Annotated in this window: 47 protein-coding genes, 2 tRNA genes and 1 pseudogene (1 of these 50 running past the window's edge); 21 read left to right on the forward strand and 29 right to left on the reverse strand. The window is 64.1% G+C overall.

The genetic code is table 11. From position 1 onward, the window contains the following. Positions 1-155 precede the first annotated feature (155 nt). The 12 genes from cas6 to E4Q23_RS16515 form a co-directional block, all read right to left on the reverse strand. Positions 156-1,184 (reverse strand): CRISPR system precrRNA processing endoribonuclease RAMP protein Cas6, encoded by a 1,029-nt coding sequence (cas6, locus tag E4Q23_RS16465; protein WP_169067645.1) that lies wholly within the window; start codon positions 1,182-1,184, stop codon positions 156-158. Beyond that, positions 1,181-2,647, reverse strand: a complete 1,467-nt coding sequence (locus E4Q23_RS16470; RefSeq protein WP_169067646.1) for an RAMP superfamily CRISPR-associated protein — start codon at positions 2,645-2,647, stop codon at positions 1,181-1,183. The genes cas6 and E4Q23_RS16470 overlap by 4 nt, the downstream gene beginning before the upstream one ends. Then, complete coding sequence (locus E4Q23_RS16475; RefSeq protein ID WP_169067647.1) at positions 2,586-2,825, reverse strand: hypothetical protein; 240 nt, start codon at positions 2,823-2,825, stop codon at positions 2,586-2,588. Before E4Q23_RS16475 ends, E4Q23_RS16470 begins: the two co-directional genes overlap by 62 nt. Beyond that, a complete protein-coding gene (gene csm4 / locus E4Q23_RS16480; protein ID WP_169067648.1) occupies positions 2,822-3,781 on the reverse strand; it encodes a type III-A CRISPR-associated RAMP protein Csm4 in 960 nt (319 codons plus the stop codon). Before csm4 ends, E4Q23_RS16475 begins: the two co-directional genes overlap by 4 nt. Positions 3,782-3,784: 3 nt before the next feature. Beyond that, on the reverse strand, positions 3,785-4,495 hold the full coding sequence (gene csm3 / locus E4Q23_RS16485; protein ID WP_169067649.1) for a type III-A CRISPR-associated RAMP protein Csm3: 711 nt from the start codon (positions 4,493-4,495) through the stop codon (positions 3,785-3,787). Positions 4,496-4,515: 20 nt separating this feature from the next. Next, complete coding sequence (gene csm2 / locus E4Q23_RS16490; protein ID WP_169067650.1) at positions 4,516-4,887, reverse strand: type III-A CRISPR-associated protein Csm2; 372 nt, start codon at positions 4,885-4,887, stop codon at positions 4,516-4,518. An 80-nt stretch (positions 4,888-4,967) separates the two neighbouring features. Further along, positions 4,968-7,640 (reverse strand): type III-A CRISPR-associated protein Cas10/Csm1, encoded by a 2,673-nt coding sequence (cas10, locus tag E4Q23_RS16495; protein WP_169067651.1) that lies wholly within the window; start codon positions 7,638-7,640, stop codon positions 4,968-4,970. Between the two features lie 18 nt (positions 7,641-7,658). After that, on the reverse strand, positions 7,659-8,420 hold the full coding sequence (csx2, locus tag E4Q23_RS24100; protein ID WP_423753358.1) for a TIGR02221 family CRISPR-associated protein: 762 nt from the start codon (positions 8,418-8,420) through the stop codon (positions 7,659-7,661). After that, on the reverse strand, positions 8,302-8,829 hold the full coding sequence (csx2, locus tag E4Q23_RS24105; protein WP_248595519.1) for a TIGR02221 family CRISPR-associated protein: 528 nt from the start codon (positions 8,827-8,829) through the stop codon (positions 8,302-8,304). The genes csx2 (E4Q23_RS24100) and csx2 (E4Q23_RS24105) overlap by 119 nt, the downstream gene beginning before the upstream one ends. A gap of 78 nt (positions 8,830-8,907) precedes the next feature. After that, entirely contained in the window at positions 8,908-10,074 is a 1,167-nt protein-coding gene (gene csm6 / locus E4Q23_RS16505) for a CRISPR-associated ring nuclease Csm6 (protein WP_169067652.1), read from the reverse strand. Between the two features lie 557 nt (positions 10,075-10,631). After that, positions 10,632-11,840, reverse strand: coding sequence for a hypothetical protein (locus tag E4Q23_RS16510; protein WP_169067653.1), 1,209 nt, complete (start codon positions 11,838-11,840; stop codon positions 10,632-10,634). 92 nt (positions 11,841-11,932) lie between these two features. Beyond that, a complete protein-coding gene (locus tag E4Q23_RS16515) occupies positions 11,933-12,625 on the reverse strand; it encodes a hypothetical protein (RefSeq protein WP_169067654.1) in 693 nt (230 codons plus the stop codon). 586 nt (positions 12,626-13,211) lie between these two features. Between E4Q23_RS16515 and rocF the strand changes: the two genes are divergently transcribed. From rocF to E4Q23_RS16535, 4 genes are all read left to right on the forward strand, one after another. Next, positions 13,212-14,135 carry an arginase gene (gene rocF, locus E4Q23_RS16520; RefSeq protein ID WP_169067691.1) on the forward strand — a complete coding sequence of 308 codons (924 nt, stop codon included), beginning with the start codon at positions 13,212-13,214 and terminating at the stop codon, positions 14,133-14,135. A 516-nt stretch (positions 14,136-14,651) separates the two neighbouring features. Further along, entirely contained in the window at positions 14,652-14,849 is a 198-nt protein-coding gene (locus tag E4Q23_RS16525) for a zf-HC2 domain-containing protein (protein ID WP_169067655.1), read from the forward strand. 36 nt (positions 14,850-14,885) lie between these two features. Further along, entirely contained in the window at positions 14,886-15,602 is a 717-nt protein-coding gene (locus E4Q23_RS16530) for a TIGR04283 family arsenosugar biosynthesis glycosyltransferase (RefSeq protein WP_169067656.1), read from the forward strand. Beyond that, entirely contained in the window at positions 15,577-16,248 is a 672-nt protein-coding gene (locus E4Q23_RS16535; RefSeq protein ID WP_169067657.1) for a TIGR04282 family arsenosugar biosynthesis glycosyltransferase, read from the forward strand. The genes E4Q23_RS16530 and E4Q23_RS16535 overlap by 26 nt, the downstream gene beginning before the upstream one ends. A 61-nt stretch (positions 16,249-16,309) precedes the next feature. On the opposite strand, the gene E4Q23_RS16540 is transcribed toward E4Q23_RS16535, so the two are convergent. Together E4Q23_RS16540 and nhaR are read right to left on the reverse strand one after the other, a co-directional pair. Beyond that, positions 16,310-17,275, reverse strand: coding sequence for a Tim44 domain-containing protein (locus E4Q23_RS16540; protein ID WP_169067658.1), 966 nt, complete (start codon positions 17,273-17,275; stop codon positions 16,310-16,312). Between the two features lie 170 nt (positions 17,276-17,445). Then, on the reverse strand, positions 17,446-18,459 hold the full coding sequence (gene nhaR, locus E4Q23_RS16545) for a transcriptional activator NhaR (protein ID WP_169067659.1): 1,014 nt from the start codon (positions 18,457-18,459) through the stop codon (positions 17,446-17,448). Positions 18,460-18,604: 145 nt separating this feature from the next. On the opposite strand from nhaR, the gene E4Q23_RS16550 reads away from it, so the two are divergent. The 4 genes from E4Q23_RS16550 to glp all read left to right on the forward strand — a co-directional run bounded on the left by E4Q23_RS16550 (position 18,605) and on the right by glp (position 22,477). Next, positions 18,605-18,991: an HPF/RaiA family ribosome-associated protein gene (locus E4Q23_RS16550; RefSeq protein WP_169067660.1), complete on the forward strand. Its 387-nt coding sequence runs from the start codon at positions 18,605-18,607 to the stop codon at positions 18,989-18,991. Between the two features lie 55 nt (positions 18,992-19,046). Then, positions 19,047-19,730: a Bax inhibitor-1/YccA family protein gene (locus tag E4Q23_RS16555; RefSeq protein WP_169067661.1), complete on the forward strand. Its 684-nt coding sequence runs from the start codon at positions 19,047-19,049 to the stop codon at positions 19,728-19,730. A 271-nt stretch (positions 19,731-20,001) separates the two neighbouring features. After that, complete coding sequence (gene moaA / locus E4Q23_RS16560; protein ID WP_169067662.1) at positions 20,002-21,081, forward strand: GTP 3',8-cyclase MoaA; 1,080 nt, start codon at positions 20,002-20,004, stop codon at positions 21,079-21,081. Positions 21,082-21,181: 100 nt separating this feature from the next. After that, entirely contained in the window at positions 21,182-22,477 is a 1,296-nt protein-coding gene (gene glp / locus E4Q23_RS16565) for a gephyrin-like molybdotransferase Glp (protein ID WP_169067663.1), read from the forward strand. A 278-nt stretch (positions 22,478-22,755) separates the two neighbouring features. On the opposite strand, the gene E4Q23_RS16570 is transcribed toward glp, so the two are convergent. The 13 genes from E4Q23_RS16570 to E4Q23_RS16630 form a co-directional block, all read right to left on the reverse strand. Continuing rightward, entirely contained in the window at positions 22,756-23,256 is a 501-nt protein-coding gene (locus E4Q23_RS16570; protein ID WP_336511719.1) for a GNAT family N-acetyltransferase, read from the reverse strand. Beyond that, the gene (locus tag E4Q23_RS16575; protein WP_169067665.1) at positions 23,171-25,414 is read right to left on the reverse strand and encodes an acetate--CoA ligase family protein; all 2,244 of its coding nucleotides are present in this window, start codon (positions 25,412-25,414) and stop codon (positions 23,171-23,173) included. The genes E4Q23_RS16570 and E4Q23_RS16575 overlap by 86 nt, the downstream gene beginning before the upstream one ends. A gap of 223 nt (positions 25,415-25,637) precedes the next feature. Beyond that, positions 25,638-26,306 (reverse strand): tetratricopeptide repeat protein, encoded by a 669-nt coding sequence (locus tag E4Q23_RS16580; protein ID WP_169067666.1) that lies wholly within the window; start codon positions 26,304-26,306, stop codon positions 25,638-25,640. 155 nt (positions 26,307-26,461) lie between these two features. After that, a complete protein-coding gene (locus E4Q23_RS16585; protein WP_169067667.1) occupies positions 26,462-29,038 on the reverse strand; it encodes an arylsulfatase in 2,577 nt (858 codons plus the stop codon). Positions 29,039-29,386: 348 nt separating this feature from the next. Then, a complete protein-coding gene (locus tag E4Q23_RS16590) occupies positions 29,387-30,724 on the reverse strand; it encodes a hypothetical protein (protein WP_169067668.1) in 1,338 nt (445 codons plus the stop codon). Beyond that, positions 30,721-31,293: a sigma-70 family RNA polymerase sigma factor gene (locus E4Q23_RS16595; RefSeq protein WP_169067669.1), complete on the reverse strand. Its 573-nt coding sequence runs from the start codon at positions 31,291-31,293 to the stop codon at positions 30,721-30,723. Before E4Q23_RS16595 ends, E4Q23_RS16590 begins: the two co-directional genes overlap by 4 nt. 83 nt (positions 31,294-31,376) lie before the next feature. Further along, complete coding sequence (locus E4Q23_RS16600; protein WP_169067670.1) at positions 31,377-33,170, reverse strand: VWA domain-containing protein; 1,794 nt, start codon at positions 33,168-33,170, stop codon at positions 31,377-31,379. A gap of 273 nt (positions 33,171-33,443) precedes the next feature. After that, positions 33,444-34,520: a lipocalin-like domain-containing protein gene (locus E4Q23_RS16605; protein ID WP_169067671.1), complete on the reverse strand. Its 1,077-nt coding sequence runs from the start codon at positions 34,518-34,520 to the stop codon at positions 33,444-33,446. 18 nt (positions 34,521-34,538) lie between these two features. Beyond that, a complete protein-coding gene (locus E4Q23_RS16610; protein WP_169067672.1) occupies positions 34,539-37,199 on the reverse strand; it encodes an FtsX-like permease family protein in 2,661 nt (886 codons plus the stop codon). After that, the gene (locus E4Q23_RS16615; protein WP_169067673.1) at positions 37,196-37,879 is read right to left on the reverse strand and encodes an ABC transporter ATP-binding protein; all 684 of its coding nucleotides are present in this window, start codon (positions 37,877-37,879) and stop codon (positions 37,196-37,198) included. The genes E4Q23_RS16610 and E4Q23_RS16615 overlap by 4 nt, the downstream gene beginning before the upstream one ends. Positions 37,880-38,084: 205 nt before the next feature. Continuing rightward, positions 38,085-39,296, reverse strand: a complete 1,212-nt coding sequence (locus E4Q23_RS16620; protein WP_169067674.1) for a lytic murein transglycosylase — start codon at positions 39,294-39,296, stop codon at positions 38,085-38,087. Positions 39,297-39,473: 177 nt separating this feature from the next. After that, complete coding sequence (locus E4Q23_RS16625) at positions 39,474-39,875, reverse strand: hypothetical protein (protein ID WP_169067675.1); 402 nt, start codon at positions 39,873-39,875, stop codon at positions 39,474-39,476. A 435-nt stretch (positions 39,876-40,310) separates the two neighbouring features. Further along, positions 40,311-41,042: an FFLEELY motif protein gene (locus tag E4Q23_RS16630; RefSeq protein WP_169067676.1), complete on the reverse strand. Its 732-nt coding sequence runs from the start codon at positions 41,040-41,042 to the stop codon at positions 40,311-40,313. A gap of 311 nt (positions 41,043-41,353) precedes the next feature. Between E4Q23_RS16630 and E4Q23_RS16635 the strand changes: the two genes are divergently transcribed. Genes E4Q23_RS16635 through E4Q23_RS16650 form a run of 4 tightly spaced genes read left to right on the forward strand, consistent with a single transcriptional unit; the run spans position 41,354 to position 45,911 of the window. Beyond that, complete coding sequence (locus E4Q23_RS16635; RefSeq protein WP_169067677.1) at positions 41,354-42,808, forward strand: coniferyl aldehyde dehydrogenase; 1,455 nt, start codon at positions 41,354-41,356, stop codon at positions 42,806-42,808. Then, a complete protein-coding gene (locus tag E4Q23_RS16640; protein WP_169067678.1) occupies positions 42,805-43,308 on the forward strand; it encodes a hypothetical protein in 504 nt (167 codons plus the stop codon). Before E4Q23_RS16635 ends, E4Q23_RS16640 begins: the two co-directional genes overlap by 4 nt. Then, the gene (locus tag E4Q23_RS16645; RefSeq protein ID WP_169067679.1) at positions 43,308-44,915 is read left to right on the forward strand and encodes a GMC family oxidoreductase; all 1,608 of its coding nucleotides are present in this window, start codon (positions 43,308-43,310) and stop codon (positions 44,913-44,915) included. The genes E4Q23_RS16640 and E4Q23_RS16645 overlap by 1 nt, the downstream gene beginning before the upstream one ends. Positions 44,916-44,930: 15 nt before the next feature. Next, positions 44,931-45,911: a lipase family alpha/beta hydrolase gene (locus E4Q23_RS16650; protein WP_211203802.1), complete on the forward strand. Its 981-nt coding sequence runs from the start codon at positions 44,931-44,933 to the stop codon at positions 45,909-45,911. On the opposite strand, the gene E4Q23_RS16655 is transcribed toward E4Q23_RS16650, so the two are convergent. Next, on the reverse strand, positions 45,908-46,483 hold the full coding sequence (locus tag E4Q23_RS16655; protein ID WP_169067680.1) for a TVP38/TMEM64 family protein: 576 nt from the start codon (positions 46,481-46,483) through the stop codon (positions 45,908-45,910). The two genes, E4Q23_RS16650 and E4Q23_RS16655, sit on opposite strands and share 4 nt — an antisense overlap. A gap of 149 nt (positions 46,484-46,632) precedes the next feature. On the opposite strand from E4Q23_RS16655, the gene E4Q23_RS16660 reads away from it, so the two are divergent. Next, complete coding sequence (locus tag E4Q23_RS16660; protein WP_169067681.1) at positions 46,633-48,030, forward strand: sodium:solute symporter family transporter; 1,398 nt, start codon at positions 46,633-46,635, stop codon at positions 48,028-48,030. Between the two features lie 325 nt (positions 48,031-48,355). Here the strand turns inward: E4Q23_RS16660 and E4Q23_RS16665 are convergent, their stop codons facing one another. Continuing rightward, entirely contained in the window at positions 48,356-48,622 is a 267-nt protein-coding gene (locus tag E4Q23_RS16665; RefSeq protein WP_169067682.1) for a hypothetical protein, read from the reverse strand. 542 nt (positions 48,623-49,164) lie between these two features. Here E4Q23_RS16665 and E4Q23_RS16670 point away from each other — a divergent pair. From E4Q23_RS16670 to E4Q23_RS16705, 8 genes and pseudogenes are all read left to right on the forward strand, one after another. Next, the gene (locus E4Q23_RS16670; protein WP_169067683.1) at positions 49,165-50,019 is read left to right on the forward strand and encodes a hypothetical protein; all 855 of its coding nucleotides are present in this window, start codon (positions 49,165-49,167) and stop codon (positions 50,017-50,019) included. Positions 50,020-50,453: 434 nt separating this feature from the next. Beyond that, positions 50,454-51,806, forward strand: a complete 1,353-nt coding sequence (gene tig, locus E4Q23_RS16675) for a trigger factor (protein WP_169067684.1) — start codon at positions 50,454-50,456, stop codon at positions 51,804-51,806. A gap of 32 nt (positions 51,807-51,838) precedes the next feature. Then, positions 51,839-52,468 (forward strand): ATP-dependent Clp endopeptidase proteolytic subunit ClpP, encoded by a 630-nt coding sequence (gene clpP / locus E4Q23_RS16680; protein WP_169067685.1) that lies wholly within the window; start codon positions 51,839-51,841, stop codon positions 52,466-52,468. Between the two features lie 59 nt (positions 52,469-52,527). Next, positions 52,528-53,800 (forward strand): annotated as a pseudogene (gene clpX / locus E4Q23_RS16685) (ATP-dependent Clp protease ATP-binding subunit ClpX). Positions 53,801-53,883: 83 nt separating this feature from the next. Beyond that, a complete protein-coding gene (lon, locus tag E4Q23_RS16690; RefSeq protein WP_169067686.1) occupies positions 53,884-56,316 on the forward strand; it encodes an endopeptidase La in 2,433 nt (810 codons plus the stop codon). 172 nt (positions 56,317-56,488) lie between these two features. Beyond that, positions 56,489-56,564: transfer RNA gene (locus E4Q23_RS16695), tRNA-Val, on the forward strand. A 23-nt stretch (positions 56,565-56,587) separates the two neighbouring features. Beyond that, a tRNA-Asp gene (locus tag E4Q23_RS16700) sits at positions 56,588-56,664 on the forward strand. Between the two features lie 75 nt (positions 56,665-56,739). Beyond that, positions 56,740-57,254 carry the 5' portion of a SurA N-terminal domain-containing protein gene (locus tag E4Q23_RS16705; RefSeq protein WP_169067687.1) on the forward strand. Its footprint extends 1,396 nt past the window's final position, so the window shows 515 of its 1,911 coding nt (coding positions 1-515); its start codon is at positions 56,740-56,742; its stop codon lies off the right edge, out of view.

Here is a 57,254-nt window from a genome sequence, read left to right on the forward strand (position 1 = left end):
GGTTACTGACAGCACGATGCTAGAACGTTAGCAGCAGGTAATAAGTCTCAATCCCTTTGATTTCAGGGCTGGTTACTGACATGCACGCAGTTCCCACGGGCGCGCAACGCGAACGTCTCAATCCCTTTGATTTCAGGGCTGGTTACTGACTGCACCTACAGATTTAATTCTTGTGTTTCAGACACTTGGCGCTGGCAGTCGCGGGGTTTGTCGAGGCTGTCAGAGGTGTCTTCGTGGCGGTCCCGGGCCAACTGGTATTGGCCGAGCCCGAAGCTTGCTTCCTTGCCGACATGCAGCCATTCTCCGAGTTGCAGGAAAGGGGCGAACGGTGCCAGGGGACCTTCGAGTCGCCAGGTGCCGATGACGCCACCGAGACTCATTTTCTGCTTTTGCCGGGACGAAAAGCGGGTCCAGTCAAGCCAGGTCAGACGCTTCTCTTCGCGGATCAGTGCAGCGGCAGTGCTGAGCGTCGCAAAGTCACTGGCCAGCGGGCCGTGAGCATGGAATTCGGCGAGCAGGCTCGCACGCCGGGTCAAGGCCATGAGCAGCGTGCGCGCCTGCAGTTTGTCGGGGGGCAGCGCGCGGCCGTTGTGCTGCAGGCGCAGCGGTGTTTCAAAGTGGAGCACGGCGGCGCCGGGCGTCGCGCTGTCGTCCGTGCCTTTCAGGACAACCGTCTGCGCATGCGTAGCGATCGTTCCGATTTCAGGGCGGTGAATCTCGTGCTCGCCGGCATCACCGCAATGGATGACGCGGCGCAGATCCGCCGTTCCGTCGCCGGCGCCGACGCCGCGCGCGAACGCGCGTCGCCAGGCCAGGATGATCAGCGGCAGTTCCTGCAGCGCCTTGCCGATCAGCACCTGGTGGAAGATCAGCGTTTCCCCTTCGGCGAGCACGCGGCTGCCCCATGCCGGCGGTTCGATGACGTAGGGCACCGGAAGCTGCGAGAACTGCTGCAGGCGGTGACTGGTCGGCGGGGGCGGCGCGAAGACGGCTGGATACGGGCAGGAAGCGATCAGCGGGCAAGCGGCGCAATCCTTCTGCCGGGTCATGCACGCAAGTTGGCGCAGCGCGTGGCCGAAAGCGCCACGCAGCATCGAGCCGGCGTAGTCAGGCAGACGAATCGGCTGCCTGACCTCGAATTCGAATCGGTAGCGGGCGACCGGGAAAGAGCTTGTCGTGTTCATGGCGCACGCAATGCCGACAATTTGAGTTTCTTGCGCTCGTCCTTGAGCTCGACCTTGACCACTTTCGGCAGCCATTGTTCGATCGCGTCGGCGACCGCCATTCGCTCCTCATGGGTCCAGGCGACGGCATCCCGCGCGAGTGTCCTCGCCGCGTTGTGGCACACGGCGTTGGCGTTTTCCTTGTTGCCGCGCAGTTGCTCGGCACGCGCGGCGAAATCGGCAATGAATTCTTCGACACGGCGGCGATTCGGGCTCATCTCGGCCAAAGCGCGAGCGTGGGCTTGCCGAGCTTCTACCTCGGCGCGGGCCGCCGCTTCCTCGGTTCGCTTGCGGCTGGCGAGCACGGCTGCGGCGGCAGCCCGCCGTTCGGCCTTCTCCTCAAGTAGCAGCAGGCGTTCCTGGTGTGCTTCGCGCAGCGGCCGGCTGTGCGCCGCGAGCCTCTGGCGGACGGCATCGGAAAGGTGGCGATGGGGGGCGTCGCAGGCGTCGACCCACAGCCAGCCAAAAGGCAGCAAGCCGTGGTCACCGGCCCTTGTGAGGCTGGCGTAGCGTTTTTCGGTACTATTCGCGCGAAAGTCGAACTGTTGCTTGCCGTCGACGCGTGCACCGAGAATCTTGATGCTGCGCACGCCGCCAAGGGTGACTGATTCAGCGCCCGAGTGACGGCCGACACGGAGCAGGAAGCCCTGCCGTGCCTTGATCAGGTCGCCGAGCTCTTCGCCGAGCAGGTGACTGATCATTTGTCGCCACTGCTGGTCGAGTCGCTGGCTGAGCACAGGATGATCCAGTTCTTCCTCCAGCTGCGGCCGGTAGAAGCCGTTGCAGGCATCGCACAGGGCATCCCACAGAATCGTCGCCCCAGGAGCAAAACGCATCTCGCCGAGGAAAGCGGCGGGCAGCGCCTCGGGGATCGTTTCGAGAAACACTTTCAGTTCTGGCGAAGGGCGTTCATCGGCACGGGGCGGGCGCTTCTTTTTGCTGATCGCGTAGAGAACACGTGTTGGCGGTGGCGTGCTCTCTTCCGCGGGGTGGGCATCAGCGAGGGCCAGCTTGCGAAAGGGGTCATTTTCGAACTTGCCGGCAGCGTACTTCAGCAGACGCTGTTCGAGGTTCTGCGATGCGCGTCGCTTGTCTGCCTTTTCTGCGGAGTTGAGCGGCAAGTCGGCGTTCAAGTGGTTGAGCCAGGCGGTGCGAATACTGCCTTTGAGCGAACTGCCAGGCAGGTAGGGCGTACCGTCCACCGGTCTGAAGGCGGTACGGGCCAGCTGAAAACTGTTGTACGTCGCTTCGCCGCTTGGGTCGCGTTGTGTCGGCCGACCTGCTTTTTCTGCGTATTCGCGGGCGAGCGCCTCGGCCACCACCACTTGCTGGCGTGACAGGTCGGCAAAGCGCGCCGCCGAGTCACGGAAAAAAGCGCTGGATGGCGCCGACCGGCTCGTGCTGCTGCGCGGCCAGCGCGGCAAGCCGTTTGTGCTCGGCGTCGCTCAGCGCGAGCGACAGGTCGGCGGGTTCGAGGACATGCAGCAGACCCGCGTGGATGACGAAGCCACTCGGCTCATAGACATCGCCGCAACCGATATGGAGCGGCGATAGCGTCGAGATAGCCAGCGTGCGGCGATCGTTGCGTACCTGGGTAGTCACGGGGCAGGCTCCAGAGCAAGGGGGACAATGGGGGCATAAGCCTGATGTACGGTGGCGGCTTCGGCCTTCGACAGTAGCCCCGCGCCACCGATGCCCTGGCCGATAAACAAACGGGCAGCAGCAAGACCGCCAGCGGGTACCAGAACGGCGCCGGTGGCGGCCAGAAGTACCGGTGTCTTGAACGGATGGGCGCTGAGCGCCAGCGCGTTGCCATGGCGACCGAAGCGCGTGAGTACGCGCCAGTAGCTCTCGCTGCCGACAAAGCCCTGACCTTGCGGCGCACACGGTGCCAGCGTCCACCAGGCATTCGCAGCGGCGGGGGCGGTGAAGGCCGCCGCTTCAATGTTTTGCAAGCTGAACTTGCCGAGGCCGACACTGGCATCGCGGCCAAAGCCGCCGCTGCCGAGCGCGGTCAGTAGCGAGCCCGCCTCGTCGGCGCTGACACGCTCACTGTCGAGGACCAGGTAGACGTCGATGCGCTGCTCCTTGGCGTGGAAGGTCTGGGTCACAGAGTAGGGTGCGAAAGCTCCTTCGCCGGTGGTGCCGCTCAGACGGTTGAGCGTGTTGTGTGCCTGCACGCTTTGCTGTGGCGGCTTGCCGGCGTAGGCTTGCTGGTCATTGACGGCGCCTGCCAGTTGCTCGGCGAGAGCTTTGCCGGTTCGGTCGACGGGTAGCCAGTGCCGCTTCCTTGCCGCCTTGCGCTGGGCTGGATCGGCAACGGGCGCTGAAAAATGCTGCGGCAAGGTTGGTCGCGGCAGGTAGCCCGCCGGGAAGCCGTCGGAGACTACCAGCCAGGGACGGCCGCTGGTATAGCCGTCCAGGCGGCGGCCAAGTTCGGCCTCGCCGGCGGCTTCGCGCAGCGCCCAGCAGAGCTGACCGAACAGCGTGTCACCGGCCAGGGGCGTGCCGAGCGCCGTGTGCAGCGCCAGTGTGGCGCGATGAAGGGTGTGCGACATGACTCAGGCAGCCGTGGCGAAGGGTTGCAGAGTATCGAAGTCGGCCTGGATCGACTGCCCGTCGAGCGCCAGCCCGCTGAGAGCAAGCTTGCCGTAGCCGCGCGAGCCGGAGCCACCCAGGCTGTCCAGTTCGAGCAGTTTCAGTCCACGCAGCAGCAGCGGCAGCAGGTCCTCGTTGTCGATCACTTTCAGCGACAAGCGGAAGTCGAACTCGGCGCCAGCGATTACGCGCTCGGTGAAGCGTGGGTTTTCGGCAACACCGGCGATGCGGTTGATCGAGTTCTCGCTCTTGGCTTCGGTGCTCAGGAGGTTGCGGGCACGGATTCCTTCCACCCAGTCACCGTTCAGCGCGCAGTCCCAGAACGCACTGCGTGTCGGGCCGATCTGCTTGACCAGATCGTCGACCTCGCCGCCCGGCGCGCCACCGAACAAGCGCAGCAGATCGCGCGCCTCGGGTCTGTCGTGTTTGGCGAGGTGTTGAAACGAGAACGGATATCCGTTCGCTGGCGTCACCAGTCCGAGCTGCCATTCGAGCAGCGAGCGGATCTTGCCTTTCAGGGACGAGCCGGGGATGTAGGGCTGACCGTTAAGCGGGCTCTTGACGACCGGATTGTCGGTGCCGCCGATGCGCATTTCGGTGTCGCCAGCGCCAATATGCAGACCGGTCTTGAGGATCAGAGTGGCGGTGATTTGCTTGATTCGGGTGAGTTGCATGGTTTGTGCTCCGTGGCAGGTCAGGGACGAAGTGCCTTGAGAAATCCGAGGACGGCTTCGAAGTGAAGGCGAAAGTGGTCGAGGGCCCTGGCGCTGGTCGTGGCCTTGAGACATCCGCGAAACCACGTCTCGAATTCGCCATCGACCAGACCGCGCCCCTTGGCGTAGGCAACCTTGGCGTTGAGCATTCGAATGAAGGCGAGGTATTGCTCAAACTTGCCGTCGTCACCGGCGATACGTTCCTGCCAGCCGACCAGCTCGTCATAGAAGCGGCGAATCTGCGTCGATTTGTTCAGATGGCGAGCGGCCTGAGCGAGCCGGTTGGCGACCCGCTCGGCCTCTTCATTGAAGAGCTCGGCATCGGGTGGAAAGCTGGCCAGATTGATGGACATCGTTGCTTCTCCTTTTTGGTATCGTGTGTCATGTGCATTTCATTGTCAGCTGCGGCAAGCTTGCCGTAGCCGCTTGCCGATTACTCGCGCTGCCGGTAGAGCAGTACCGACAGCGGCAGGCGGTAGGCGCCCTTGTGCGTGCCCAGGGCGCCGCCGATTTCGCGGATGGCGTCCCGCAGTAGCTGTTCGCGGCGCGTGCGCGCGGCCTCGTCGCCCTTGACCCGGTCGCGAAAGAAGCGCGTCAGGCGGTAATGAAGCTGCGAGCGCCAGATGGCGTCTTCCGGCCGCGTGCTTTCGGCGCGGTCGGCCAATTGCAACAGTGCGTAGGCCAGGCCGCTGGAGAAGGTCGCACCGTGACTGTCGGCTCGCGCCATCAGATCTTCAAGGGCGGCCCGACGCTCTACCATCAGTGTCTGCCAGTCCGCCCAGCCGACGCTGCGCTGCCAGAGACTCACCGCGTTCTTGCCGGGACGGGCCTTGGCAGCGCTTAGTGCCGTTGCGGTGGAACGGCCGAGCTGGCGGATCGGCGTCTTTGGCTGCGTCATGGACAGCCCGGCCGAGAAGCTGATGTGCGGGTTGGCGACGTAGGCTGCGAACTTCTCGCGCAAGATGGTTGCGAGCGCGAGGGTCGACTCCCAGGGGCCGATCAGGAAGAAATCGTCGCCACCGGCAAAGACGGTGTAGGTATTGCGGTAGCGCGGGACGCCGTTCTCGTCATGGCCGTGCTCGCAGAACCACGGCAGCCAGAGGGCGAAGAAAGCGTTGATCTGCCGCGAAAGAGAGGCCATCTTGGCGAAGGTCGGCTTCTCGAGGCCGCGCTGGAAGAGGCTGCCCAGGTCATCGATGTCGCCCTTGATGGTGACCAGGGCGATCTCTCCCTGCCAACGTTCCCCAGCAGTCAGGCGGCGATCCTCGCAGGCGATGTGATGCAGCGTCTTGATGGTGGCAGAACGCAGCGGGTCGCCGTCGGTTTCGCGCGCGAAATCCTCTTCACCCTGCCACTTGCCGTACTTGCCGGCGGTCTGGACATCGCTGGCGGCGAAGCGCGGCACGTAGCTGTTGACGAAGCGTCTGGCGTAGCCGCGCCAGAGCGTGCCGTCGGCTTCGGCGGCGTCGAAGTCCCAGACGCGCAACAGCGTCCCGTTGCGCGCGAGTTCGCCGTACTTGCCCGATTCCTCGCCGCTGCGGACGATCGCCAGGCGATAGCCGAAATAGTCGAGGCCGAGGACCGGCAGCGTGCTGGCGTCGCGGGCGACGAGCAGCCGCGCGTCGCGAGTCAGTTGCTCGCCAATCCGAATCTGGTCGTCAGCAAGCTTCGACAAGGAATAGCCGCGCTTAGCCGATGCCTCGCCATCGGCCGGGTGACGGCCGTTAATGGCGCAGACGCCGAGCGTATTGTCGAAGCTGTCGAGAAAACCGTCGAAAGCTGTCGTCGCCTTGTCGGCGCAGAGATCGAAGCGCTGGTGTTTGGCGGTGTCGAGCGCTGCGAACAGACGTTTGGTCAGGTCGCCGAAGCGACCGCTCGCGAAGTCGTTGCACGAAGCCGGCGTGCTGGCGAGGCCGACGCCGATCTCGCCGTAGGTGTGCGCCAGGCACCAATCGTTGAGCTCCTGCCGACAGTGGCTGACGGCAGCATGTGCTGTGGCGGTGTTCGGCGCGACGATCAGGAACTTGCCGGCGGCATTGATGATCTGCGCCGTCGGGGGTAGTTCGAGTGCTTCGAGCAGCTTCAAGGCGGCGCATTCGGCGAGCAGGGAAACCTGGAAGGAACGGCCACGCAGCAACTTGTGGGCGTTCTTCTGCGTTGCGCCGCCTTCGGCAAAGATGAAGTCCTGGATGCCGAAGAAGTCACCCTGGACGAGCAGGAACTTCGCGGCGGACCAGCCGTCGCGCAACGCACGCACGCTGCGCAGCTCTTCATCACTCTGCTCGTGGTGCCAGCGCCAGAGCGCCGTGGCCAGCGCGGCGGTGGCCTTGCTGTGATCGTAGAGCGAGACTTCCGGCTTGGTACCGAAAGCGGTTGCCGCGGGGATGGCGTGCGTGATCGTCAGCCACAGGCTGTCGAAGTGGTCCAACCACAAGGGCAGGGTGCTGACGTGAGCTTTTGGGATGTGGCGAATTCCGGCGAGTAGCGCTTCCCACAGCGTCAGGTACTCGGCGCGCGCAGCGGCGTTGTCGCGCGGGGTGCACGCGTCGGCGCGCTGCGGAAAGATGCTCGCCGGCGCCAGCGGCCGCAGCGCGTAGCGCCATTCGAGCTCGCCTTCAATGATCGGGCCGCGGCCGATCTGCTCGAAGAGTGTCAGCAGACGCGCGCGGTAGTGGTTCTCGCGTTCTTTCTTGTTGTTGTACTCGCTATCAAACTTGTCGCGTTCGAAGCCCGAGGCCACGCGATCTGCGGTGGCGACGATCCACTGCAGGAAGGTGTCCGGCCGATGGTGCGCGCTGGCGGCGTTGACCGCCGAGTCGGTGGCGTTGTCGTCGGTCGCCGTCGAGAATGGCGGCGCGTCGCGGCGAAGATCGGGGAAATGTCCCGTCGCTTCGAGTTCGTCCCAGGCGAGGCCGGTGTAGGCGGCGTGGATATGGCTGTGATAGCCACGCCGCGGGTCGCTGCCCTCCTGGTGCCAGGGGCAATAGAGCGTGCGATGCGCATCGAGGCGACCGTGATGATCGATGCCGGCGCGCTCGGCGAGCTTGCCGACGTCGTGCAGGAAGGCGGCCAAGGCGACGCGTGCGGATTGTTCGAGAAGCTTCATGAGGGTCGGGGCTCCTGGTCAGGGCTGGAAGAGGTCTTTGCGCAGAGACTTGAGTGCGGCGCGCAGAGCACTCTCGTCGTCGAGCGTCCGCGCTTCCTGCCCAGCACGCGGGCGAACGCCGTGCGCCATGGCGTTGCGCAGGTTTTCGAGTTCCCTGAACGCCGGCTGCGCCTCCCTGGCGCTGCTCCTGGCCTCATCACGTTCCCTGAACTCGTTGGGGTTGACGCGGCGTACATTGCATGCCCCGGTGACAAAGGCCTCGTACATGAAGGTGGCCGCGCGCAGGTAATCGCCGCGCTCACGGTAGGCGTCGGCAAGCGTCAGCTCCCAATCGTTGCGCATCGGCGCACGAAACCAGCTGATGCGTTTGGCGAGCGTCTCGCCGAACAGCTCGCCGAGGGGACCGCGATGCGCTTCGACCGAGGGAAAAACGCTGTTCAGCTTTTCGCGCGCTTTCACCGGGTTGTTGGTTCGTTCAAAATAGGCGGCGCGTGCCAGCAGGTCGGCGCGACCTTTTTCCATGCCATCGGCGGCGAGCAGTGGCGAGAAGGCGCCGTAGTCGCCGTCCTTGTCGTAGCTGGCCAGGGCATCCACCCAGTCGAGCATCGCCAGCAGGCCGCCGAGCCGCAGCACCGGCGTTTCGCCTTCCGGCGTCGTCATCTCAAAGGCGCCGTAATAGAGTTCCTGGACCTTGACGCCGACGACGCGGGCCAGGTAGCGTGCGGCGACCAGCGCGAGCATCGGCAGGTGGCGAAAGCCGTGCGTGACGTCGATGTACAGCTCTTCTGCGGGGGGGCACGACAGCGGCCAGCAGGCGCAGGATCCCGGCCTGTTCGGCGGCGTCTCGCGCATAGGGAATAAGCAGGCAGTCGACCGCTACGCCGAGGCGTTCACTGAGTTGCCGGCGCGGTAGCTCCAGCATGTCTTGGTCGACCTCACCGGTTTCGACAGCCGCCATCAGTTGCAGCACGGCCTCGTCGTCGGCACCCTCGCGATGAAAGAAGACGTCCCACATGCTGCTCGCCGTGCCGACGAGCACCAGGCGATCGGGCTTGAGGTATTCGGCCAGGGCCAGGCCAAAGAAGGGCACGCGGCGCGAAAAGCCATCGTCGAAACGATAGTTGGCCGTGCGGTAGCCGGTCTGCGGGTCAGCCTGGCCTTTCCCGAGAAAACTGATCAGTGTGCTCATGTCGGCATCCGGGCAGGGTGGCGGGCGGTGCTGGTGGTGGCGTTCATCTTCGTTTTCCTTGCTATTCCGGATGGCAGTTTATGCCAGATCCCATTCGACATTAGGGGAGTTTTCGATCTCGCCGTAAGCGACCGCCGTCGGACGCAGGCCGAGGCTGTAGCGACGTGGACGGCTGCCACCGTCGCTGATCAGGTAGGCCTCGGCGGCGGGGCCGAGCTCGCGCCTGAGGATCTTCTTGAGTTTCGACAGGTGCGCCGAGAAGTAACCGCCGTCCATGCCTTTGCGCAGGGCGCGTTCGGTCTCGTCGAGGTCTTTCATCGGCCCGGCGATCCAGCGCAACTCAACCAGATAGCGATTTTTCCAGTCGCTGTCGGGGAGTTCCTTGGCCGGCGCCGGCAATGGCTCTTCGCCGTGCTGCGCGCGACGGGCGAAGACGCTGAGCAGGGCGAGTTCGGCCGGCGGCAAGGAAAAGACTTTGCCGCCGGCCGCGACGCGGCGTGTCGCCAGGTCAATCTGCAGTCGTGCCGGCGCGAGGGCGCTGCGGGCTGCTGCGACGGTTTCGTTGTAGCTGGCGAGGCCAGTGAGCAGCGCTTCGGGCAGGCCGTGGCGCAGGCTGACGAAAGGCAGTTCGGCGAGGGTCACTTGCGCCTGTGCGCTGTCGACCAGGCGGCCACCGGGCATCTCAATGACCCGGCTCGATGGCGTCGGGTAGTAGAAGCCAATGCTGGACTCGAAAGGCTCGGAGACCAGGACATGTGACAACTGGTCCTGCGGGCGGCCGTAGAGCGACAGCGCATAGCCGACAAAAAAGCCCATGGTCTTGCGCCCGCCGGCGATCGACACGTGCAGCGCGCAGTCGGGGTCGGCGGTGAACTGGCGGATGAGGGCGGTGATGCCGTCGGCGGCGCGGCGGTTGTCGGCCGGCGAGCGGATGTCGTCGAGTGGCTTGCCGTCAGCGCCTTCCAGAACATGGATGGTGTCGCGAGTGAAGCGGATCGCCGGTAGCGCGTAGTCGTGGCAGAGGCGGTGGAACCAGCCCGGTTCGTCGGAGAGCAGTGCCAGGCGTGCTTTCTCGGCGCCGCTGCGCGTGGTGATCAGATGCACTTCGGTGGGGATGAACGCGGCGCCCGATGGCGCAACGGCGAGCGCGTACAGGGTCTCGGTGACAATTTGTGGCGAGAGGCCGGTGACGGCGACGAGAATGCGGCGTGGGTATGCGTGGGGGCTTTCGGTGGTCGTGAGCATGGCTTCGGCTGGGCGGTGGTTGGACTGGCGACCATTGTGCGTGCTTCTGTCTGCTCGGCGGCGGATGGCAAGCTTGCGATGCGGCGAGGATCGCCTCTGACGGGCGGCACTGCAGGGCTACCGGCCCTCGATCCATCGGACTTCCATTCCTGTCTGCGTTGCCGAAGGTCTCGTCAATAATGCAGCAGCGCTACAGCCGCCGACGCGTCGTTGCGTCATTGCGCGGAGGTGTCGCCAACGGGCTCTGCGGAGGTTTGGCTCTGCGGCTTGTCGAGGCGCCGGAAAGGCAGTGAGAGGATGGCACTGGATTGCCGCGTCGGCTGCGCCTCCTCGCAATGACGGTGGGTGTGGGAGGGGGGCCGGGACGGGAATAGGGAGGCGGTAACGTGAGCCAGGCAAGCATCGGCCGTGCTGCACGTTGACCTTGCAGACAAGGGCTTACGCGGCCGCTCCTCTAGTCAAGGGTCGTTCTGTCATCGCCATTCCTGGACCTGCCCACCGCGGCTGGCCTGCGAAACACGGCAAGCATGGAAGGGCAAGGCCTGCGCTCGACGCTTTCACGGCCGCCGCAGCTTTTCCCGCAGCCACCTGCCAAGGCGTGAGGGGTGGAGAGTGGCACGGACAAGCCGGGTACTCGGGTGCTTGGGGTCGATTTCGCACATCAGATCATAGGATCTTTGCGCCAGCTCCTGCTTGCCCTGGGCATGAAAGTAGCGCGCGAGAATACTCTGGAAGCCCAATACCTCGGACAGGTGGAAGCGCACACGATCGGGGTAGAGCAGTCTGAGATCGAGTTTGTGCTCGAAGATCTCGGCGATCCTGGCCGTTTCGCCGCGACTCAGGCAGTCCTCGGCCCAGGCGATGCGGCCGAACAGGTAATCGGGGAAACGCTGCACCGTCTCCTCCCTGACGCGCGCGGCTTCGGCGTGCTCGCCCATGTTGTGGCAAGCGGCGTACAGGTAGTTGTACAGCTGGGCAATGTCGGGATACTGCTCGATGAGGACGCGCACCTCGGCCAGCGCTTCCCGTGGTCGGCTCTTCAATACTTTCGGGTAGAGGGCGTTGATCCGTTCCTGCACCTCGGCGGGCAGTCGGTCGAAGGCGGCGTCGGGGATGGGCTGGTCGGTGATTTCGTAGCTGCACACGGTCAGCGGCCCTGTCACTTCGCCGCTAAGCTCGGCGTTGCCAGCGGTCAGGAAGTGGAAGCCCTTGGCACCCAGGCGGCGGGTCAGGGTTTCCAGGATGTGCCGCGACTGCGCTGGCGTGTCTTCAGGCCCGCTTACGTACAGTGGCTTGTCGTCCTTGCCGTAGGTGTAGCGCTGCGCACACGTGGCGGCGTCGATGTTCCCGAAGAGGGCGGCGGCACGGGCGTAGTCGGCATGCGGGGCGAAGCCCAGATCGCGGGCGTAGGCGACCGCGCCCTCGATCAGCTTGCGCAGGCAGCCGGGATCGATCGCTTCGAGGTTGAGGCGCTGCGCGAAGGCCGCCCATTCGTCTGCTGAGAGGATGCCGGAGCGGGCCCTCTTGACGCCCAGGCAGTAGACGTCCACCACAAACGTGGCCATGGCCACCTGGCCGTTGGGCAGCTTGCGCGCCAGGGCGAGCATGCCGATGCCCTTGGCGAACAGGTTTTTGGTCGCCAGAGCCGCATGGATCGGCAGCAGCGGCGCCGGCGGCAGCGGCTGCTGCGGCACAGGCTTGCGGGCGGCGTGGCTTTTGCGCTTCCTGGCGAGCATTTTCTGCCGGCGTTTTTCGTCGACGGTCATCGTCTTATCGCTCGCCGGCACGCGTTGCCGGGCAGGCCGGAATGCGCACAGCGTGCTGCGCACTGTCAGTGCGAGGGGCCAAGCCTAGTACCCTAGTACACGTTGAGCACACGCATGCCGAACTGCTTGCCGCCGGGGTGATCGAGGATGCGGATGCTTGCCTGGCGCGGGACGAAGCCGCGCGGTATCGGCAGGCTGCCGTGGGCGATTTCGTAGTCGCCGACTTTGATGGCAACCGGATCGAGCGCAATCGTCGTTTCGGTGCCGCCGGCTGTCTTGCCGGCGATGTGCAATTGCATCACGCCGGCAAAGGGGGCGCCTTTCGCTTTGGTCCGTGTGAATACCATGTCATAGCCGAGCTTGTCTTCGTCGACCTTGAAGCGCGCGGCACGAATCCCGACAATGCCGTCGCGCGGGTCAGACGGCAGCGCGGCGAGCAAGGCCTCGACATGCTCACGCTGCCTGCCAAGATCGGCATGGTTGGCAGCGAGTTCGCCAGCCATGCGCGTCTGCGTGGCAAGGGCGTCTTCAAGCTGCTTATTGGCCTGCGCCAGGTCGGCGGCGAGACGCGAACGCTCCTGTTCTGCGGTATCCATGGCCGCGCGCAGCTGACTGGCCTCGGCCGCTGAGAGCTGCGGCGGCAGCAGTTGGTGCTGCGCGTAGAACAAAGCGCCGGCGCCGATCGCGATGCCGAAAAGCAGCAGCCACAGCCAGTTCGGGATCAGCTTGCGCGAGCGGCGCGATTCATAGCGATCGAAGACAACGGGTTTGGATCGTCCGAACATTGATTCTCGAATTCTCGAATTCTTGCATTCTTGCGTTAATGTGAAAGTCGCGCAAGCGACTCACGAAACTCCCTTCTCCCTTGCGGGAGAAGGGGCAGGGGAAGAGGGAAACGGTGATGACTTTCATGATTTGGGGTGTCTCCACGTGTCATGACCGTTAATGTGAAAGTGGCACAGGCGCCTCAGGGAACTCCTGTCTCCCCTTGCGCCAGCAGGGCCAGGGCGCGCACCACGGTGCCCCGCAGACCCTGCCGATGAACCCGCTATCGATCACTTCCCGGGCCTCGAAGGACTTGAAATCCAACAAAACCGACGAGAGTGTATGAGCTTCGACCAAGAGGCGTCAATCTCTCGGATATGTAAAGTGGCCGCGGCGGATGATCCAGAGGTTTGGCTTTTTGCGTTGTCACCATGTCCATGCGGCGGGAAATGGTGAGACGATGGAACTGGATTGCTGCCACGTCGGCTGCGCCTCCTCGCCATGACCTGCGGGCTGGTGTGGCGGCGCATACGGTCCGCTTGCGCTTGTCGTGGCGGGTTTCGGCCGATTACATTGATGACCAGCACCAAAACTGCCAGGGCTGCCATGACCATTCTTCCCGTTAGCATCATCGGCGTTCCCACCGACGTCGGCGCCGGAACGCCGGGGGCCCGCATGGGGCCGGAAGCCTTGCGCGTTGCCGGCATTGTCGCGGCCATCGCCCACTTTGGTGTCGAGGTCAGGGACTGCGGCAACTTGGGCGGCCCAAGCAATCCCGATCTGCCGGCGGTCAATGGCTTCCGCCACATGCACGAAGTCGTGGCCTGGAACCGCAGCGTGCACGCTGCGGTTTACGCCGAGCTGCAGGACGGGCGGCTGCCGATCATGCTCGGCGGCGACCACTGTCTGGCCATCGGTTCGATCAGCGCCGTCGCCCGGCATTGCCGCGAGAATGGACGCCAGCTGCGGGTGCTGTGGTTCGACGCGCACGCCGATTTCAACACCGCCATCATGACTCCCAGCGGCAACCTTCACGGCATGCCGGGCGCTTTCCTGTGTGGTTACGGTCCATCGCCACTGACCGAAATCGGCGGCCAGGTACCGGCCCTGTTGCCGCGAGACATTCGCCAGATCGGCATCCGTAGTGTCGACGACGGTGAAAAGCGTTTCCTGGCTGAAATCGGGATTGAGGTCTTCGACATGCGCTATGTCGACGAGGTCGGCATGCGCGAAACCATGGAGCAGGCGCTCGCGGGCGTTGGTTCGGAAACGCACCTGCATGTCAGCCTCGACGTCGATTTCCTCGACCCTGAAATTGCGCCGGGAGTGGGTACCACGGTACGCGGTGGTCCGACCTATCGCGAGGCGCAGCTGTGCATGGAAATGATTGCCGATACCGGGCGGCTTCGCTCGCTCGATATTGTTGAACTCAACCCGGCGCTCGACCTGCGCAACATGACCGCAGAACTGGCCGTCGATCTGGTCGAGAGCCTGTTTGGCAAGAGCACCCTGATGCGCCTGCACCGGTAGCTCAGGGGCGGGAGGAGGGCGTTGCCGGCGGGAATCTGTCGCGCGGGGGCGGTGTTTCGCTCGGCTGGCTCGGGTCGCTTGTCTTGACAGTGGTGCTGGCACAGCAAAGGAGAAGACAGATGAATACGAAGACGAGATCTCGAAATCCTGGCCTGCTGCGGGCCTCCGTGACTTTCTCAGCGGCCTGCACAGGGCGGCAGCTGCTCGACTGGATTGAGTTGTAAGAAGTGAAGATCTCACGCGACTGTTACAAGTATCCCGGCCATGCCTTGCCGTCGGGACATTTTTTTCCACCAATTGGGCGATTGCTGGGCGGCGATCGTTTTCGCTGCTGACCGGGCGAGCGTGATCGTCGCTGGAGCGGGCCGGCAACGGGTGAAATGACGGATAATCGTGAGCTTTCCGGCGGAGCTTGGTCGCCTTGCTGCCTGCGCTTCTCCTGAGTTCAAGGCTTTCCAATGGCGTCGCGTGCGAGCGCGCAACGCCTGACAACTAACGACGTTTCGGAGAACATACATGTTGACTTGCCGGCAGGTCACCCAATTGCTGTCCGAAGGGCAGGAGCGCCAGCTGACGGTCGGCGAAGGCCTGCGCCTGCGGGTGCATCTGGTGATGTGCCAGGGTTGCGCCAATTTCAAGAAGCAGATGAGCTTCTTGCATGCGGCCTGCCGTCGATTCGTCGTCGAGCCGGCAAGCAAAGAGCGTGGCGAGTAGTTTCCGACGGTTCTGCCGCTCTTGGCGTGATGAGCGATGAGTGATGGTTGCGCCGGGCGCACCCCCTTGCTGTCGCTGATTCTGCCGGTGCTCAACGAAGCGACGACGGTCGTCGCGCAATTGACGAAGCTGCAGGTGCTGCGTGCCCGCGGTGCCGAGCTGCTGGTGGTTGATGGTGGCAGCAACGATGGCACGGCGGCGCTGGCGGCGGCCGGCGCCGACCGGCTGCTCGACGCGCCGCGCGGGCGAGCGCTGCAGATGAACGCCGGTGCGCGGGCCAGTCGCGGCGAAGTGCTGCTCTTCGTGCATGCCGATACGACGCTACCGCCTGACGCCGACGCGCTGATTCGTGCGGCGATTGCCGGCGGCGCGGTGTGGGGACGCTTCGACGTTTCTATCGATAGCCGCCATCCCCTGCTGCCGCTCGTCGCGGCGATGATGAACTGGCGCTCACGCTGGACCGGGATCGCCACCGGCGATCAGGCGATGTTCGTCCGCCGCGATGCTTTCCTGGCGGTTGGCGCTTTTCCGGAAGTGGCGCTGATGGAGGACATCGCGCTTTCCAGGCGGCTCAAAGCTGTCGCGCGACCGGCGTGTTTGCGCGCTCGCGTGCGTACCTCGGGGCGGCGCTGGGAGCAGCATGGCGTGCTGCGCACCATCGTCCTGATGTGGCGCTTGCGGGCGAGCTATTTTTTTGGCGCCGACCCGCAGCAGTTGGCCGTTCGCTATGGCTATTCTCCGCGCCAGCCCTGAGCTGCCGGCGCTGGCCGTTTTTGCGCGTGCGCCGCAGGCCGGCGCCGCCAAGACGCGGCTGATTCCGGCCCTCGGCGCCGCCGGTGCGGCACGCTTGCAGCGCCGGCTGACCCTGCACGCGCTGGCGGTGGCCAGGCGTGCGGCCTTGGGTGGCGTCAGCTTGTGGGTTGCACCGGACGGCCAGCACCGCTTTTTTCGTGCCCTTCGTCGGTGCTGTGGAATCGAGTGTCGCGAGCAGTTCGGCGACGACCTCGGCGCTCGCATGGCGGCGGCTTTTGCCGCCCACGCCGGGCCGCTGTTATTGATCGGAACAGACTGTCCGGCACTGCAGTCGGAGCATCTCGCGGCGGCGGCCAGGGCGCTGAGTGACGAGCAGGCTGGCGGCAATGATGCGGTCTTCATTCCGGCTGAAGACGGCGGCTACGTGCTGCTTGGCTTGCGTTGCCCGCAGCCCGGCCTCTTTGAAGGCGTCGATTGGGGCAGCGAACGGGTCATGGCCCAGACGCGGCAGCGCCTGTTGGCGCTGGGCCTGCGCTGGTGCGAGCTGCCGGCTCTCTGGGACGTCGATCGGCCGGCCGATCTGACACGGCTGGCGACGCTTCCAGGTTTCGGGGCCAACAAAACTGATCGCCGCGCTGACCGCTGACGCCAGGCGCCAGCAACAACAGTTACCTGCTGCTGCTGGCGGTCGGGCGTCAGATCACCCGCTATTGCACCTGTTGAATACCGGCCAGTAGCCAGCCGCCCTTGCCTTGCCGCGGCTTGACGAGATGCCATACCTCGTCGATGGGCTCGGCGGCCGCGTCCTGCTCTTCACGAATCAGGCCGGAGAAACGGACGCTGACCACGTAGCGGTTGGCCTCTTCTGCGACGTCGAGCACTTCGGCTTCGATGGTCACCACGTCGGTTTCCTGCGGTTCGTTACCGCGCTCGGCGATGGTCATGCTGATCTCGGCAAACATTTCGGGAGTGGTGAACTCGCGGATGTCGTCGAGGTTGGCGGCATCATTGGCGGCCTGCAGTCGAATGAAGCTGACTTTGGCGTTGCGCACGAAGCCGGCGGCGTCGAAGTCAAGCGGGATGTTGCCACTGCTCGCGACGGGCGCTGCCGCTGCCGAAGCGGAGGCTGCACCAGCGAGAGCCGTTGCTACAGGCGTAGCTGGGGCGGCAGAGCTGCCGGAAAAGGATGCGTCGGTCGCCGCGGCGGGCTGCAGCGGTGATTCGCTGCGGCTGCGATTGGTCGCCCCGCTGGCGGGGCCGGCCGCAGCGTATTGCAGGCCGCCCGGAGCACCCAAGCCGGCCTGTCGGGCGGCGGCGCGGCGACGCATGATGAAGCCGATGACCAGTACCACGGCCATCACCAGCAGGCCCATCATCAGCATTGAGGCCATTTCCTCGCCGAAGCCGAGGTGCGAAGCCAGGGCCGCGAGTCCGAGGCCGGCGGCGAGACCGGCGAGCGGACCCATCCACGAACGTTTGGGTTGTGCAGCCGCCGCTGCCGTGGCATTGGCCGCGCCCGGTGCTGCGGCGGCAGACTTGTTGGTGGTCGTCGAGTCGCGCTGCATGCCCGAGGATTTGCCAGCGCCGAGGCGCTTGCCAGCGGCGTCGGCATCGCCGACGGTCAGTGTCAAGCCGAGAGCCAGAACGGCTGCCAGCAAGGAGAAGGTTTTCATGGTCGTCCTCTGAAGTCCCGATTGGAGAGCGGCAAGCATAGACCGACGAAATTCTGCAGAAAAGCAGAAATCTTTATAAAGATACATCGAAAATCCCGAAGTGTTCGCGCACCCGGCCGTGTTTGCCGACGGCGCCCGGCGAGGTAGCAGCGCCCGCTTGTTGGCGAGGCTCAGGAGGCATCCCCGGACGACCGTGGGCGTGCCCGTGAGCGTGCCGGTTGAACTGGCGTCTCGGCGGCAGCTTTACTACTGGTTTTTGCGGAGCGCCGTGGGGCGCGTTTGATGGCGCCGAAAACCTTGTCGCGCGCCTCCTGAATGACGGCGACGATTGCCGGATGACTCAGGCGCCGCTCGGTAGTGATCGCGAACAGCTGTTCGGCGATCGAGTCGATACGACCGATGGCCTGCACGCGATACTGATCGCTGACGTAGGCGGCGATCGCCGTCGGTGCGACGAAGAGACCGGCTCCGGCCTGGCCGAATGACTTGAGCAGCGCGCTGTCGTCGAATTCGCCGACGATGTGCGGGTGCAGGCGGCTGGCTTCGAACCACTGTTCAAGGCGCAAGCGGATCGCCACGTCGTCGCCGGGCATCAGAAAGGGCGCGCCGTTGAGCAATGCCGGAAAGCTGCCATTCAGGGTGTCGAGCAAGCCGGGTGCGGCGAAGACGGTGAGGTCGCTTTCGCCGAGTGGGTGGCTGTAGCCGCGCACGTTCAGGTTCGCCGGCATTGGTCGGTCGGCGATCACCATGTCCAGGCGATGCACGGCGAGGTCGGCGAGCAATCCGGTCAGGCGTCCTTCACGACAGATCAGGCGTACTGCCTCCGGCAGGTGCAGCACCGGTTCCACGAGCCGCAGGGCGACCGACTTGGCCACCGAATCGGCAATTCCCACGGCGAAGGGCAGGCTCTGGGTCATCGTCTGGTCACGAGCAACCTCCAGCAACTCATCACCAATGGCGAATATCTCTTCGGCGTAGCTGAGGATGCGCCGCCCGGCGCCGGTGAGTTCCAGGCCGCGGCCGACGCGGCGAAACAACTCGACGCCGAGTGATCCTTCCAGCTCGCGCAACTGGCCGCTGACTGCCTGCGGCGTCAGGTGCAGTTGTTCGCAGGCGCGAGCGATGGCGCCGCACTTGGCGACCATCCAAAAGTAACGCAGGTGCTTGTAATTGAGCGAAGCCATGAGTGTCCGTAAAAAATAGGCAGGCAAGACGGGCAAGAAAAACAGGCAAGATAAAATGATCTATCGAGACAGTATATTCGATTGGTCGGATGTCTCGGCATATCCTAGACTGCCTCTTCCGATCAACGCAAGAGAGGAGACAAGCATGCATATCGACACCCAAGCCAGGGGCTTCGAGCTCAGCCCGGAAGTGCGCGATCACGTCCAGCGGCGCCTGGGCTTCTCGATCGACTGGGCATACGACCGCGTCAATAGTGTCTTGGTTGTTCTATCCGATATCAACGGGCCGCGCGGCGGCAAGGACAAACGCTGCCGCATTCAGGTCGCCGTTGCCGGCGCGGCCGACGTGCGCATCGATGACACCCAGGCCGATCTCTACCTGGCCATCGATCGCGCTGTCGATCGTGCCGGGCGGGCGCTGGCCCGCCAGGTAGCGCGGCAACGCCAGCGGCAGCCTGGCCGCAGCAGGGACGCCCGCGCGGCTTTGGCCGTGGGTGTGCCGCCGGCAGAGGCCACTACAACGACCGTTTGAGCCGCCTGCGGCGTACCCGCAGCGGCTTGAAATCTTTTCCCAACAGGAGTTCAGAATGAGTACCTTCAATATCCAACCTGCGGCCCGTACCGCAACGAGCAGTGGCCAGTCGGTCATGGCCACCAATACGGTGATTCGCAACACCTACCTGCTGCTGTCGATGACGCTGCTGTTCGCTGCGCTCACCGCCGGCGTCTCGGTGGCCCTGAAGCTGCCGCATCCCGGGTTGATCGTCACCCTGGTCGGCTACTTTGCTCTGCTCTTCCTCACCAACCGGCTGCGCGACAGTGGCTGGGGCGTAGCCTCGGTGTTCGCCCTGACCGGCTTCATGGGTTACACCCTGGGGCCGATCATCGGTCATTACCTCGGCCTGGCCAATGGCGGCCAGACGGTGATGATGGCCATGGCCGGCACGGCGACGATCTTCGTCGGTTTGTCGGGCTATGCGTTGACGACGCGCAAGGACTTCAGCTTCATGGGCGGGTTCCTGATGGTCGGCGTGCTGCTCGCTTTCCTGGCCGGGCTGGGGGCGATCTTCTTCGAGATTCCGGCCCTGTCGCTGACCGTCTCGGCGGCCTTCGTGTTGTTGATGTCGGGTCTGATCCTCTACGAAACCTCGAACATCATCCACGGTGGCGAAACCAACTACGTAATGGCCACGGTGACCTTGTTCGTCGCCATCTTCAACCTCTTCACCAGCCTGCTGCACCTGCTGGGTTTCATGAACGGTGACGATTGAGTCGGTCGCCGGTTTTGACCTGCGCTGTGACTGACTGAAGAGGCTTTGCTAGCGCTTTTTGGTAGCGTTTCTCGACGGCGGCAACAGCGCTGCATTGCCGTCCGGCAGGGCCGGTGGTCACCGGCCCTGCCGCCTGGCTGGCCATCATGGGCGGCCAGCCAGGCGGCCACGAGTGCGTTGGGGTGGGGCAAAGTTCGCTATAATCCGCTGCGAACCGTTCTCATCTTCACCTCTTCACGCTACCACAGGCAGGCCCCAGGGAGCCTCTCCCATGCGCAACGAATCGCTGACCCCGGAGGCCATTCCGGATTCGCTGGTCGGCTTCACTCCGCCGACTTCACCGGCCAGCTCGCGGCATGCCGACGGAACGCTGGTGGACAAGTACGGCCGGCACGTGACCTATGTTCGCCTGTCGATTACCGACCGTTGCGACTTCCGTTGCTGCTACTGCATGGCCGAGGAAATGACTTTCCTGCCGCGGGCGCAGGTGCTGACGCTCGAGGAATGCCTGCGCCTGGCCAGTACCTTTGTCGATCTCGGCGTGACCAAACTGCGCGTCACCGGCGGTGAGCCGCTGGTTCGTCAGAACGTCGTCTGGTTGCTCGAACGACTCGCCGTGCTGCCCGGTTTGAAGGAGCTGGTGATGACCACCAACGGCTCGCAGCTCGATCGCTTTGCGCCGGCCCTGCTGGCTGCAGGCGTGAAACGCCTCAACATCAGTCTCGACACCCTGCGTGCCGAGCGCTTCAAGGCGATCACGCGCGTCGGCGAGCTGGCCAAGGTGCTGCGCGGTCTCGATGCTGCTCAGGCGGCCGGTTTCCAGCGCCTCAAGCTGAACACGGTGATGATGCGTGGCACCAACGACGATGAGTTCCCGGAGATGGTCGAGTTTGCCGTCGCGCGGGAGATCGATATTTCCTTCATCGAGGAAATGCCGCTCGGCGAAATCGGCCATGGTCGCCAATCGACCTACATCAGCAGCGAGGAAGCAATGGCGCAACTGGCGGAGCGTTTCGTGCTGCTGCCGTCGACCGAAAGCTCGGGTGGACCGGCGCGCTACTGGCGCATTCCGGGAAGCTCGACGCGCGTCGGCTTCATCTCCCCGCACAGCCACAATTTCTGCGACAGCTGCAACCGCGTGCGCATTACCGCGCGCGGCGAACTCTACCCCTGCCTGGGCAACAACGACGCCAGCCATTTGCTGCCGCTGCTGCGCGCGCATCCGACCGACGACCGCCCGCTGCGCGCGGCGATCGTCCAGAGCATGGGTATCAAGGCCAAAGGCCACGACTTCAGCAATCAGATGAACGCCCCGCAGGTGGTGCGCTTCATGTCCATGACCGGTGGCTGAGCGCTGCTGGCTGAAGGAAGTCTGCGTAGTCCGTAGTCCGTATGGAGCCATCGCTGCTCGCCAACCCGTCACTTCTCACCCTCTTTCAAGGCGAGTCGCCATGAGTCTCACTGCCCGTTTCAGCTGCCTGAGCGATTACGATCCCGACGCGCTGTCGGTCGAGCAGGCGCGTGCCTTCATTCGCAGCCAGCTCACCCCGGTGCGTACCCAGGAGCGAGTGGCGCTACGCAGCGCCCTGGGTCGCGTGCTGGCCAGCGACGTGATCGCGCCTTTCAATGTCCCGGTCCACGACAACTCGGCAATGGACGGTTACGCGCTGCGCCACGCCGATCTCGCGGGCAGCGGCGAGACGCGCCTGCGCGTGATCGGCACGGCGCTGGCCGGCAAGGTTTTCGCGGGCTCCGTCGGCACCGCTGAATGCGTGCGCATCATGACCGGCGCGCTGCCGCCGGCAGGATGCGACACCGTCGTCATCCAGGAGGTGGTCAAGCTCGACGGCGATCAGGTCATCGTCCCGGCCGGGCAGCGCGCCGGACAGAATATCCGCCTGGCGGGCGAGGACCTGGCTGCCGGCAAGCCGGCGCTCGCCGCCGGGCGCTTGATCCGCCCGGCAGAACTCGGCCTGATGGCGTCGCTCGGCTGTGCCGAGGTCAGTGTTTACCGCCGTCTGCGCGTCGCTTTCTTCTCGACCGGCGACGAGCTGTGCTCGATCGGTACGCCGCTCGCCGACGGCGAAATCTATGACAGCAACCGCTACACGATTTTCGGCATGCTCACTCGCCTCGGCTGCGAGGTGCTCGACCTCGGTGTCGTCGGCGACGATCCCGCGACTCTCGAAGCAGCCTTCCGCGACGCCGCCGCCGCGGCCGACGTGGTCATCACCAGCGGTGGCGTTTCGGTCGGCGAGGCCGATTTCGTCAAGCCGCTGATGGCGCAGCTCGGCGAAGTGCTGTTCTGGAAGATCGCCATGAAACCCGGCCGCCCGATGGCTTTCGGCCGCCTCGGCTCGCGCGGCGGCGGCGGTGATGGCGGTGATGAGCACGCGGCCTGGCTGTTCGGCCTGCCGGGAAATCCGGTCGCGGTGATGGCGGCTTTCTACCAGTTCGTCCGCGACGCGCTGCAGGCGCTGATGGGCGCCGATCCGCTGCCCGGCGTGCCGCTGCTGCCGGCGGTGAGCAGTGTGGCGATGAAAAAAGCCCCTGGTCGCACCGAGTTCCAGCGTGGCGTTCTCGGCCACGCGGATGGGAAATGGAGCGTCCGCCCGGCCGGTGCCCAGGGCTCCGGCGTCCTGCGCTCGATGTCCGAAGCCAATTGCTTCATCGTCCTCGAGCATGAGCGGGGCTCGGTCGCTGTCGGTGATGCGGTGCACGTGCAGCTCTTTGACGGGCTGGTCTGAAGCGCGCCGTCCCTGCTGAGCTTCCCGGGAAACCGGACACCGGGAAATCGGGGAGAGTGAAGTACAGGCTTTCGCCTGCCCTCCACTCTCCCCTATTCTCCTCACTTCCTCGCCTGGCTGAGGGGGCCGCGGTCTGGCGGGGATGATTCGCGGCAGGCTTCAATTTCTGGCGATTTTGTGACCACGTGGCGCTCTCCCGACTTTTTATCGCGCACCCCGATGGCCGTGCATTCCTCCATCCGCAGATGCGTCATGACCATGACGATACTCTCGAGATCTCAAGGCGTGCACAGCACCAGACGAAGATCCACCGTGCCGCGGTCGGCTCCGGCCGTCAGCTTGAAGCCAAGGTCCTGGGCCAGGTGCTGCATGCGCAGGTTGCCTTCCAGGGTTTCGCCGCGCAGTTCGCCGATGCCGCGGCTGCGCGAGCAGGTGATGAGGCTCTGCAATAGCAGGCGCCCGAGCCCCTTGCCCTTGCATCCCGAACTGACGACGATGGCAAAATCCGCGACGGCGTGGTCGGGATGGGACACGGCACGGATTTCTCCCAGTGAACGCTCGACACCGTCGCTGCCGCGCTCGATGGCCACCAGCGCCATCTCGCGATCGTAGTCAATCTGGGTGAAGCGAGCGAGCTGGGAGCGGGGCAGATGGCGCATCGCGGCAAAGAAGCGCATGCGTGCATCCTCTGGATCAAGGGAGCGAATGAGATTGCCGAGTGCGATTTCGTCCTCCGGTCGGATCGGACGGATCAACAGCTGCCGACCGTTCCAGTCCACTTGCTGCTCCAGTTCTTGCGGATAGGGGCGAATCGCAAAGCGTCGCAGGCCGTGCTTGCGGCCGCTTTTTTTCGATGCGGATGCGGGTGTTCAAGGCAAGCACACCGGAGGTTTCGACATGCAGCGGATTGAGTTCGACGCCAAGCACCTCGTCGATATCGCTGAGCAGTTGTGACAAGCGCACCAGCGCCGTGCGCAGCGCTGATTCCAGCGCCGCACGCTCATTACCGCCAAGCTCCTCGGCAAAATGGCTGCGCGCCAGCAGGTCCTGGGCCAGGGTCGGGTTGAGCGGCGGCAGGGCGACGACGAAAGCGCCTTCGCCGGATCTTTTTGCAGCTGCGGCGGGACCAAGGAAAATCACCGGACCGAACACCGGATCGTCGGCAACGCCGAGACGCAGGGCAGGGGCGCCACTGCGTGCGGCGCTGGGTCGCAAGAGGTAGTTGCTGACGCGCTGCCCCGGGTGTTGAGTCTTGGCAATGCGGCGCAGGTCGCGAACGGCGGCATGGATGTCGGCCGGCGAGCGGAGTCCGGAGGCGAGCGCTGCAAACGGCAGGGCGTTGGCCAGGACCAGGCCGAGATCGACCGGATAGCCGATATCGTCAGCGCTGCGGATCGCCGCATCGATGTTGCGCGCCAGCTGATACTCGGCAGAGTCGATGCCGTAGGCGTGCAACAGGCGGCGCGCCTGGACCGGCGTCAGCGTCTCCATGCCGGCCGCGATCGCTTCAGCGACCACTGTACGGGCGGCAGTGGTGTCGGGGGAGAAGCCATCCGTCTGCGACGGCGGCATCTGCATCAGCAAGCGCCGATTGCGCTGGTAATCGACGATGCCGAGAAAAACGGCGATGGCCTTGCCCGGTGAGTCGTGGCTCAGGACCCCGTGCGCCGCCGCAATGCGCTGCGCCTCGAGCATTGCCGTACCGCCGACCCAGCAGGTGAACACGTTGCGCCCGCTGTCCTTGATCACTTTGCACAAGGCCGCGGCGATCGCCGTGCTTTGCGCAAACGGCGACGGCGAACAGACGGTGAGCACGCTGTCGGTGTCGCGGTCGTCGAGCACCGCAGCCAGCGCCGCCGCCCAGTTTTCCGCCGAAATGTTCGCCGGCAAGGCGAGCGGATTGCTCGCCGTCAAGCGCATCTGCAGGCGTTCGCCGAGGCGCTTCAGGGTGTCCTTGGAAAGTGTTGCCAGCTGGCCGCCGGAAGCTAGCAGCGTGTCAGCGGCAATCCGCCCGAGACCGTGACCGTTGGCCAGAATGGTCAGCCGTTCGACGCGCAGCGAACGCACCCGCGCCATCGCCTCGGCGGCTTCGAACAAGTCTCCCAGAGTGTCGATGCGCACCCAGCCGGCGCGGCGCAGGGCCGCCGCGTAGACCTCGCTGGCGGTAAACGGCTCGCTTGCTGGCTGCCTGCTCGCCATCCGTCCGCTGCGTAAGTAGACGACCGGCTTATTGCGCGCCGCGGCGCGCGCTGCGGACATGAATTTGCGTCCGCCGGTGATGGCATCGAACTGCACCAGGATCGACCCGGTATCCGGATCTGCCGCCAGCCAGTCGAGAGCGTCGGCGAGATCGATGTCGATGCTGGCACCCAGGTGCAACACCAATGAGAAGCCGATGCCCTTGCTGTCGGCGCGATCAAGAACGGCGGCGGTAATTGAAGCCGACTGGGTGAGCAGGGCGATTTTTCCGGGCCGGGCGACGATCGGGGCGACGCTGGCGTTGAGAGCATTCGGTGGCACGAGGAGACCGCCGCTCCCCGGTCCGAGGACGCGTAGCAGGTACGGTTGCGCCGCAGCGAGGATGGCCTTGTGAGCCGCCACGATCTGGAGGCTGTTCATCCTGTCGCGCAGCGACATGCCAACGATCACCGCCCGTGTACCGCGTGCCCCGAGTTGGCTGATGATCTGCGGGACGTGATCCGGCGCTGCGCAGACGACCGCCAGATCAGGCACCACATCCAGCCCGTCAAGACGCACATGGGTGCCGATCGCGAAGCGCCAGGCTTTCCTGGCGGTGACGGAAATGAGCGGCCCGGAAAATCCACCGGCGCCGAGATTGCGCAGCACCACCTCGGCGTAGCGGCTCGGCTCGTCGGGTTCGGCAACAATGGCCACCGACCGGGGACGAAAGAGGAATTCCAGATTCCGGATAGTCATTGGAAAGGTGCTGTGTTCTTTGCCAGAAATTGCTTTGCTGGCCGCAGGATGACGGCGCTCGGCAGCCGGCCATCAGCATACCTTCATCAACACCGAAGTTGAGAAACTGAATGCCGCCTGGGGTTCGTACTGGCGAGCTTCGTAAGGCGATTGCTCGAGCGCTGGCCAATAGCCATGTGCTGGCCGACAAGCAGCCGACAAGCAGCCGACAAGCAGCCGACAATCAGCGCGGCCGTTCTTGCAAATAGGCTTCAAGTGCAGGTTTCAGCTGGCCCGGCTTGAGCAACTTCTCGGTGAGCGCCAGCGCCTTCTTGACATCGTCCAGCGACATCTGGTTGGCCAGCACCTGACGGTTCTGCGCCGCCTGTGTTTTGCCCTTGCCGGCATAGGCCACCGAGACGTTGTACAGCGCCATGGCCAGGATCTTGTCCTGCGCCACGCCCTTGCCGCCCTGGTAGAGCACGCCCAGGTTGCTCAGCGCATCGATGTCACCCATCTCGGCGGCCGGACGATACCAGCGCGCTGCCTCGGGATAGTTCACCGCCATGCCGACACCGTGCTCGTACATCGCGCCGAGGTTGTACTGGGCATCGCTGTTGCCCTGCTTCGCGGCTTTCAGGTACCAGGCCGCCGCCAGTTTCAGGTCTTTCGTCACTCCGTAGCCGTTTTCATAGAATACGCCCATGCCGTACTCGCCACGCGCATCGCCGCTTTCAGCCAGCGGACGGGTTTCCTGCAGCGCCTTGGCGTAATCGCCGGCCGCGAAAGCCGCGGCGGCTTCGTCGAAGCCGGCCTGCGCCGGCGGTACGGTCAGTGCCAGGCTCGAACAGAGCAGCAGGCGCACGGCAGTCGTGCACGCTGCGCGAAGCAAGGAGGTGTCAATCATTTTCATGGCTGTCTGTCTTGATGTGGCATGTGCCATTTCATTTATGAATTCCAAAAAAAAGCGCGGGGCGTTCGCTGAGGAAAGATGGAAACACCCCGCGTGCTTGATCGTTTCGGCGAATTACATCGGCGCGGCGCGCGCGCCGTGTTGGCGAACGGCGATCAGTCGGCGATGGCCTTGACCTTCATCGCCGTTTCCAACTTCTTGATGTCTTCCGGGGACAATTGCGGCCGGTCGATCTTGATCGTCAGTTTGTTGAACTTGGCGGTCAGCGGGAAGGGCGGCTTGTAGTCGGCGTCGTTGATGCCGGTGATGGTGTCCGAGCCGATGTCGAAGCTCTCGTCCCACTGCAGGATGACCGGAAGCGTTTTTTCCATCGTTTTGCTGGCCACCACCTTGCCGTCCACCTTCAAGGTACCGGTGCCACTCTTGCCGATGCCGGAGAAGTTGTTGAAGGCCATCGTGCCGACACCGAGTCCGTCATACTTGAAGTCGAATTCCAGAATGTGCTGACCGGGAGCGAGCGCCTGCGGGCCTTCCCAGGTGATCGATTCAAGCGCGAGCAGGTTCCAGCAGAACACCGGCTTGCCCTTGAGCAGGTAGAAACCCCAGCCCGCAAAACGCCCGCCGGAAGTCGCGATCATGCCCTCGGCCCCGCCTTCCGGCACGGTGATGTCCGCCGTCAGGGTGTAGGAGGTGTTGAGCAGGTAGGGCGCATCACCTTGCGGAACGCCGGTCATCGGCCGCGTGTAAACCAACTCGGAGAGACCCGCGGTGAGGCTCGGACGGGGAGACGCGACGCGGGCGCCGACCGACGCATCGAGCGGGAAGACCTGGTACTTGTTCGCTTCCGCGACGAACATCTGGCGCATCTCCTTGACCTTGTCCGGATGCTGCGCGGCGATATCGGCGGACTGGTTGAAGTTCGTGCTCAGGTCATAGAGTTGGAAGACCTGGTTGTTGAGCGGATCCGGGTTGGCGGCACTGAAAGCGTCCCAGGGCGCACGGTCGACCTTGGTGCTCAGCAGCCAGCCTTCGTTGTAAAGAGCCCACTGGCCCATCATCTCGAAGTACTGGATCTTGTGGCGAGATGGCTCCTTGGCGTTGGCGGCATCGAAGGTGTAGGCAAAGCTGGTGCCCTCGATGGGCTTCTGCTTGATGCCGTCCACGTACTCGGGCGCGGCGATGCCGGTGACTTCGAGCAGCGTGGGCACCACGTCGATGACGTGCATGAACTGCTCGCGCAGGCCGCCCTTGTCCTTGATGCGCGCCGGCCATGAGATGACCATGTTCTGGTTGATGCCGCCGAGCCGGGAGGCGTTCTGCTTGAACCAGTCGAAGGGTGTGTCAAAGGCCCAGGACCAGCCCGCCGACATGTGGTTGTAGGCGAATTCGGTGCCCCAGGCGTCGTAGAATTTCATCTGCATTTCCACCGGCGGGCGCACGCCGTTGAAGAACGCGACTTCGCTGAAAGTCCCTTCTGGTCCGCCCTCGGCGCTGGTGCCGTTGTCACCGTTCTGGTAGATGATCAGCGTGTTGTCGAGCTTGCCGAGGTCCTTGAAGCCCTGGATCACGCGGCCGATCTCGTGGTCGCTGTAGGCCACATAGGCAGCGAACACCTCGACCTGACGGATATAAAGCTTCTTCGCCTCGGGGGTGAGCTTGTCCCACGGGGTAAGGACGTCATTGGGCCAGGGGCTTAACTGTTCGTCCTGCGGAATGACGCCCAGCTTCTTCTGGTTGGCAAAAATGCGCTCGCGCAACTTCTCGTAACCGTCGTCGAAGAGATGCATGGCGTGGATCTTGTCCACCCACTCCCGGGTCGGGTGATGCGGCGCGTGCGTGGCGCCGGGCACGTAGTATAGAAAGATCGGCTGCGTGGGGTCGGTCTGGTGAATCCGATACATCCAGTCAAGGGCGTCGTCGGCCATGGCGGTGACCAGGTTCCAGGAGGGCTCCTTGCCGGTGACCGGCCAGATCGCGGCCTTTGCATCCGAGCGATCCATCTTCAGGCTTCCCTCATGACCCAGCCACGGGTAAATCTGCGTCGTGTTGCGGAAGAGGTTCGGCCCCCACTGGTTGGCGTCGCCGCCGACGAAGCCGTAGAAGTAGTCGAAGCCCATGCCCGTCGGCCACTGGGTGAAGGGCCCGACCTGGCTGGCCTGATAGGTCGGCGTGTTGTGGTCCTTGCCAAACCAGCTCGTGGCGTAGCCGTTGTCGCGCAGGATACGGCCGATGGTGGCGTTTTCCGGGCCGATGATGCTGTCGTAGCCGGGGAAGCCGGTGGCCTGCTCGGCAATCACGCCGAAGCCAACCGAGTGATGGTTGCGCCCGGTAATGAGCGCGGCACGCGTCGGCGAGCAGAGCGCGGTGGAGAAGATGCGGTTGTAGCGCAGCCCGTTGGCCGCGATGCTGTCCATGGTCGGTGTCGGGATGACGCCGCCGAAAGTGCTCGGCACGGCGAATCCGGCATCGTCGGTCATGATCAGCAGGACATTGGGCGCGCCTTTGGGCGGCACCACACGCGGCGGCCACCAGGGTTTGGACTGCAGGGCGTCATCCTTGATGACACCGCCGAAGGCCGGTTCTGGCGCCGGCAGTTGCTTGCCGCTGATGGTGGTGGTGGCACTGGGTGAACCCAGCGTGCCGGTAAGTTCCTGAGCCAGTGCGCTGCCGCTTAGGGCCGCCAGACTGAGCACGCAGGCGAGCACTTGGGCCCGGCGTTTAGTTTTGCGCATGTTTTTCTCCGTCAAAAAGGTTATGCATAGTAGCTTATCACTGGGGTAATGAAGGGCGATTGGCCCGGCATTGTCACCCACGCGTATTACAGCAGACTGACGCCAGGGGCAAGGGACGGGCTGTACGCCGAGAATTATTGCCGGCAAAGCGTGTTCAGAGTGCATTGGCGATGGCAGCAATGGCCCGCGCGACATCTTTGGCGTCGGTCGCGCAGCCACAGACCGAAACCCGCATGCGGCGTCGCCCGCGCCTGGTGGTCGCCCCGCGTTTGGCCACCTCGCGTGTAGTCGCCAATAGTCACCGTCGCCTTGCAGTCCCAGACAAAGAATCGCCCAGTTGGCGGCAAGTTATCGGACGGCGGGCAGGGTCGGCGGCACGATGCGCAGATAGCTTGGGCCGCCGCTGGCGTCGTCCCTGATCAGCTCGAAACGCGCCGGGCGGCTGCTTTCCGGTATGTGCTGGCGCAGGGTTTCAAGCCAGCGATCGAGTTCAGGCTGGTCGATGTGGCGGCTATAGACCGCCCATACCGTCCATACCGCGCCTGCCGGGCGGGTCGGCAGCCGGGCAGCGATGTCGGCCGGGTCGTCAGCGAGCGTGGCGCTGATGCCGGTGTCGACGCTGTTCTGGCGGGTCATCGGCGCAGCCGCCAGTGTTGCCGGGCGTGGCTGCTCTGCTGCCGTGCTGACCGGCTGCTCGGCTGGCATTTTGCGCTCGACCTGTTTGGCTTCCTGCCGGGCGATCTCGCCGGTGGCGCCCTCGCGTGCCGGGCCTTCTTCTTTCGGGGTGTTTGTAATGCCGCTTGCCGCCATCTTCGCCGGGCGGCTTGTCTGTTCCGTCATCCGGGCTGCGGCTGGAGGTGCAGGCTGCGCCGCGCGTGCGTCGGCGCGCGCGTCTTGTGCCATGCCGCTGCCGGGTGCGGCATGGCGTTCTCGTGCGGCGAGTTTGCCCTTGTCTTGCGCGCCTTGCCGCATGGCGCCAGGGGTTTGTTCCAGGGCGACTTGTGCTTCGGCAAGTGCGGGCTCCGCGTTTTGGCCAAGTTCCGCTTTCTTCGACGCGTCCTTCGTCAGCATTGCTGTCTGGAAAGCGTCTTGCACCGCGACTTGCTGCGCGTCGGGGGTGAGGGTGAGCACGAGTTGCGTGCTGATTGCTGCCAGCAAGCCAGCCAGTGCCGCCCAACGCAGGTCGAAGCAGCGAAAGCGGAGGAAGGCGCGATTCTTGACCGCGGTGGCTGCGGGGGCAGCTTGGGTGGCTGGCGCGGTAACTGCTTGCGCACGCAGCCATTCTTCGCTGGCCGGCGCAAGCGCGGCGCCAAGCATGGCTTGTGGACTATCGCCTTTGGCGATGCCCGTCAGGACGGCCTCGCGGCGGGGAGCTTGTGCAGATTCAATGCTGGCGGCCATCTTCAGGAAGTTGGCTTCCAGGCTGGCGGGTGGTTCAAAAGCCGAAGGAATGGCCTCGAGGCGCGCGGCTGTCTCTGGCGCTGGGCTGGGCGAGGTGGTTACCGTGGCGGCTGCCTGAGGTGGTGTGGCAATTGCCGTGGTCTGTGCAGCCTGTGCCGCTCGCGCAAAAACTGCCTCGAATTCAGCCTCGGCCGATGGGGTATAGGCGGGCAGCTCGCATAGCAAGCGGGCCAGGCGGTCTTCGCCGCGCAGAAACTTTTCGAAGGCCTGGCTCACCTGGATCACGCCTGTGCCTCCAGTTCGCGGCGCAGGCGGGTGAAAGCGTAGCGCAGGCGGCTCTTGACGGTTTCGAAGCCTTCGCCGACGGTGTGCGCGATTTCTTCCAGACTCATTTCGCTGAAAAAGCGCAAGACCACCACTTCGCGCTGATTGGCGGGCAGGGCGAGCAAGGCCTGGTGCACCCGGTCGAGATTCTGGCGCAGGGCCAGTTCGGCTTCCGGCGCGAGATCCTCGGTGGGCGCTTCGAGGCGGCTGTCGTCGAGTTCCGCGCGTTGCTTTTCGGCCGAAGAGCGGCGCAGGTCGAGCCACAGGTTGCGGGCAATCTGGAACAGGAAGGTCCGGAAGGCCGCTTGCGGTTTGTAATCCGCGCAGCGTGTCATCAGCTTCTCCCAGCTGCGCTGGGTGATGTCTTCGGCCTGGGCGACATTTCCCTGGCACTGCCAGGCGACGAAGTTGAAGAGCGCCCGGTTGTGGCGCCGGAAGAGCTCGCTAGCGGGTTTCTCGACCAAGCCGTTGGCAACCAGCAGCATCAGGTCTTCATCAGGCAGCGCGGCAAGTTCGGCGGCGGTCTTCATGGCGCGCAGTATAGACCGGCCGCTCCGCCCGCGGGCGAGCAGGCGCGCAAAGCGGGCACCAAGCGCTGCGAGCGGGTGCTGTATCAGCCCGCGGGCTTGCTCCCCAGGGCCGCCGCCAGATCAATCAAGCGCAGGAACTCGCCGCGGTAGCCGTACTTGTCGCTGCCGGTGTTGGCCAGCGCCAGCTTGCGGACGTCGGCATAGCGCCAGTCGCCGGTGTATTTGCCGCCGCGCAGAAGCTGTCCGTAGGCTGCCACGGCGCTGGCGAAGCGAAATTCGCTACTGGCGGCCTCGAACGTTTTGATTGCCTGGCGTTGTAGAGGGAAGTCGATGAGCTGGCTGGTGCTGCTTCCGGGCTGTTTATAGCGCAGCTTGAGGTGGCCGAGTTCGTTGCCCAAGGGGCTTTCGACGCTGGCTTGCGGGGTGTAGCGCAGCGCGTCGACGCTGGCCTTGCTGCCGGCCAGGGTCAGTTCGTAGAGTGCGGTGACGGTGTGGCCGGCGCCGATATCGCCGGCATCGATCTGGTCGTTGTTGAAATCCTCGCGCGCCAGCTGACGGTTCTCGTAGCCGATCAGGCGATACTCCTTGACCACGGAAGGATTGAATTCGATCTGCACTTTCACGTCGCGGGCGATGGTGGCCAGAGTGGAAGTCATCTCATTGACCAGTACCTTGTGGCCTTCCATCAGGCTGTCGATGTAGGAATAGGCGCCGTCGCCGACATCGGCAATCTGCTCCATCATCGCTTCGTTGTAGTTGCCGGTGCCGAAGCCGAGGGTCGACAGCGAGATGCCGGATTTGCGCTTTTCTTCGATCATGCTTTTGAGCTGGCGCGTGTCGGCGATGCCGACATTGAAATCGCCATCCGTAGCCAGCAGGATGCGGTTGATGCCGCTTTTGATGAAGCTCTGTTGCGCGGCGGCGTAGGCGAGTTGAATGCCGGAAGCGCCGGCCGTGCTGCCGCCAGCCTGCAGGGCATCGATCGCCGCGCTGATGGTGGCTTTTTCCGTGCCGGCCGTCGGTGGCAGGATCACCCGTGTTCCCGAGGCGTAAGTCACCAGCGAGATGCGATCCTCGGCGCGCATCTCGGCGACCAGCAACTTGAGCGAGGACTTGAGCAGCGGCAGCTTGTCCGCGCTGTTCATCGAGCCGGAGACGTCGACCAGAAAAACCACGTTCGCCGGCGGCAGGGCTTGTTTGGCGACATCCTGCCCCTTGATGCCGACGCGCAGCAGTACGCGCTCCGCATTCCAGGGGGCGGGTGCCATCTCGGTATGCACGGCAAACGGACGATCGTCTTTCGGCAATGCGTAGTCATACGGGAAGTAGTTGATCAATTCCTCGACGCGCACCGCGTCGGCGGGCGGCAATTGGCCGGCATTGAGCATGCGTCGCACATTGCTGTAGCTGCCGGTGTCGACGTCGATGCTGAAGGTAGACACCGGCGCTTCGGCGACCTGTTTGACCGCGTTGTCCGTGAGCTGGCTGTAGCGCTCGCGCGCCTCGGGCGGCATGGCTGCCATCGGATAGGCGGCCGGTGGCGGTAGCGTGGCGACGGGTCTCTGATCGGCGGCCACCCTGGCCGGTGTTTCGAGCTTCGCCTCGTTTGTCCTGCTCGCCTGGCTGGGCGAGACGTTTGTGGCCATCATCTCGGCCGGTTGTGGCGCCGCCTTGGCCAGCATCGGCGGGGCTGTCGGAGCGGCTGGGGTGGCTTGCGCGGTCGGGCGAGTTTCGCTCTCGGCCACGCGTCCGAGCGCAGATTGGTCGCTGCGTGGCTGTGACTGGGTGGGCGTGCCGTACTGTTGCGACGGCCCACAGGCGGCGAGCAGGCCGGCCAGCAGCATGACGAGCAAGCGGGATGGGGTGCGAGGTTTCATGGTCAGGCTCCTGTTTCTTGGTCCAAGTTTCGGTGCGCCGAGGCGCGATCTCTTGACGCTTTTTCGCATTCTTGGGTGACGAGTGCGTGAATGCGTGAATGCGTGAACGCGGATGCGTGATAGTGAAACGGACGAGAACAGAAAACCGGGTCAAGTCGAGCCTGATTTTTTTATCGGTCGGTCGCTCCGCGCTACTGCGGCCCACCGGCACCCTCCGGCTGGCGGATGGCTTCTACGTCAGGCGTACCGCTGACGATTCGATCGCGCACGCTCCTACATCTGCAGGCGGCCGGCGTAGCCAGTCATCTCCAGGTAGCCGCGGCCGCTGAGGGCGCCTTCGAGACGGACCAGACCTTCCCAATAGACGACCGGCAGCGGCCGGCTCGTTGCGAGTTCCTGATCGTCGAGTATCGGCCGCGTGCGTACACTCAGCTCGCCGAGACGGATTTCGATCTGCACCGGGTAGCTGGCGCGGCTGCGTGGCGAGGACCAGTTGCGGATCGGCGTGAAGACGACTTCGTCGGCGGCGAACTGGCGCATACGACCGTGGGCATCGCGCCAGGCGGCGTGCGCGAAAACGGTCGCGCCTCGCGCGTCGCGCATGCGAAAAGCCATCAGCGCGCCACCGTCGTCGAGGTTGATGCCCACCCAGTCCCAGCCGACGGCGCCGTCGCCAAGAATGGCGGTCGACCATTCGTGATCGAACCAGGCACGGCCGCTGGCCGCCTGGCGCTGGCCGTCGAGGACCAGCGAGCCAGTCACCTGCAGCTGTGGCCAGCTGACGTAGTGGCTGCTCAGATCCGGGGCGTGGCCTTTGCGGGAATAGCCGCCATCGCCCTGCAGCATTAACGGCTGCGATGGCGTCAGCGTGAAGTCGTACGAGAACTGGGCGCCCTGCATCTGCAGCCTGAAAACCTCACCCGTGCTGCGCTCCTCGCGGTGCATCCGCCAGGCGCCGATGTGTACGTCGCAGTCGCTGCTCGAAAAGCCGGCGCCAAGATTGGCGCGCGCGGCGCGTTCGCTGTGCACAAGACGCTCGCCGGGAATGGTCAGCGCGGCGTGTGCAAACAGGATCTGGTGTGCCGCAAGTGGCGAGCGCAGGTCTTCCGCGCTGCCCGGTCGGCTGCGAAAGAAGGTCAGTTGAAAACCGATATCGGTCCGTGGCGAGTCGAGGGCGCCGGTGACGTACCACCATTCGGTACGAAAATCCGGATGCGCGCCGTGGTCACGCGGGAAAGCCAGTTCGACGCCGCGGCTGACCGGTGCATAGGTGACCGGCGGTCGCACCGGTGCCGCCAGGGCCAGCGTCGGCAGGAGCAGGGGAGTGCACAGGAAGCTGCGGCGACGCACGGGTGGGTTTCCTTCCGCCTACTGGGCGTTGGCCAGGACCTGGGCGACCGGCAGGCGGGTCGCCTGGCGCGCCGCGTAGCGACTGGCGAGTACCGCCGCCGCCAGGGTGATGGCCGCGCCGGCGAAGACCACGGCCCAGGGAATCGCCAGCGTCATTCGCCAGTGAAAAGCCTGCGGATTGACGACATGCGTCAGGATGGCACCGATGGCGATCCCGCAGGCCAGGCCGATGAGCAGGCCGACGGCGGCGATCAGCGCACCTTCGAGCATCACCGCGTGGCTCAGCATGCGGCGGTCGAAACCCAGCGCGCCGAGCGTCGCCAGTTCACGGGCGCGCAGCCAGACGCTGGCGGCCAGCGTCACCGCCAGTCCGAACAGACCGATCAGCATCGCGGCGGCTTCGAGCGCGTAGGTCACGGCGAAGCTTTTGTCGAAAATCGACAGGCTCAAGCGGCGAATGGCGGCGCTGTCGGCGACTTCCAGGCCGTACTGCTCGGCCCAGGGCGCCAGCCAGGCGCTGGCCTGCGCTTCCTGCCCGGGCAGCGTCCACAGCGCCAGGTCGGTGGGCTGGAAATCACCGCCGAGTTGCTGATAATCCTCCCTGCTGATGACCACGGCGCCGAATTGCCGGCCGTAGTCGCGCCAGACGCCGCCAATGAAAACTGGAACCTGGCGTCCGAGCAGCGGCAGCTGTAGCGTCTGAGCGGGCGCCAGGCGGTAGATTTCGGCCATTGGTTCGCTGATCCAAACCGCGGGCATGGCGGCCGGCGGCGCCAGCAGCGGGCCGGTAAACGGCAGGCGTGCTGCCGGGTCGCGAGGCTCGATTTCGCGTATCAGGAGTGCCACCTGCGGTCGCTGCGGGTCGATGGTCAGCGCGGCATTGGCCATGCGCTCGACTTTGGCGAAGGGTGCGTCGGGCTGTGTCAGGGCGCCGAGCAGGTCCTGCGGCAGCGGCGTGGCCTTGCTGCGCAGGTAGAGCGGCGCCGGCAGGACGTGATCGAGCCATTCGTCGACGGCGATGCGAAAGCTGGAGACCATGATCACCATGCTCGCAGTCAGGGCGAAACTGACGATCAGCCCACTGGCCGCCACCTGCGCCATCAGCGGCGCCTGTGCGACATTCTGCAGCGCGATGCGTTGCGGCGCCGGCAGGGGCTGCGCGCTGAGCCAGCCGAAAAGCAGTTGCGTGAGCAGCGGCGCGCTGGCGATGCCGACGACCAGCACCAGGGCGATCGACGCATAGCCGGCGAGCGGCAGTTCGAACAACGGCGGCAGCTGCGCCAGCGCGAACGCGGCCAGCGCCAGTAGCGGCGGCTGCAAGGGCAGCGACGACAGAGTTCGCAGCCGCGCCAGCCAGGAATGCCGAGAATGCCAGGAAGTCCCGGAATGCGCGGCGAGCGCTGCCTCAGCAGGTGGCCGTTGTGCAAAGCCGGTCTTCAGTGCCTGCGCCAGCGGCTGCATGCGGTTCAGGTAGGCCGGGTAGCTGGCGCCGGCCAGGCTGGCCAGGCAACCGAGTGCCAGGAAGAGCAGCGCCGGTGCCGGCGCCGGGACGATCAGCGGGGCGCTGCCGGCGAAGTAGCCACCGCCGAGATCGCCGCCGAGCAGCTGGGTGAAGGCGACGGCCAGCGTGTAGCCGAGGGCCAGCCCGAGCAGCGCTCCCGGCACGCCGATCGCCACACCTTCGAGCAGGACCTGCAACAGGCGCATGCGCGGCGAAAGGCCAAGGACGCCGAGCAGGGCAAACTGCGTCGAGCGCTGGGCAACCGCGGTCAGCTGCGTGGCAAAGACCAGGAAGGTGCCGGTGAGCAGGGCGACCAGCGCCAGGACGTTGAGATTGACGCGATAGGCGCGTGAGAGGTTGGAGACGCGTGCGCTGTCGTCGTCGGCGGCGCGAATCAGCAGCCCCGCCGGCAGTCGCTGCGCCCACGCCTGGCGCCAGCTTGCCAGATCGGTATCCGGCGCCAGGCGCACGCGGCCCTCGCTGACTGCGTCGGCCGGGCCGAATCGCGCCTGCACCCAGGCAATGTCGGCGACCAGCAGCAGGTCGCCAGGGCGCGCCGCCGGCAGGTCGCCGGCGAGCGTCGCCAGCCACTGCTGCTCGCCACGCAGCAGCTTCAGGGTGTCCCCTGCGCGTGTGCCGGAGTCTTTGCCTTCCTTGCCCTGGCTGCCTTTGACTCCGTGGGAAAGCTGGTCGAGCAGGGCCGGCGAGGCGTAAACGCCGCCGTCGAGGATATTCGGCGCGGCGGCCTGCTCATCCTGGCGCGGCAGCAGGTCGGGCATTACCGCCGCGGCGCTGAAAACGTCGATGCCGATCAGGCGCACCGGGGTAGGCGCGTTGTCGATGCGCACGCGCGTTTCGATGACCGCGGCGACGAGCAGCACCGCCGGGTCGCGGGCGATGGCGTTGATTGTCGCCAGCGGCACGCTGCCAGCGCTGTCGCGCGCCGCGATGACCGCGTCGGGGTCGCCCTGGACGCTCTTCATCGCCCGTGAAAAGTCGCTCAGCGCGGCGTCGTTGATCAGATGGATCGCGTAGCCGAGCGCGACACCGAGCGCGATGGCCAGCATCGAGAGCAGGGTCGCTGCGCGCCGCGTCTTGAACTGGGCGCAGATCAGCCACCAGGAAAGCGTGCTCAGCGCCCGCATCCTGCCCGCTGGCAGCCCCTTACTGCTGATCATTCCCCGGCGCGCCGGCATCCCAGCAGGCCGTCCGGGGTCAGCGTCAGGATGCGGTCGCAGGACTGTGCGACGTGCTGCGAGTGAGTGACGACCAGCGCGCTGGTCTGTTGCTCGCGGACCCGTTCGAGCAGCAGCGCGAGGACCTCGTCGGCGGTGCGTGGGTCGAGGTTGCCGGTCGGTTCGTCGGCCAGTACCAGCGCCGGACGGTGCACCAGCGCGCGGGCAATGGCCACGCGCTGCAGCTCGCCGCCCGACAGCGACGCTGGCCAGCGCGGCCCAAAATCCGCCAGACCGACGCGTTCGAGCAGCGCCTGCGTGCGCGGCGTATGCTCGCCGGCGGGTACTCCGCAGAGCAGCAGCGGCACGGCGATGTTCTGCGCGACGGTCAGCGTGGGCAGGACATGAAAGGCCTGGAAAACGAAACCGATGCTGCGCGCGCGCAAGGCGGCGCGCGCCGTCTCGTCGAGAGCGACGATGTCGAGGGCCTGCGGGCCGATGGCGATAGCGCCGCGGTCGGCGGTATCGAGTCCGGCGATGCAGTTCAGCAGGGTGCTCTTGCCGACGCCTGATTCGCCGACAAGAGCGACGATTTCACCGCTGGCGATGGCGAAGGAGAGGGCGCTGAAGAGCGGCCGGCTGGCCCTGCGGTACTGTTTGGCGAGGTCGGCGACGCGCAGCATCGATCAGCCGCCGCCTGCCGCGGTGCTCGATCCAGGGGATCGGCAGCCGGACATGCACCCCCGCACACAGTTGCCTTGCGTCGATGCAGATCTCGCCGAGGTGCGGAGTGACAGCATCTTCTCCTCTCTGGTGCGCAGTGCGCTGTTCGGGTGCCCGGCGTGGTCCCGGACGTGGCTTGTCGCCGGCCGCCGGGTGGGCGACCGCCTATTTACTCGTCGAATTGGCCCGCAGGCCGCTCAAGATTTTCTGCCCGGCGCGGCCGTCGGCAGTCATGCCCAGGCGTTGTTGCTCGACCTTGATCGCTTCGCGGGACTTGGCGCCGATCATCCCGTCGGCTTCTCCGATCGGGTGTCCGCGGGCGAGCAGCAGGGTCTGTAACTCGCGGCGTTCGAGGCGCGACAGGCCCAGGTCATCAGTCGGCCAGGGGGTGACGAAGCCTTTGCCGCCCCTGATGCGGTCGGAAAGGTGGGCAATGGCCAGGGCGTAGCTTTCGGCGGCGTTGTAGCCATAGATTACGTCGAAGTTGCGGAACACCAGGAAAGCCGGACCCTCGGGGCCGGCCGGCAGGAGGAGTCCGGCGGCGCTATCGGTAGCGGCGATCGCTTGGCCGTCGGCACGGCGAACGCCGCGTGCCGTCCAGTAGGACAGCGGGCGCTTGTCGCGGCGGCCGGAAACGCTGCTGTCGAAGCCGGCCGGCAGCAGGACCTCGTAGCCCCAGGGCTGGCCTTCGCGCCAGCCGCCCTTGTGCAGGAAGTTGGCGGTCGAGGCCAGCGCATCAGGGACGTTGCCCATCAGGTCGCGCTTGCCGTCGCCGTCGCCATCGACCGCCAGGCGCAGGAAGGTGGACGGCATGAACTGGGTATGGCCAAAGGCGCCGGCCCAGGACCCGACCAGCTTATCCGGTTCGATGTCGCCGGAGTCGAGAATCTTCAGCGCACTCAGGAATTCGCCGCTGAAATACGATTGCCGGCGGCCGAAGCAGGCCAGCGTGCCGAGCGAAGTGAGCAGCGGGCGGCTGCCGAAGTTGCGTCCGTAGTTACTTTCGACGCCCCATACGGCAACAACCGTCGCCGCGTCGACCTGGTAGCGCTCACTGACAATGGCCAGGGTGTCGGCCCATTTGGCGCGCATTGCGAGGCCGTCGGCGACGCGTTCCTCGTCGACCAGGCCGGAAAGGTAGTCCCAGATCGGCGAGCGGAACTCGGGTTGGTAGTCGAGAAACTCGAGCACGCTGAGGTCGGGCGACAAGCCGCTGGTCAGACGGTCGAAGGAGGCTGTCGAAATGCCTCGCTTTGACGAAGCGACGGCACGCTGCGTCTTCATGCATGAGCTGAAGCGATCGTTCGGATCGACTTCCTGGGCGGCGACGGCGCTGGTCATCAGCGCCAGGGAAATGGCGAGGCAGGTGATTTTCATGGCAGGTCTGTGATCAGTGGGGACTTGGAAGGGAGGCTTGCGGCTAGCGAGTGCGTCAGGCTCGGCAGCTACCATGGAGAGGCGACAGCGAGGCAGGCGGTCGTGAATTCGCGCGTTCGATCGTGAGTGTCGCAGATTCAGCCGAAGTCAGGACTCGCGACTCGCGACCGGAAAAACTCAGGGCGTGCCGGGAGTGCGCGGACGACCCGTGGCGCGGCCCTGGTCGTCGTTCGACGACTGTGCGGGCGCGGTGCTCGCGCGGTACTCGTCCTCGCTGATGACTTCGCCCTCGATTACCCGTCCGCCCGCTGGTGGCGTTTGGTAGCCGCCTTGGCGGCCGGCCTGCTCCTGCATGCGTTCGTGCAGGTCGCGCAGGTGTTGCGGCAGGTGGCGCGTTTTCCACTTGAGGTAGGCGAAGATCAGCACGCCGACGACGAGCACGACGCCGAGCGCGAGGATCGAAAACATGAAAGCGACGACCAGAATCAGAATGCCGGCTGCAATCGTCAGCAGCTTGCCGACGACGCTCGTCGGGGGGGCCTGCCAGCGGCGCTCGGTAGGCGCCGGATTGTTGCTCATTGATTTTCATCGAAATCCTTGTGGGTACGTTCCGTGAGGAAGCGCTAGGTCTGCTGCGCATTGTAAAGTGTCCGTGGCGCGGCGGCCAGTCACCTCTCCTGGACCGCGTCGGCGGCTGGCCACGGCGGATGGAGTGGCGTTGGCTCTCCACTCAGGGCAAAAAAAAAGGCCCGCCAGGGGGGACTGGTCGGGCCTGTGCTGCCGCCGTTGCAGTATTCCCAACGAGGGGAGGGGAGGAGGAACACCGCAGCGACAAACGAATACTATCGGTACCCGTGCCCCGAGTCTGTGTGCTCTCTGTCTCGCTATGTGACAGCGTGTAAGAAGTCGCTTCAAAACTTCAAGTGATAGGCGAAATAAACACCACAAACTACTGATGCAAAGTATAAGAAAGACTCGTGCTATCTCGATTCGGTGAGGGTTTCGGGGCTGTGCCTAGATCCGAAAGGGATCGTCGACGCCGTCAAAAAGGCGGCTCAGGACTTGCTGCTCCCTGTCTTCGATGGCGTCCAGAAAGTCGCTGCTCGAGCCCATGCCCCGAAAGGCATTGAAGCCGCGGTCCAGGAACTGGTGCAGGTCGCCGAGACCAGCGAGTTGCGCGGGGTGACGCATCATTTTGAGAAGACTGCTCAGCAGCGGCTTTTTTGTCAGCCTGTCGAGTGCTTGGCCGGTTTCGCGAATCAGGACGATTTGGCGCTGGCGCTCGGCCCGGCAGGCGACGGCACGGTAGGCCGCGGCGTAGGCGGCTTCGTCGATGTGCTCGATCTGCCCGGCGCGACAGAGTTCAGTGACCATCGCCGAGTCGAGTTCTTCGGTCAAGGCGTCGAGTTCGACAGCCAGCGCGATGGTGCGCAGCGCCGACGCCGGCAACATCTTGATCAGCAAGGGCAGGATGCGCTCGACTTCCTCGTCGCGGCAGCTGAAGTCCTTGGGCCCGTAGAGGTCCGAGATGAAGAAGCTGGCGGCGGGTCCGAAGCGCGGACTGCCAAGCAGTTGGCGATGGCTGCGCACCAGGCGGTCGGCCTGCCATTCCCGCAGGTACAGGCGCGCGCGTGCTGCCGCCGGATCCACCTTCGCCTGCTGGCGCAGATTCTTCGCTGCTTTCAGGTGTCGGCGCAGTGCTGCGGCGCTTTGCTGTTTCTCTATTGAGGCTGTCGGATCGTTCATGGAGAGGATTATGCCCGGCCGCGCGGAGGCTGTTTAGAGGGCTTCGCCTAACGAGAAGCGCCGCTGCAACATACACTAGCTCTGCACCACAGCTTAGTGTGGAAGTAGTGTACGCGACTCACCAACCTTCCTTCGCCCGTCGTGGGAGAAGGGTCCGGGGTGAGGCGGGGAGTTCAGGAAGCATGCTCCCTGCCCGGCGAACGATTCCGGCGTGCAAGCCGGAATGCGCACTGCAAGTGAGAGGAGGGCGGTCATGACTTCCATGATCCGGTGTTTCTCGGCAGGTCATGATCGTTAGCAAGGAGTACTTGATGCCTCATTCTGAAACGTCGACCGCGCGCTTGGCCCAGCTTCAGGCGCAGCCGCTGGCCGAGCGCTTTGCCCTGCAGCAGGGTGCGGCACGCGGTGACCCGAATCCGCAGCGCGCGGTCCGCGAACGCCGTTTGGTGGCTCTCGATCAGATGCTGCGTGATAACGCGGTGGCGATTGGCGAAGCGGTCAGTTGCGATTTTGGCCACCGCTCGCCGGCTGAAACGCGTTTGCTCGAGCTCTTCCCGAGTTACGAAGCGATTCGCTACGCACGCCGCCACCTGCGCCGCTGGATGCGTCCGCAGCGGCGCTCGGTGTCGCTGTGGTTCCAGCCGGGGCGGGCAGAAGTTCGCTATCAGCCACTCGGCGCCGTGGGCATCATCGTCCCCTGGAACTACCCGATTCTCCTGGCCATCGCTCCGCTTGCCGCGGCACTGGCAGCCGGCAACCGGGCGTTGGTCAAGATGTCCGAGATGTCGCCGCATACCGCCGCGCTGTTCGCCACCCTGGTCGCGCAGACTTTTTCTGCGGACGAGTTGTCGGTGGTCGAAGGCGACGCCAGTGTCGCGCAGGCGTTTTCGCAACTGCCTTTCGATCATCTGCTATTTACCGGTTCGACTGCCGTTGGCCATCACGTCATGCGCGCGGCGGCCGATCATCTGACGCCGGTGACGCTTGAACTCGGTGGCAAGTCGCCGGCGATCATCGCTCCCGGGCTGGCGGCGAGCAAGGATTTCGCGCGCGCCGTCGAGCGCATCCTGATCGGCAAGTGCATGAACGCCGGCCAGACGTGCATCGCGCCGGACTATGTTTTGCTGCCGGCCGGTGACGAACAGGCGTTCATCGATTGCGCTCGCGCCGTCGTCGCCAGCGCCTATCCGCAACTGGCGACGAATGGCGATTACACGACGATCATCGACCCGCGCCACTACGCTCGCCTCAGCGCTTACGTTGACGAGGCCCGGGCGAGCGGCGCAAAGATTATCGAACTGGCCCCCGCTGCGGCTGCCGACGCGGCGAAGCGCTGCTTGCCGCCGTTGGTGCTACTCGGCGTCGGCGACACGCAACGCGTCATGCAGGAGGAGATCTTCGGGCCGCTGTTGCCGCTTCGGCCCTACCGGCATCTCGACGAGGCGATTTCTTTCGTGAACAGCCGGCCACGCCCGCTGGCGCTCTACTACTTCGATAGCGATCGCGAGCGTATCGAGCGAGTGCTCAATGAAACAGTTTCCGGCGGTGTGACGATCAACGACACCATCCTGCACATCGCCCAGGACGACCTGCCTTTCGGCGGTGTCGGCGCCAGTGGTATGGGCTGCTATCACGGTTTCGAGGGCTTCGAGACCTTCTCCTCCAGGAAGGGCGTCTTCCGGCAGTCGCGGCTGTCCGGCATCGGCCTCTTCAAGCCGCCGTATGGCCGCCTGTTCAAGCTCTTGACGCGGATCATCATGCGATGACTTACGGGCGTCGACAGTTTATCCAGACCGGGCTCGCCGGCGGCCTGCTACTGTCCTTTTCCGGTTGGCTCAACGCCGCCGGGCCGCGGCGTTTCAGCGCCGCCGAACGCGAGATGCTTGGCGCGGTGGTCAACGCCATGCTCGACGGCGTCCTGCCAGCGCAGGGCGGGCAACGGCAGCCACTGCTGGCGCAAACCGTCGACGGCATGGCGAAGGCCGTGGCCGGTCTTTCTGCAGCCAGCCAGCAGGAGATCGGCGAGCTCTTCGGACTGCTGGTGATTGCGCCGGCGCGCAGGGTACTTGCCGGCGTCAGCACGCCGTGGCGTGAGGCCAGCGTCGCCGAGGTTGGCGAATTCCTGCAGTCCTGGCGGTTCAGCCGCCTCAGCCTGCTGCAGAGTGCTTACGGGGCTTTGCACGATCTCACCTACGGCGCCTGGTACGGACGTCCGGAGGCCTGGCAGGCGATCAGCTATCCCGGACCACCGCGAGGGTATTTCTGATGGAAGATCCGATCAAGCTCGGCCTGGCTGGCGGCTGGAAACATATTGACGCGTCGGCATTGCCGCACAGCCAGACGATCGACACCGATGTGGTGATCGTCGGTACTGGTGCCGGCGGCGGCGTTACCGCCGATCTGCTCAGCGCTGCCGGTCTGCGCGTCGTCCTTGTCGAAGAGGGGCCGCTGCGCTCGTCAAGCGACTTCAATATGCTTGAAAGCGAGGCCTATCCCGAGTTGTACCAGGAATCGGCGGCGCGCAAGACGGCCGACAAGGCGATCAACATTTTGCAGGGCCGCTGCGTCGGCGGTTCGACGACGGTGAATTGGACCAGCAGCTTTCGCACGCCGCCCGAGGTCTTCGACTTCTGGCAGCGCCACTACGGTCTGCACGAGCTGAGCGCCGAGTCGATGAGCTCATGGTTCGCGGTCATGGAGCACAAGCTGTGGGTGCGTCCCTGGGATACGCCGCCGAACCCGAACAATGCGCTCCTCGCCGCCGGTGCCGCGAAGCTCGGCATTGCGGTCGGCCATATCAAGCGCAACGTCAAGGGCTGCTGGAACCTTGGTTATTGCGGTATGGGCTGCCCGACCAACGCCAAGCAGTCAATGTTGCTGACCACTATCCCGGCCGCCTTGAACCGCGGCGCGACGCTTTACACTCGCCTGCGCGCCGAGCGTTTGCGTTGCGATGGCAGCCAGGTCGTAGCGCTTGACTGCAGTGCACTGCAGTCCGACGGAATTCACCTTTCCGGCCGGCGACTGCGTTTTCGTGCTCGCCACTTCGTCCTTGCCGCCGGTGCCATTGGCAGTCCGGCGCTGCTCATGCGCAGCAGCGTTCCCGATCCCTACCGGCTGCTCGGCAAGCGCACTTTCCTGCACCCGGTGGTGATTTCCTCGGCACTGATGGACGATCGCGTCGACGCCTACGCCGGTGCGCCGCAGTCGATCTACAGCGATCACTTCCTGCACCAGGCGCCGATCGACGGTCCGCTGGGCTTCAAACTCGAAACGCCGCCGTTGCACCCGGTGCTCTATTCGACGACCCTGCAGGGCCACGGCGAGGCGCACGCTCGTCTGATGGGCGACTTCACCAAGGTCAATGTCGTGCTGGCGCTGTTGCGTGATGGCTTCAACCCCGCAAGCCGCGGCGGCCAGGTGCGCCTCGGCGCCGGTCGCCTGCCGGTGCTCGATTATCCGCTCGACGCGGTGATCTGGGAGGCCGCGCGCCGTGCTTTGCTGGCGATGGCCGAGATCCAGTTCGCCGCCGGTGCTCGTTGGGTGACCCCGGTGCACGAGACGACACCCGACTATACGAGCTGGGCGGCAGCCAGGAAAGGAATCGCCGAACTGCCGCTCAAACCTTTCCTTTGCCGGGTGGTCAGCGCGCACGTGATGGGTGGTTGCGGCATGGCCGATGCTCCGCAGCGCGGCGTCGTCGATCACCGCGGACGACACTTTTGGCTCGATAATCTTTCAGTGCTCGACGGTTCGGTTTTTCCGACCAGCCTGGGCGTCAATCCGCAGCTTTCCATTTATGGTCTGGTTGCTCGCAATGCCAGTCTGCTAGCCGCGGAGTTGTCGGGCCGGCCGCTTCCCGCCATCCCCTGAAGGAGTCATACCGCCATGCTCGCACGCGCCCTTCGCCTTTCGCATGTGCTGGAAATCACGTTTTACGTCATCCTGGTGATGAGCATTGGCGACACCTCGTTTGCCGCCGCCGTTCCTCTTGCGCTGCTGATCATGCTCGCGTTGCGCGCCGTGGTGATCGCCGTCAGCTACGCCTTTGCCCGGGCCTACGGCTTGTTGGCACCTCGCTTGTCGGCGCGGCAAAGGCTTTTGATGGCGCTTGGCGAGTACGCGAGTTTTGTCGTCACCTTCACCGTCATCATGCCCTTCGAGCGCTGGTGGATGGGCGACGATCGTCTGCAAGCGCCGACTGACGAAGGGAGAACAGCGGCTGCTGTGGCTAAGCGCAGGCGGCCGCCGATCCTGCTGATACACGGCTATGGTTGTTCGCGCGGTGCATGGTGGTGGCTGCGTGGACACCTCGAAGCGGCCGGCTGGACCGTGGCGACGATCAGCCTGGAACCGATCTACACGAGCATCGACAATTACGTCGATCCCGTGGCCAGGCGGGTCGACGAGCTGCTCGCCGCGACCGGTGCCGCACAGGTGATCCTCGTTGGCCACAGCATGGGCGGGCTGGTTTCACGTGCCTATCTGCAGCGCTATGGTGACGCGCGCGTCGCCCGGCTGGTCACCCTTGGGACTCCGCATCAGGGCAGTGAACTGGCGCGCCTCGGCCTCGGTGACAACGGTCGCCAGATGCGCCCGCACAGCCCCTGGCTGCAGGCCCTGGCCAGTCCGCCAGCGAGCGTCGACGCAGTGGCCCTCTACAGTCCGCACGACAATTTCGTCATGCCGCCAGCGCTGCTCGAATTGCACGGTGCGCAGGAGCAGAGGATTGACGGCGTCGGACACCTGGCGATGCTTTACTCGCCGCGTGTCATTCAGGCGCTGCTGACGGTGCTCGAGCAGACTGCGGCGCGTCGCCCGGGCGCAGTGAGCGATACCGGCGAGATCTCTAATGCCGCAGACGCCTAGCCGAGCCGCAGCAGCCGCGCCAGAAAGTCAAAAAACAGGCAGTACAGGGCGATCGGCAGCGGCAGTCCGAGCAGGGTGGCGATCATGTACTCGCGAAAGCGCACACCCGACATCGCCAGCGCGTAGTTGAGCGCCGGCACGGTCTGGAAGATGACTCTCAGGACGACCATGCTGCCAATTGGCCGGGCATCGAGCTGTGCCAGCAAGCGCGTGGCGAGGGGACTGTGCAACTGCCGCAAGGCATCGCCGCCAAGCAGGCGAATGCTCAGGAAGGTGAGCGCACACGACAGGCACGCGGCAAGGTAGGTCACTGCGCCACCCCAGATGCGGCCGAGGGCGAGCACTGCCGCGGCCAGGAAAATCCACCCCGGAATCTGGATGAGATTGCCGAGCGCAAACAGCGCCACGAAGATCAGCAGTCCGCTGAGCTTGTTCTCCAGGAAGCGCTCCTGCAGAAACTGGAGACTGAAGTGATCGCGTAGCCCGGATAGTTCGAAGCTGGCGAAGAGCACGCCGAGAAACAGGACGACGGCCAAGAGGCGCGGCCAGGGGATGGCGCGCTGCTTCAGCATGCGGCGGTTGAATTCATGGCTCTTCCTGGCACAAAAAAATACTTCGGCTCGACTGTAAGCCATCGCCGACATGCGACGACCATAGCATTGCTGGCCACGAAAACCATGCTTCCACTCCCTGCTACTGTGTACAACGTGAGAACAACAAGATGAACGAACTGCACGGACTATTCTTCTGGGGTTTTCTGCTCCTCTTCGGCGCCGCGATGTATCTGATCTCGCCGCGCAGCAGCGACGCTGCCGGTTTTTTCCGTGGCCACGACGCACAGGGGCGTGAACCTTCGGAGTGGGCCTTGATGATGAGCGTTTTCATCAGCTGGATCTTTGCCAAATCGGTGACCAATGCCGCCAACCTCGGTGCCGCCTACGGTATCGTCGGCGGGCTGGCCTACGCCACCTACTGGCTGTCGATTCCGCTTGCCGGCGTGGTCATCTACCGCTTGCGCACCCGTGAGGGGGCGACCGGACTGGTCTCGTTTCTGGTCGGAAAATACGGCCGCGGTGCGGCGCTGGCGTTTTCATTAGCCATCCTCGTTCGCCTGTTCAACGAGGTGTGGAGCAATACGGCCGTCGTCGGTGGCTACTACGGCGAGTCGGGATCGGCAGCCTTCATCGGCGCTGCGCTGCTGTTCACCGCCGTCGTCCTGTTCTACAGCCTCAAGGGCGGCTTGCGCAGTTCGATTTTCACCGACGTCATCCAGGCCGTCGTCTTCCTGCTCTTCCTGGGCGTCGTCGTCGCCGTGGTACTGCCGGCACACTCACCGACGCAACTGCTGAGGGAAGGCAGTTTCACGCTGGCCGGCGGCGTCGACCTGCTGCTGGTCGCCTTGCTACAGGTTTTCTCCTACCCCTTCCACGATCCGGTGCTCACCGATCGCGGCTTCATCTCGCGCGAGAAAAGCATGTTGCGCGCTTTCATCGTCGCTGGCGTCCTGGGCTTCCTGGGTATTGTCGCCTTCAGTCTGGTCGGTGTGCACGCGCGCCTCGAAGGCATCACCTCGGGCAGCAATATCCCTGCCGACGTCGCCCGCGGGCTGGGTTTTGCCGGCTTCTTCGCGATGATCGCGGTGATGATTTCCTCGGCCGCTTCGACCCTCGACTCGACTTTCTCCTCGCTGTCGAAGTCGGTGGCGCAGGAGCTGCCAATGCTTGCCCGACGCGCCCCCCTGCCGCGTGCGGTGCGGGTCGGCGCGCTGACCATGATCGTCTTTGCGCTGCTCGGCAATCTGCCGATGCTCGCCGGCACCGACATCCTCAAGGCGACGACGATCAGTGGCACCATGGTCATCGGCCTGGCGCCGATCTTCCTCTTCTCGCGCTGGGTCGGCTACTCACCGCTGTCTTTCCACCTCGCCTTCTGGAGTGGCATGCTGCTTGGTATTCTGCAAGTCATGCAACTTATTCCGGCAAGCTGGGCGATCGGTGACGGCAAATACGCGATCCTGCTCGGTACCAACCTCTACGGCCTGGCGCTCTGCTCGGCAGTGTTCTTCCTGCCCTTGCTGCTGCCGAGCCATCGCCTGCGAAGTTGCGGGAATTCGGCTTGAGGAGCGCCGGATTGCCGCGCATGCACACCGCGATTTTCGCGTGCAAGGCGGATAGCGGGGTAGCTTGCGCTTGTCGTCGGAAAGCTGGTGGTAGCGTGTCGCCCGATGAATCGGGCTCCGACATTTGGCCTTTTATCTGGCTACGATGCAGATGTGGAATCGCTTCGGGCTTGCGTCGTCACTCCCAGCTGTGGGGATGCCTTCGGCTAATGATAGCCGTCGAAGCTTCAAGTGGAGGCAAACCTGCCCATCGAAGTTGAAACGGCTCGGCGCGGCTGATGTCAGGAGTCAGCGGCGAGCGAAGCGAGTCCGTCGCAAGGTCGCGCTAGGCCCTTCGCGAGTTCAACGCTGAGCGCAGTGATGTCGAGTAGTGGTATCCCCGCGACAGCGCGTCATGCCGCTTGTTTGCCGCCATGGGATCTCCGGCATTACATTCCATGACCACGAGTTCCGAGGCGACCAAATCGAATTGGCTACGCCGATCCCAGAAGAGGTCGGTGCTCTGCTGATGGCCAGCTTCAATGACGTTCTTGCTCGGCCGAGCAGTCAGGTAGCTAACTACGGATGTTTCAACGTATATCTTGCGCTTCATGGATTCAGTCCTGGCTCGAATAGCATCGTTGCAGCCTTGGAGGATTGTAAGGTCGCAACGCCAGTGGTCAATCGTTTTTAATTTGCAGGTCAGCGGACTGCGGCATGGCTGGTGGGCCGGGATGCGAACTGGAGGCGGTCCAAGCCGAGGCGTAGCTTGTGAAAGGCCAGTTCCGGGTTGGAGAGTCAAGTGTAGGAGCCCGAGTCATTGGGCGATGACTCTACGACCACGTTCGTCACGACAGCAAAAGCGCTCTCCGAGCACACAATCATCGAAACGCCAAACGCTCTCGTGGTCCTACCTTATCCGTTGGGTACTCTCTCCGCTGCGGTGTTGCCTCAACGCTCAGCGCTTCTCGCCGCACGACTTCTCATACTAAAAGCCGAATGGCGCGATCGCTTGGTGCAACCCTGATGATCCGTGGTCACGCTCACGAAGCGCTTGCCAGACCAGCAAGGCAGGTCGATACTGAGTGCATCTTCCGGCCATGCAAAGACTTCCCGATGCGACAGCGGCCCTTAACGGTAACGGCACCTCAAAAAATGCCAGCGATCGTCAGGTTCGCACAGCTGGCGATCCATGTTTGGTCGCGCGCCGTTTGCTCGCCCGCCATAGGTGTTCTCGCGGCGCAGCTCTGCCTCCTGTTTGCGCTTCCCACCTTGGCGGCCGAGCAGGAAGTCTTCGTTACTCGCGGTGCCGGCAGCCCCGTCTTCTCTGATCGGCAGCAGCCTGGCGCCAAGGCGGTGACCTTGCCACCGATCAATGTTGTCGAACCCGTTCCTGTATCGAAAGCCGATGCCAGCCCACGATCACCTGAGGAAGAAGGCAGAACACAGGCAGCGACGCTCGCTTACCGCAGCTTCCGCATTGTCTCCCCGGAGGACAACGGCAGCGTCGTCGCCAACAGCGCGCTCTTCGACGTGCGCGTTGCCGTCGAGCCGCCGCTGCAGCTCGGCGCCGGGCATGCGATCGAAGTCAGGGTCAACGGCCAGGCCGTCGGGCAGCGCTTTACGGCCAGCGAATTCACGATTCCTCCGGAGTTCTGGGGCGATGTACTGCCGCCAGCCAATCAGCGCCAGCAGCTCGACGCGACGATTGTAGACCGCTACGGCGCGGTGCTTGAACAGGCCGCGCCGGTGACCTTCATCCTGCGCCATGTTTCCGGCGGCTATCAGCGACCGTGGCACGGGCCAGGTTACAGGCCGGGCTATGCTCCGGGACACCGACCAAGGCCGACGCCTCTGCCAATTGAAAAGCCACAACCGCCGCCGGCGCAGCCATTTGACCCGTGGGAGGAGAAATTCAAGCAGGAGGGGTTGCGTTTCTACGACCCGCAGGCGCAGCCAGGGCGGGATAAGCCTCGCGGGGAGCTGCCGAGACGTAGCGATGGTCATTGACGCCGCGAAGCCGCTGGCCGTCTTGCGCACGGGCCTCGGTTAGGGCGCCCGACGCCAACCACCAGGCGCCCAGCACGGCCCGCCGATCGTCTACCGGCCCCCAGCCGTGCGCCACAGGTTTCGAGCCACTAATTATTGCTGTAGAATCCTGTGCTTTTCGTATGCGACGCGGCGGAATGACCGTGCGAGCGCGAATGCGAAGCTGAAGTGAGTGGAAGTTTCGCGAGGATGTGTTCGCTCGCTTGCGGGTGCTTGGCGAACACTCATCAAGACCGCTTGCATCGTGAACGCTGCGGCTGTCGAACGCTGACGTGCCGGCAGCATGGCCTCTGTCACTTCGCTCTGGCAGCTCAGTGCCGCATTGTCCGGAGGCTCGGGTTCTTTCGGCCGAGCTGAACACACACACCTTTTTGCCCGTATGACAAGGATTCTTAATGGAAACGAACGCCGCCAACACTGACACCGACGCAGTCGCCGAGACCGGCGCTGCCGCCGAAGCAGCCGTAAACCCACTTGAGCGCCGACTCGATCTGTCGATCGCTCTCGCCGATCTCGACAAGGAAGTCGATCAGCGTCTGAAGCGCCTTGGCAAGAATATGAAGATGTCGGGCTTTCGCCCCGGCAAGGTTCCGGCGAGCATCATTCGGCAACAGTACGGTGACCAGGCTCGCCAGGAAGCGCTCAGCGAGGCGCTCGGCAGCTTGTTCAGCGCGGAGGTGACGAAGCAGCAGTTGCGCGTTGCCGGCAGCCCGAAGATCGAGAACGGGAGCGGCGAGAGCACGACGCACCTGCAGTTCTCGGCAGTCTTCGAGGTTTTTCCAGAGATCGTGGTCAAGGATATTTCGGCTATGGAAGTCGAGCGTCCGGTTCTTGACGTCGGCCCTACGGAGGTCGACGGCACGATCGAGATCCTGCGCAAACAGCGGGTGCGCTATGAGCCGGTCGATCGGGCGGCGGCGAGCGGCGACCGGGTGAGCATCGACTTCCTGGGCAAGAAGGATGGCGTGCCTTTCCAGGGCGGGGAGGGCAAGGATTATCAGTTCGTTCTCGGTGAAGGCAAGATGTTGGCCGACTTCGAGAGTGCCGTGATCGGTACGCCGGCGGGCGAAAGCAAGTCCTTCGAGATGACTTTTCCGAGCGAGTATTTCTCCAAGGAACTCGCCGGTCAGACGGTGAGCTTTGAGATCACGGTCAAGGAAGTTGGCGCGCCGGTGCTGCCAGAAGTCGATGCCGAATTTGCCAAGGGACTGGGCGTGGAAGATGGCGACCTGGTCAAGATGCGTGCCGAAATCGAGGGCAATCTCAAGCGCGAGGTGAAGAAGCGCCTGCAGGCGAAAATTACCAGCCAGGTCATGGATTCACTGCTCGAGGCCAATCCGGTCGCCGTGCCGGGAGCGCTGGTCGACCGCGAGATCGAGCGTCTGCAGGACCTGGCCCGCCAGGATATGGAGCAGCGCGGGATGAAGGTCAAGGACCTGCCGATGCAGCGCGAATGGTTCGTCGATCAAGCGACGCGTAGGGTCCGGCTGGGCCTGGTGCTTGCCGAGATCGTCAAGCAGAACGAACTGCAGGCGAAGCCGGAGAAGGTGCGGGCGCTGGTCGAGGAGGCCGCGCAGAGCTACGAACATCCCGAGGAAGTCGTCCGCTGGTACTATGCGCAGCGCGAGCGCTTGGGCGACTTCGAGAGCGCGGCAATCGAGGGCAATGTGGTGGACTGGATGCTGGCCAGCGTGAAAGTGGTCGACAAGCCGGTCGCCTTCGGCGAATTGATGGGGCAATCATCCTGAACACGCAATACTCGCGCAGCAGAGGAGCCGAAATGAACATAGACCATGGCAGCAGCTGGGATCCGCAGGCGCTGGGTCTGGTCCCGATGGTGGTCGAGCAGAGCGGTCGTGGCGAACGCGCTTACGACATCTACTCGCGCCTGCTCAAGGAGCGCGTCATCTTCCTGGTCGGTCCGGTCAATGATGTGACCGCCAATCTGGTGGTGGCGCAGCTGCTTTTCCTGGAGGCGGAGAATCCCGACAAGGATATCCATTTCTACATCAATTCGCCTGGCGGTTCGGTTTCGGCTGGCCTGTCGGTCTATGACACCATGCAGTTCATCAAGCCCGAAGTGTCGACCTTGTGCATGGGACAGGCCTGCTCGATGGGGGCGTTTCTGCTCACGGCTGGTGCGCGCGGCAAGCGCTTTGCCTTGCCCAATTCGCGAGTGATGATTCACCAGCCAATGGGTGGCTTCCAGGGCCAGGCTTCCGATATCGCGATTCACGCCAAGGAAATTCTTTCGCTGCGTGCCAAACTCAACGAATTGATGGCGCATCACACCGGCCAGCCGATGGAGCGTATTGAACGCGACACCGACCGTGACAATTTCCTTTCGGCCCAAGAAGCGGCAGAATACGGTCTGATCGACAAGGTACTGGCCAATCGGGATGCGGTTTGAGCTCGCATCCGGGCGGTGTCCATAGGTGTCCATACGGATTGACAGTGAGGTAGGTCGAGATGTCAGAAAAGAAAAGTGGCAGTGAGAAGCTGCTCTACTGCTCGTTCTGCGGCAAGAGTCAGCATGAAGTAAAAAAGCTGATTGCCGGGCCGTCAGTGTTTATCTGCGACGAGTGTATCGAGCTCTGCAACGACATTGTGCGCGACGAGATCGCCGGTGAGCAGGGCGGTAAGGGCGCCGACGGCGAACTGCCGACCCCGAAGGAAATTGCGGCTCTCCTCAACCAGTACGTAATCGGTCAGGAGCAGGCCAAGCGCATTTTGTCGGTGGCCGTCTACAACCACTACAAGCGCCTGCGTCATCATGGCAAGAGCAAGGATGAGGTTGAACTCGCCAAGAGCAATATCCTGCTGATCGGTCCGACAGGATCGGGCAAGACCTTGCTCGCGCAGACGCTGGCGCGGATGCTCGATGTGCCGTTCGTGATGGCTGACGCGACGACCTTGACCGAGGCCGGCTATGTCGGCGAGGACGTCGAGAACATCATTCAGAAGCTGCTGCAGAAGGCCGACTACGACACCGAAAAAGCGCAGCGTGGCATCGTCTACATCGACGAAATCGACAAGATCTCGCGCAAATCCGACAATCCGTCGATCACCCGCGACGTTTCCGGTGAAGGTGTGCAGCAGGCACTGCTCAAGTTGATCGAAGGCACGGTGGCTTCGGTGCCACCGCAGGGTGGGCGCAAGCATCCGAACCAGGACTTCGTGCAGGTCGATACGACAAACATTCTGTTCGTCTGCGGGGGGGCTTTCGATGGCCTCGAAAAAGTCATTCGCGACCGTTCGGAGCGTGGTGGTATCGGCTTTGGCGCCGAGGTCAAGAGCAAGGACAGCAAGAAGGCGATTGGCGAAGTGCTGCGCAGCGTCGAGCCCGAGGATTTGATCAAGTTCGGTCTGATTCCCGAGTTGATCGGTCGTTTGCCGGTGCTTGCCACGCTTGAGGAGTTGTCGGCGGCTGCACTGGTCGACATTCTCGTCGAGCCCAAGAACGCGCTGGTGAAACAGTATCAGAAGCTTTTCGCAATGGAAGGCGTGGGGCTGGAAATCCGCCCGGCGGCGATGATGGCGATCGCCAAAAAAAGCGCTGCAAAGGAAGACCGGCGCACGTGGTTTGCGCTCGATTCTCGAGTCCGTCCTGCTCGATACGATGTACGAACTTCCCGGTATGGACAATGTCTCGGAGGTCGTTGTCGACGAGAATGCCATCGTCGGCGATGCCCAGCCGATCCTGGTCTATACGGATCAACCCAAGGTTTCTGGCGGCAACTGATGTCCTGGCCGCAGCCTGCGGCTTGAAATACGGGTCCGCGCCACCATCTGACGGCACGAACCTCAACCTGAAGGACACAATCGATGTCTGCAACCCCCAAGTTGGCTACCGAGCCAGTCGAACTTCCGCTGTTGCCCCTGCGCGACGTGGTGGTTTTCCCGCACATGGTCATTCCGCTCTTCGTCGGGCGGCCGAAGTCGATCAAGGCTCTCGAAGTGGCCATGGAAGCGGGCAAGAGCATCCTGCTCGTCGCTCAGAAGTCCGCCGTCAAGGACGAACCGGAAGCCGAGGACCTGTATGACATTGGCTGTGTAGCCAACATCCTGCAGATGCTGAAGCTTCCCGACGGGACCGTAAAAGTGCTGGTCGAAGGTGTCCAGCGTGCGCGTCTGGAGACCATAGAATCTCGTGATGAGATGTTTTTCGCACGTGCTCGCTCAGTGCTTGCCGATGACGGCGTCAATCATGAGGTCGAGGCGCTGCGGCGTGCGGTGATCGCTCAGTTCGATCAGTACGTCAAACTCAACAAGAAGATTCCGCCGGAGATCCTGACCTCGATCGCTGGCATTGAAGAAGCTGGCCGCCTGGCGGACACCATTGCCGCGCACTTGCCGCTGAAACTCGAGCAGAAGCAGGAAGTGCTCGAGATGTTCGATATCCGCGCGCGCATCGAGCGCCTGCTGACGCAACTCGAAGCCGAGATCGATATCCTGCAGGTGGAGAAGCGGATCCGCGGGCGTGTCAAACGCCAGATGGAAAAGAGCCAGCGCGAGTACTACCTCAACGAGCAGGTCAAGGCGATTCAGAAGGAACTCGGCGAGGGTGAAGATGGCGCCGATATGGAGGACCTCGAGAAGAAGGTAAAGCTTGCCGGGATGGGCAAGGAAGGGCTCGCCAAGGCACAGGCAGAGCTCCGCAAGCTCAAGCTGATGTCGCCGATGTCGGCCGAAGCAACAGTGGTGCGCAATTTCATCGAAACGCTGATCGGACTGCCGTGGCGCAAACGGACGCGCACCAGCAAGGATCTGGCGGCAGCGGGAAAAGTCCTCGACACCGATCACTGGGGCCTTGAAAAGGTCAAGGAACGGATCATCGAGTATCTCGCCGTACAACAGCGCGTCGACCGCCTCAAGGCGCCAATTCTGTGCCTGGTCGGTCCGCCTGGTGTCGGCAAAACGTCGCTTGGGCAGTCGATAGCGCGTGCGACCGGTCGAAAGTTCGTGCGCATGAGCCTGGGTGGCGTTCGCGACGAGGCCGAAATCCGTGGCCATCGGCGCACCTACATCGGCTCGATGCCGGGCAAGATTCTGCAGAACATGAGCAAGATCGGCGTCAAGAACCCGCTCTTCCTGCTCGACGAAGTCGACAAGATGGGGCAGGATTTTCGCGGCGATCCGAGTTCGGCCTTGCTGGAGGTGCTCGATCCCGAGCAGAACTCGACTTTCGTCGATCACTATGTCGAGGTCGAGTACGACTTGTCGGAAGTGATGTTCGTCGCTACCGCCAACACCTTGAACATTCCGGCACCCTTGCTCGACCGCATGGAGGTAATCCGGCTGTCAGGCTATACCGAAGATGAGAAGGTCAACATTGCGCAGCGCTATCTGTTGCCCAAACAGATCAAGAACAATGGCTTGCGCGCTGGCGAATTGACTGTCGCCGAGAGCGCGCTACGCGATATCGTTCGCTACTACACACGTGAGGCGGGCGTGCGATCGCTCGAACGCGACATTTCGAAGATCTGTCGCAAGGTGGTGAAGACGCTGCTGCTCAGAAGCAGTCAGCAGAAAGTTGCCGTCAGCGCGCGCAACCTGGACAAGTTCCTCGGCGTTCGGCGCTTCAACTACGGCGTCGCCGAGCGAGAGAACCAGGTTGGCCAGGTGACCGGGCTGGCGTGGACCGAAGTTGGTGGTGAACTGCTGACCATCGAGTCGGTGGTCCTGCCGGGCAAGGGCAAGACGACGACCACCGGCAAACTCGGCGAGGTGATGCAGGAGTCGGTCCAGGCGGCCGTTTCGGTGGTGCGCAAGCGCGCCGGATCGCTGGGCATTGATCACGACTTCTACCAGAAGAGTGATATCCACATCCATTTGCCGGAAGGCGCGATCCCCAAGGATGGCCCCTCCGCCGGTGTCGGGATCTGTACGGCACTGGTTTCGGTGCTCACTGGTATTCCGGTGTGCTGCGATGTGGCGATGACCGGCGAGATCACGCTGCGTGGCGAGGTTCTGCCGATCGGAGGCCTCAAGGAGAAACTCCTGGCAGCGGTTCGCGGTGGCCTGGCGCGGGTCTTGATCCCTGAGGAAAACGTCCGCGATTTGGCCGAGATCCCGGACAACATCAAGAACAAGCTGGAGATCATCCCGGTCAGGTGGATTGACCAGGTCTTCGCGCACGCACTTGAGCGCAAGCCGGAGGCTCTGCCCGGCGAAGCGGCGCCGACGCCAACACCGGCTGTCGCCGGGACCGCGTCCGAGGGAACTTCGCCAGCCGGGCAGGCGGTGCTCAGGCACTGAGTGGGCACGGCAGCCGGGTTAGGGTTTGAGGTGGGAAGTCTCCAGTTTTCTGCTTCTCCGCTTTTACGACGCGGCGCCAGCGGACTTGAACCTCTTCGAAGGTCCGCAATGCGGTCTGGCCAAGCGACGGCGGATGCGATAAACTCGCATCTCTTTGCTTGGATCATACGACGGGTGCTTAGCTCAGTTGGTAGAGCGCTAGCCTTACAAGCTGGATGTCGGCGGTTCGAGCCCGTCAGCACCCACCAGCACCAGAGGTTCTGCAGCGATTGGAGTGGTAGTTCAGTTGGTTAGAATACCGGCCTGTCACGCCGGGGGTCGCGGGTTCGAGTCCCGTCCACTCCGCCATTGCCAATAGGGCGAACGCAAGTTCGCCTTTTTTGTTGTATCGACAATATTTCAATGAGTTAACAGGCTACAACCATGATCTTCGATGCCGTTCGCAATAACAAGAGAGTCGTCCAGGTGTTTCTTGCCCTGATCACCTTGCCATTTGCCTTCTGGGGTGTCGACTCCTACGTCCGCGATTCCGGCGCCGGTACGGACTTGGCCAGCGTCGGTGACTCGAAGATCACCATGCAGCAGTTCGATCAGGCATGGCGGGTGCAGCAGGATCGCTTGCGGCAGGCCTTGGGTGCCAATTTCGATGCGGCAGCCGTGAATACGCCGGAAGCGCGTTTGGCGGTGTTGAACGCGTTGGTGGACCAGCGTCTGCTGCTGCTCGAAGCGTCCAAAGGCGGACTGGTTGCGAGCAACGATCAGTTGCGGGATGTGATCAGCAAGATTCCGGCCTTGCAGGAAGACGGCCAGTTTTCGATGGCGCGCTATCAGGCTGCGCTCGCGGCGCAGGGCATGTCGCAGCCACAGTTCGAAGCGCAACTGCGTCAGGACCTCACCTTGCAGCAGCTGGTGGCTGCGGTTGGCGATACCGCCATCGT

Source organism: Candidatus Accumulibacter phosphatis (genome assembly GCF_012939955.1).
GTDB classification, from domain to species: Bacteria; Pseudomonadota; Gammaproteobacteria; order Burkholderiales; family Rhodocyclaceae; genus Accumulibacter; species Accumulibacter delftensis.

Excerpts from the sequence above, each read along its gene's own strand:
- cas6 (WP_169067645.1), bottom strand. The coding sequence starts at position 1,184 with ATGAACACGACAAGCTCTTTCCCGGTCGCCCGCTACCGATTCGAATTC.
- csm4 (WP_169067648.1), bottom strand. The coding sequence starts at position 3,781 with ATGTCGCACACCCTTCATCGCGCCACACTGGCGCTGCACACGGCGCTC.
- csm3 (WP_169067649.1), bottom strand. The coding sequence starts at position 4,495 with ATGCAACTCACCCGAATCAAGCAAATCACCGCCACTCTGATCCTCAAG.
- csm2 (WP_169067650.1), bottom strand. The coding sequence starts at position 4,887 with ATGTCCATCAATCTGGCCAGCTTTCCACCCGATGCCGAGCTCTTCAAT.
- cas10 (WP_169067651.1), bottom strand. The coding sequence starts at position 7,640 with ATGAAGCTTCTCGAACAATCCGCACGCGTCGCCTTGGCCGCCTTCCTG.
- csx2 (WP_248595519.1), bottom strand. The coding sequence starts at position 8,829 with ATGAGCACACTGATCAGTTTTCTCGGGAAAGGCCAGGCTGACCCGCAG.
- csm6 (WP_169067652.1), bottom strand. The coding sequence starts at position 10,074 with ATGCTCACGACCACCGAAAGCCCCCACGCATACCCACGCCGCATTCTC.
- E4Q23_RS16510 (WP_169067653.1), bottom strand. The coding sequence starts at position 11,840 with ATGACCGTCGACGAAAAACGCCGGCAGAAAATGCTCGCCAGGAAGCGC.
- E4Q23_RS16515 (WP_169067654.1), bottom strand. The coding sequence starts at position 12,625 with ATGTTCGGACGATCCAAACCCGTTGTCTTCGATCGCTATGAATCGCGC.
- rocF (WP_169067691.1), top strand. The coding sequence starts at position 13,212 with ATGACCATTCTTCCCGTTAGCATCATCGGCGTTCCCACCGACGTCGGC.
- E4Q23_RS16525 (WP_169067655.1), top strand. The coding sequence starts at position 14,652 with ATGTTGACTTGCCGGCAGGTCACCCAATTGCTGTCCGAAGGGCAGGAG.
- E4Q23_RS16530 (WP_169067656.1), top strand. The coding sequence starts at position 14,886 with ATGAGTGATGGTTGCGCCGGGCGCACCCCCTTGCTGTCGCTGATTCTG.
- E4Q23_RS16535 (WP_169067657.1), top strand. The coding sequence starts at position 15,577 with ATGGCTATTCTCCGCGCCAGCCCTGAGCTGCCGGCGCTGGCCGTTTTT.
- E4Q23_RS16540 (WP_169067658.1), bottom strand. The coding sequence starts at position 17,275 with ATGAAAACCTTCTCCTTGCTGGCAGCCGTTCTGGCTCTCGGCTTGACA.
- nhaR (WP_169067659.1), bottom strand. The coding sequence starts at position 18,459 with ATGGCTTCGCTCAATTACAAGCACCTGCGTTACTTTTGGATGGTCGCC.
- E4Q23_RS16550 (WP_169067660.1), top strand. The coding sequence starts at position 18,605 with ATGCATATCGACACCCAAGCCAGGGGCTTCGAGCTCAGCCCGGAAGTG.
- E4Q23_RS16555 (WP_169067661.1), top strand. The coding sequence starts at position 19,047 with ATGAGTACCTTCAATATCCAACCTGCGGCCCGTACCGCAACGAGCAGT.
- moaA (WP_169067662.1), top strand. The coding sequence starts at position 20,002 with ATGCGCAACGAATCGCTGACCCCGGAGGCCATTCCGGATTCGCTGGTC.
- glp (WP_169067663.1), top strand. The coding sequence starts at position 21,182 with ATGAGTCTCACTGCCCGTTTCAGCTGCCTGAGCGATTACGATCCCGAC.
- E4Q23_RS16575 (WP_169067665.1), bottom strand. The coding sequence starts at position 25,414 with ATGACTATCCGGAATCTGGAATTCCTCTTTCGTCCCCGGTCGGTGGCC.
- E4Q23_RS16580 (WP_169067666.1), bottom strand. The coding sequence starts at position 26,306 with ATGAAAATGATTGACACCTCCTTGCTTCGCGCAGCGTGCACGACTGCC.
- E4Q23_RS16585 (WP_169067667.1), bottom strand. The coding sequence starts at position 29,038 with ATGCGCAAAACTAAACGCCGGGCCCAAGTGCTCGCCTGCGTGCTCAGT.
- E4Q23_RS16595 (WP_169067669.1), bottom strand. The coding sequence starts at position 31,293 with ATGAAGACCGCCGCCGAACTTGCCGCGCTGCCTGATGAAGACCTGATG.
- E4Q23_RS16600 (WP_169067670.1), bottom strand. The coding sequence starts at position 33,170 with ATGAAACCTCGCACCCCATCCCGCTTGCTCGTCATGCTGCTGGCCGGC.
- E4Q23_RS16610 (WP_169067672.1), bottom strand. The coding sequence starts at position 37,199 with ATGATCAGCAGTAAGGGGCTGCCAGCGGGCAGGATGCGGGCGCTGAGC.
- E4Q23_RS16615 (WP_169067673.1), bottom strand. The coding sequence starts at position 37,879 with ATGCTGCGCGTCGCCGACCTCGCCAAACAGTACCGCAGGGCCAGCCGG.
- E4Q23_RS16620 (WP_169067674.1), bottom strand. The coding sequence starts at position 39,296 with ATGAAAATCACCTGCCTCGCCATTTCCCTGGCGCTGATGACCAGCGCC.
- E4Q23_RS16625 (WP_169067675.1), bottom strand. The coding sequence starts at position 39,875 with ATGAGCAACAATCCGGCGCCTACCGAGCGCCGCTGGCAGGCCCCCCCG.
- E4Q23_RS16630 (WP_169067676.1), bottom strand. The coding sequence starts at position 41,042 with ATGAACGATCCGACAGCCTCAATAGAGAAACAGCAAAGCGCCGCAGCA.
- E4Q23_RS16635 (WP_169067677.1), top strand. The coding sequence starts at position 41,354 with ATGCCTCATTCTGAAACGTCGACCGCGCGCTTGGCCCAGCTTCAGGCG.
- E4Q23_RS16640 (WP_169067678.1), top strand. The coding sequence starts at position 42,805 with ATGACTTACGGGCGTCGACAGTTTATCCAGACCGGGCTCGCCGGCGGC.
- E4Q23_RS16645 (WP_169067679.1), top strand. The coding sequence starts at position 43,308 with ATGGAAGATCCGATCAAGCTCGGCCTGGCTGGCGGCTGGAAACATATT.
- E4Q23_RS16650 (WP_211203802.1), top strand. The coding sequence starts at position 44,931 with ATGCTCGCACGCGCCCTTCGCCTTTCGCATGTGCTGGAAATCACGTTT.
- E4Q23_RS16655 (WP_169067680.1), bottom strand. The coding sequence starts at position 46,483 with ATGCTGAAGCAGCGCGCCATCCCCTGGCCGCGCCTCTTGGCCGTCGTC.
- E4Q23_RS16660 (WP_169067681.1), top strand. The coding sequence starts at position 46,633 with ATGAACGAACTGCACGGACTATTCTTCTGGGGTTTTCTGCTCCTCTTC.
- E4Q23_RS16665 (WP_169067682.1), bottom strand. The coding sequence starts at position 48,622 with ATGAAGCGCAAGATATACGTTGAAACATCCGTAGTTAGCTACCTGACT.
- E4Q23_RS16670 (WP_169067683.1), top strand. The coding sequence starts at position 49,165 with ATGCCAGCGATCGTCAGGTTCGCACAGCTGGCGATCCATGTTTGGTCG.
- tig (WP_169067684.1), top strand. The coding sequence starts at position 50,454 with ATGGAAACGAACGCCGCCAACACTGACACCGACGCAGTCGCCGAGACC.
- clpP (WP_169067685.1), top strand. The coding sequence starts at position 51,839 with ATGAACATAGACCATGGCAGCAGCTGGGATCCGCAGGCGCTGGGTCTG.
- lon (WP_169067686.1), top strand. The coding sequence starts at position 53,884 with ATGTCTGCAACCCCCAAGTTGGCTACCGAGCCAGTCGAACTTCCGCTG.